The sequence below is a fragment of the Streptomyces sp. NPDC005808 genome (assembly GCF_042871385.1).
GTDB lineage: Bacteria > Actinomycetota > Actinomycetes > Streptomycetales > Streptomycetaceae > Streptomyces.
On record NZ_JBIAIK010000020.1, the window covers coordinates 1 to 57,671 of the forward strand.

The following is a 57,671-nucleotide window of genomic DNA, read 5'->3' on the forward strand; positions in this document are numbered from 1 at the left end:
CGGGTTGCTGGTTCAAAAATAAAACAACTTCAAACCGCAGCGCCGGGGGGGGGGGGGGTGGGGGTTGGGGGGGGGGGGGGGTGGGCCGCCCCGGGGGGGGGGGGGGGGGGCGCCGCGCCATGGAACCCTGCGTTGCTGTGCCGGAGCCTTGCGTTACGAGACGATGTCGCCGATCTTCGGCGCGGGCTCGTTCTTGTACTCGGCCGGACCGAAGTTGGCGTCGACCGCCTTCTGCCAGGAGCCGTCACTGACCATCTTCGTCAGGGCGGCGTTGATCTTGTCCGTGGTGGCGGTGTCGTCCTTCTTCACACCGATGCCGTAGTTCTCGTTGCTCAGCTTGAGGCCGGCGAGCTTGAACTGGCCCTTGTACTTGTCCTGCGCGGCGAAGCCCGCGAGGATCGAGTCGTCGGTGGTCACCGCGTCCACGGCGCCGCTCTGCAGGGCGGCGATGCACTCCGAGTAGCCGCCGTACTCCTTCAGCTGCGCCTCGGGAGCAATCTCTTCCGTGACGTTCTGCGCCGAGGTGGAGCCGGTCACGGAACACAGCTTCTTGCCGTTGAGGTCCGTGCCCTTGGTGATGTCGGAGTCCGACTTGATCAGCAGGTCCTGGTGGGCCAGCAGGTAGGGGCCGGCGAAGTTGACCTTCGCCGCGCGCTCGTCGTTGATCGAGTACGTGGCCGCGATGAACTTCACGTCGCCACGGGCGATCGCGTTCTCACGGTCGGCGCTCTTGGTCTCGACGAACTCGATCTTGTCGGCGGGGTAACCGAGTTCCTTGGCCACGTACGTCGCCACGTCCACGTCGAAGCCGGAGAAGGAACCGTCGGGCTCCTTGAGGCCGAGACCGGGCTGGTCGTACTTGATGCCGACCTTGATCGTGCCGCCGCTGCTGGAGCCCGCGTCGGCGTCGTCGCCGTCGTCGCTACCGCACGCGGTGGCGGACAGGGCGAGGGCGAGTACTGCGGCCGAGGCGGCGGTGACCTTGCGAAGCTTCATGGTGAACATCCTTTGGAAGAGGACGGATGCGGGCCGTCGGTGACGAGAAGGTGAAGACGATCAGTGGTGAAGGATCTTCGACAGGAAGTCCTTGGCCCGGTCGCTCCGGGGATTGCTGAAGAACTGGTCCGGCACAGCCTCTTCGACGATGCGTCCGTCGGCCATGAACACCACCCGGTTGGCAGCCGAACGGGCGAAGCCCATTTCGTGGGTGACGACGATCATGGTCATGCCGTCGCGTGCGAGCTGCTGCATGACCTCCAGAACCTCGTTGATCATCTCGGGGTCGAGCGCCGAGGTCGGCTCGTCGAAGAGCATGACCTTGGGATCCATCGCCAGCGCCCGGGCGATCGCCACGCGCTGCTGCTGGCCACCCGACAGCTGCGCGGGGTACTTGTCCGCCTGCGTGCTGACGCCGACGCGGTCGAGCAGTCCGCGCGCCTTCTCCTCGGCCACCTTCTTGTCGGCCTTGCGGACCTTGATCTGGCCAAGCATCACGTTCTCGAGCACCGTCTTGTGCGCGAAGAGATTGAACGACTGGAAGACCATGCCGACATCGGCCCGCAGCCGAGCCAGCGCCTTGCCCTCGTCGGGCAGCGGCTTCCCGTCGATCGCGATGTCGCCGGAGTCGATGGTCTCCAGGCGGTTGATGGTGCGGCACAGGGTGGACTTCCCGGACCCGGAGGGCCCGATGACCACGACGACCTCGCCACGGGCGATCGTCAGGTCGATGTCCTGGAGAACGTGCAACGCGCCGAAGTGCTTGTTGACGCTCTTCAGGACGACCAGTTCTTCGGTCGCGGCCACGGCGTCCTTGGCCACCGATACTTCGGTCATCGCTCTTTGGCTCCGTCCTCGCGGTTTGGGAGGACAGTAGTGACCCCGTACGACCAGCGTCATTACATCTGAGGGGAAATTGAGCATAACGATCCGATAGCGGGCGACCACTCCATGTAGCGATCATGGTCGAGCCCCGTACCGGCTGGATAACGGAAGCCGCGTGCAACCCGAACCCTCTTGACTGCGTCCTTGGCTATCGGCGTGACTACACAGGGTGCACGCGCATGTATCCAGGTTCATGGCAGCATGTGTTTCTTGCAACACGTGTTCGTGTTCTTACGATCTGAGACCGCACGACGGATCATTCGAGACCGTACGACCGATGAACCTGAGGGGGTCGGGATGAGACTGCTCCTCGTCGAGGACGACAACCATGTTGCCGCCGCCCTCTCCGCGGTCCTGGCACGGCACGGATTCCACGTCACGCATGCCCGTAGCGGCGAGGAGGCGCTCCAGGCGCTGGTGCCGGAGAGCGACGGTTTCGGGGTGGTGCTGCTCGACCTGGGGCTCCCGGACCAGGACGGCTACGAGGTCTGCGGCAAGATCCGCAAGCGGACCAGCACCCCGGTGATCATGGTCACCGCGCGCGCCGACGTGCGTTCCCGGATCCACGGCCTCAATCTCGGGGCCGACGACTACGTGGTGAAGCCGTACGACACGGGAGAGCTGCTCGCCCGTATCCATGCCGTCAGCCGGCGCAGCGTCCCCGATGACGCCTCGGCCTCCGGGGAGAGCGCGTTGCGGCTGGGGCCCGTGCGCATCGAACTCCCCACCCGCCAGGTCAGTGTTGATGGTTCGGTTGTCCAACTGACCCGCAAGGAGTTCGACCTTCTCGCGTTGCTGGCCCAGCGGCCCGGAGTGGTGTTCCGCAGGGAGCAGATCATCAGCGAGGTGTGGCGCACCAGCTGGGAGGGCACCGGGCGCACCCTGGAAGTGCACGTCGCCTCCCTGCGCTCCAAGCTGCGCATGCCGGCGCTGATCGAGACCGTGCGAGGCGTCGGCTACCGGCTCGTCGCCCCTGCGGCGTAGCGGGGACCGTTGCGTACACGTCTTTTTCCGCTGCTCATCGTCCTGATGGCCGCCGTGCTGCTCGCGCTCGGTGTCCCGCTCGCGGCGAGCATTGCGGCGGCGCAGCAGCAGGAGGTGGTCGTCGACCGCATCGACGACACGGCACGCTTCGCCGCCCTCGCGCAGTACGTGGCCGATCCGTCGACCGGTCCCACGGACGGCACCACGGACGAACGCCGCGAGACGCTGAGTAAGGAACTCGCCCGCTACTACAGCCTGTACGGCATTCGGGCCGGCGTCTTCTACCGCGACGACGACGCCATGGCCAACGCTCCCGAGAGCTGGTTGCTGCCCACGACAGGCGAAGGGCGCGACGCCTTCAACGAGGCGCTCGCAGGCCGCCGCAGCCACGACCCGGAGCAGGTCTGGCCCTGGGAACGGCACCGGCTCGTCGTCGCCTCCCCGGTCGTCAAGGACGGCGATGTCGTCGCCGTCGTGTTCACCGACTCGCCCACCGGGCAGATGCGTTCGAAGACCCTGCACGGCTGGCTGATCATCGGCGCGGGCGAGGCCGCCGCGATGCTCCTCGCCCTCGGCGCCGCTCTCCGCCTCACCGGCTGGGTGCTCAGGCCCGTACGGGTCCTGGACGCCACCACCCACGACATCGCCACCGGACGCCTGAAGTCCCGCGTCGCCCCCGCCGGTGGTCCGCCGGAACTCCGGCGCCTGGCCCGGTCGTTCAACGAGATGGCGGACAACGTCGAGGACGTGCTGGAGCAGCAGCGCGCCTTCGTCGCCGACGCCTCGCACCAGCTGCGCAACCCGCTCTCGGCGCTGCTGCTGCGCATCGACCTGCTCGCCCTCGAACTCCCGGAGGGCAATGAGGAGATCGCCTCGGTCCGCACCGAGGGCAAGCGCCTCGCCCACGTCCTCGACGACCTCCTCGACCTGGCGCTCGCCGAACACGCCGAGGCGGACCTGCGTCTCACCGACATCGGCGAACTCACTGCCGAGCGGGTGGCGGCGTGGGGGCCGGTCGCCGCGAGCAAGGGCGTACGGCTCGTCGGCTGCTGCCCGGCCACCACCGCCTGGACCGATCCGGTCACGCTGTCCAGCGTGCTGGACGCGGTGATCGACAACGCACTGAAGTTCACGCCCGAGGGGGAGCGCGTCGAGGTGAAGGTCGCCTCGAACGGCGAGTCGTCGAGCGTCGTGGTCGCCGACGGCGGCCCCGGCCTCAGCGACGACGACCTGAACCGCATCGGCGATCGCTTCTGGCGCAGCGCCGGGCACCAGAACATCAAGGGTTCGGGCCTGGGTCTGTCCATCTCCCGCGCTCTGCTCACCGCGGCCGACGGCTCCATCTCGTACGACCACCACAAGCCGCACGGCCTGAAGGTGACGGTGCGGGTGCCGAGGTCACGGCCCAACTCCTGAGGAGGCGGGGCCCGGTTCCGGGTGGCTGCGGCTACGGCTTGGCCGACCGGTAGTAGAGCCGCGCGCCCTCGTGCAGCTGGAGGGGGTCCGTGTAGATCGCCGTCCGCAGGTCCACCAGCTGCGCCGCGTGCACCACGCCGCCGATGTCGTCGCGGCTGTCTATCACCGTGCGGGTGATCTCCTCGGTGAGTCTCGCGTCCGTGTCCTCCCGGGTGACCAGGAGATTCGCCACCGCCACCGTCTGCACGGACGAGCCCCGCTGGGCCTCGGGGTAGGCGTCGGCGGGCATCACGGCGGCCCGGTAGTAGCCGGAGGCATCGCCCTGCTCATGCAGCTTCGCGATCAGATCGCTCCCTATCGGCACCAGCCTGACATTGGAGTCCAGGGAGAGATCCAGCACGGCTTGCGTAGGGAGGCCTCCCGACCAGAAGAAGGCGTCGATCTTGTGCTCCTTGAGTAGCGTCGGCATGGTGCTGATGCCGTCGGCCAACGGCACGATGTCCTTCGCCGGGTCGAGTCCGGCCGCCTGGAGCACATGATTCGCGATCAGCCGGACACCGGAGCCCGTCGGCCCCACGGCGACCCGCTTGCCGCGCAGGTCGGCCACGGACCGTATCGACGACGTGCGGGAGACCACCAGGTGCACATAGTCGTCGTAGAGCCGGGCGCAGCTGCGCAGCAGGTCCGCTCCCGCCTTGCCCTGCAGCGTGTACGTCGCCACCGCGTCGGCCGCCGCGATGGTGAAGTCGGCCTGGCCCGTGGCGACCCGGCTGACGTTCTCCTGCGACCCGTCGCTGTTCAGGAGCTTCACGTCCAGACGAGGCATGTCCTTGCTCAGCTCGCCCTGAAGAAGCTCGCCATATTTCTGGTAGACGCCGCTCGGCGTGCCCGTGCTGAATGTGATCTCTCCGCCGGGAGGCTCCTCGCCCAGCGGCAGCAGCCACCACAGCAGCAGCCCGAAGACCACCAGACCGGCAGCCGAGCCGAACAGCGCGCGGCGCCTGCCGATGTGGAGGAGTGCCTGGAACATGCGCGCGATCCTGCCATTCCGGGCGCGGATCTGACCAGGGCGGGCTCGCAGGGGTGCGGAACGGAGTCCTGTCCTTTCCTTCCGTCCCCGATCCCGCGGGGCCGGGGACGGAGTACCTCTCCCCCGCCGGGCGGAGAAGAGGTACTCCGGGCACCGCCTACCCTTGTCACATGAGCAGCAGCGACCGGAGCCAGGCAGTGGACGTTCAGGAAACCAAGACCTACGAGGTACGCACGTACGGGTGCCAGATGAACGTCCATGACTCCGAACGGCTCTCCGGGCTCCTGGAGGGCGCCGGTTACGTGCGCGCTCCCAAGGACGCGGACGGCGACGCGGATGTCGTCGTCTTCAACACGTGTGCGGTACGGGAGAACGCCGACAACCGGCTGTACGGCAACCTCGGCCGGCTCGCCCCCATGAAGACGAAGCGCCCCGGCATGCAGATCGCCGTCGGCGGCTGTCTCGCGCAGAAGGACCGCGACACCATCGTGAAGCGGGCTCCCTGGGTGGACGTCGTCTTCGGGACGCACAACATCGGCAAGCTGCCGGTCCTTCTGGAGCGCGCTCGCGTACAGGAAGAGGCTCAGGTGGAGATCGCCGAGTCCCTTGAGGCGTTCCCGTCCACGCTGCCGACCCGCCGCGAGAGCGCGTACGCAGCCTGGGTGTCCATCTCCGTCGGGTGCAACAACACCTGCACCTTCTGCATCGTCCCGGCGCTGCGCGGCAAGGAGAAGGACCGCAGGACCGGCGACATCCTCGCCGAGATCGAGGCGCTGGTCGGCGAGGGCGTCTCCGAGATCACGCTGCTCGGCCAGAACGTAAACGCTTACGGCAGTGACATCGGTGACCGTGAGGCGTTCAGCAAACTGCTCCGTGCCTGTGGCGCGATCGAGGGCCTGGAGCGCGTGCGCTTCACCTCGCCGCACCCGCGCGACTTCACGGACGACGTGATCGCCGCGATGGCCGAGACGCCGAACGTGATGCCGCAGCTGCACATGCCGATGCAGTCCGGCTCCGACACCGTGCTGAAGGCGATGCGCCGCTCCTACCGCCAGGACCGCTACCTCGGGATCATCGAAAAGGTGCGGGCCGCCATCCCGCACGCGGCGATCACCACCGACATCATCGTCGGCTTCCCCGGCGAGACCGAGGAGGACTTCGAGCAGACCCTGCACGCGGTCCGCGAGGCCCGCTTCGCGAACGCCTTCACGTTCCAGTACTCCAAGCGCCCCGGAACTCCGGCCGCCACCATGGAGGGGCAGATCCCCAAGGAGGTCGTCCAGGCGCGTTACGAGCGTCTGGTCGCCGTCCAGGAGGAGATCGCCTGGGACGAGAACAAGAAGCAGGTCGGCCGCACCCTGGAGCTGATGGTCGCCGAGGGCGAGGGCCGCAAGGACGGCGCCACCCACCGCCTCTCCGGCCGCGCCCCCGACAACCGCCTGGTCCACTTCACCAAGCCCGACGAGGACGTCCGCCCCGGCGACGTCGTCACCGTCGAGATCACGTACGCCGCCCCGCACCACCTCCTCGCCGAGGGCGCCGTCCTTGATGTGCGCCGCACGCGCGCGGGGGACGCATGGGAGAAACGACACGTCGAAAGCACAGCCGCGGCCGCGAAGCCCGTGGGCGTCATGCTCGGCCTGCCGAAGATCGGCGCGCCCGAGCCGCTGCCGGTCGCTGCGGGCAGCGGCTGCGGCTGCGACTGACCGCGGCGGGCAGCCGTGCTGCGGCTGCGGCGGCGACTGTGGCTGCGACTGACCGGGCCGGGCAGCGGGCTGCGGCTGCTCTCCTTGGCCCAGCCGGTGACCCGGGTGCCGGACGTGGTGCGCGCGCGGACCAGATCGGCTCCGCTTCCACCGCCGTTCCAGTCGTCGTTGCAGTACCCCTTTGGGTCGGCGGCGCGTCGGTCGTGAGCGCGTCGCGCGGCCGGTTGCGGGTGTGACTGAGGGCGTCACACTCTGGAGGCGGTTCCGCCTGCCCGTGCCTGGTGCGCTTGCCGGGCGAGGTGGAGTTCGCCCTGTGCGCCGCGCGAGTGATGTTCAGCCGCTGAGCGGGACTACGCTGCCGATCATGCTTGTAGCCGCCGCAGTCTGCCCCTGTCCGCCGCTGCTGGTCCCCGACGTCGCCGCCGGCGCGGCACCCGAGCTTGCCGACGCGCGCGCCGCCTGTACGGACGCGCTGGGCGTACTCGCCGCCTCCCGCCCCGACCTGCTGGTCGTCGTGGGCCCCGCCGAACAGAGCGGGCGCGGGCCGCACCCCGAGGGCACGGGGGGCTCGTTCCGCGGCTTCGGCGTGGATCTGGGCGTGCGCCTCGGAAACGTGGGACTGGCGTCCGGCCCGCGGGTTTCCGGGCGTGAGCTTCCGCCGTCGCTCGCCGTCGCCGCGTGGCTCCTGGAGCGCACGGGCTGGTCCGATGCCCCGGTCGAGGGTCTCGGTGTGGGGGAACCTCTCGCGGCCGAGCGGTGTATCCAAGTCGGGGAGGAGACCGGCGCCCGGGCCGGGCGGGTGGCACTGCTGGTGATGGGCGACTCCAGCGCGTGCCGGACGCTCAAGGCGCCCGGTTATCTCGACGAGCGCGCCGCGGGCTTCGACGAGGGCGTCGCGCGGGCGCTGGGGGCGGCCGATGTGGCGGCCCTCAAAGCGCTGGACGCGGAACTGGCACAGGAGTTGAAGGTCTCCGGGCGGGCGCCCTGGCAGGTCCTCGCGGGCGCGGCGGAGGGTGCGGGGCTCGGCGGAGCGCTGCTGTACGAGGACGCGCCGTACGGGGTGGGGTATCTGGTGGCGGCCTGGTCGTAGGCGAGACCACGGCCTCTTGAGGTGCCCTGCCCGGCTGCCGGACGGCTCCCGGAGCATGGCCTCAAGTACGGCGGTCGTCAAGTACGGCGGTCGTCAAGTACGGCGGTCGTCAAGTACGGCGGTCCTGAAGTACGGCGGACGGCCGGGAGCCCTGAGTGCTCCACGGCCGTCCGCCGACGCGTGCTGTTCGTGCCGGGTCGGCCCGGCACGGCCCGGTTCAGGATGCAGGGGGCGGCGGCGACGGGGCGTCCCGCGGAGGCATGGCGCCGTCGTCACCGTCCTTGTGCGCGAGGCGCTCCATGGCCCCCTTCGCCTTGCCCGTGCCTGTCTGGATCTTGTCGCTGTACTTGTGCTTGGTCTTTTCGTCGACCGCTCTGGCGGCCTTGTCGAGACCCTGACTGACCTTGTCCCCGTGCTGCTGCGCGAGGTCCGAGACCTTGTCCTTGGCAGGCGCCAGCCTGGCTTTGAGATTGTCCAGAAGACCCATGGTCCACCTTCCCTCTTCCCTCGCGGGCGGTTACGTGCGGGCGCTCTCGCCGGCCTCGCTGTCGGCGGCCTTCTCGGCGGTCTGCTGCTCGGGGATCTCGACCTCCTCCGTGGTGGCGGCCGCGGCGGTCTCGGTCTCCGCCGTCGCCCCGCCCTCGGATCCGGTCTCGGACGAACCCTTCGCCTTTTCCGCCACCTTCGCCTCGGGCTCGCCCGTCAGCGTGTCGGCCTGTACCTGAGCGGCGGACGCCTCCTCCGTAGCCTTCGACCTCCGGAGAAGCCGTGTAAAAACGCCCATATCCACTCCATACGTTACTCGTGAGGGTGAAATCCCGCGTTGCCCGGTGCGCCCCATTGCGCCGCCAGGGTCACCGCTCGTCCGAAACCGGCGGCTGGAACCTCGCAACAGGGAACGACCTCGGACTTTTGCCGTTACGTAACTCGTTCGAGGAGAGGTCTGGACGTTTGCGAGACTGGGACCGTGAGAAGTACACCCCCCACCCCCCGGGTCATCGCCGTCGTTGGACCGACCGCGGCAGGAAAGTCCGATCTGGGCGTTTTCCTCGCCCAGTGCCTCGGCGGCGAGGTCGTCAACGCCGACTCCATGCAGTTGTACCGAGGGATGGACATCGGCACCGCCAAACTGACGTCTCAGGAGCGCGCCGGGATCCCGCACCACCTCCTGGACATCTGGGACGTGACCGTCACGGCCAGCGTCGCGGAGTACCAGCGGCTCGCCCGCGACCGGATCGACGCACTGCTCGCCGAGGGCCGCTGGCCGATCCTGGTGGGCGGCTCCGGCCTGTACATCCGCGGGGCCGTGGACCATCTCGAGTTCCCGGGCACCGACCCCGAGGTGCGGGCCCGGCTCGAGGAGGAGCTCACACTGCGTGGCTCCGGCGCGCTGCACGCCCGGCTGGCCGTGGCCGACCCCGAGGCCGCCCACGCGATCCTGCCCAGCAACGGCCGCCGTATCGTCCGGGCCCTCGAAGTCATCGAGATCACCGGCAAGCCCTTCACCGCCAACCTGCCGGGCCACGACTCCGTGTACGACACCCTCCAGATCGGCGTCGACGTGGCGCGCCCCGAGCTGGACGAGCGCATCGCGCGCAGGGTGGACCGTATGTGGGGCGCCGGGTTCGTCGACGAAGTGCGTGCACTGGAGGCGCAGGGCTTGCGCGAAGGGCGCACGGCCGCGCGCGCACTCGGCTATCAGCAGGTGCTCGCGGCGCTCGCGGGGGAGTGCACCGAAACGGAGGCGCGGGCCGAGACCGTACGTGCCACCAAGCGCTTCGCGCGCCGTCAGGATTCATGGTTCCGCCGTGACCCGCGGGTGCATTGGCTCAGTGGGGCCGCGGCAGATCTCACAGAACTCCCGCAGCTCGCGCTGGCCTTGGTCGAACGACCGGTCACAGCCTGATCACGTCATGGCATCGGGACGCTCCGGCCGTCATCCGGGCCTCCGGTGCCGTGCCATCATCGAGCTTCGATCGACCAGTGAAAGTCCGAGTTGGGAGGGCGCGTGGCGATGGAGGCCGGCCCTCGTGACACCGCACGAGACACTGAGCACGGTATCGATCCGGACGTCGATCGTCTGAACATCGATCCGGACGGAGAACCCCTGATTTCCGACGGACCCGAGGACACCCCGGACGGTGTGATCGCCGACGGGCCCGGGCCGGACGAGATGTCCCCGGAGCCCGAGGTCGAGGTGGAGCTGCGTCCGCAGCGTCGGCTGCGCATCTGGCAGCTCGCGCCCATCGTGGCCCTGGCCGCGATCGGTTCCCTGATGTTCGCCTTCCCGCTGGCCTTCGAGTTCGGCGACGGCGGCGCCGTGGTCGCCATGCTCGGCCTGCTGATCTGCTCCTGCGCCGCGGGCTGGGGAATGATGGCCGCCCGCCGGGTCGGCTACACCTGGCCGGGCTTCCCGCAGCGCGGTTCGGGCCCTGGTCCGGACTGGCGCGTGGTGCTCGCGTACGTCGTGCTGGTCGCGGCTGTGGTGGTGCTCGCCGTGGGGCGCGTGGCGCGGCTGCGCTGACGCACCGTTGCCGTGCGTGATCCGGTTCCGCCGGTCTCGCCCTTCGTACAGGGCCGCTGCTACGCCGCAGCCCGCGTGCGTGCGGGGTGTCGGACCGAACCCGTACGATCGAGGAATGAGCGCGCGGATCGCCTTCCTCAAGGGGCACGGGACCGAGAACGACTTTGTGATCATCCCGGACCCGGAGAACGCCATCGACCTGCCCCCGGCAGTCGTCGCCGCCCTGTGCGACCGACGCGCGGGTATCGGCGGGGACGGTCTGCTGCATGTCGTACGGTCCGCCGCGCACCCCGAGGCCAAGGAAATGGCGGCCGAGGCGGAGTGGTTCATGGACTACCGCAACGGCGACGGGTCGGTCGCGGAGATGTGCGGCAACGGAGTGCGTGTGTTCGCGCGCTACCTCCAGCGAGCCGGACATGTGACCGAAGGCGACCTCGCGATCGCCACGCGCGGGGGCGTGAAGGCGGTGCACCTTGCCAAGGGCGGAGACGTGACCGTCGGCATGGGCAAGGCGCTCCTCCCCGAAGGGGACGTCAGCGTGAGCGTCGGCGGGCGCACCTGGCCCGCACGCAACGTCAACATGGGCAACCCGCACGCTGTCGCCTTCGTGGACGACCTCGCACACGCCGGTGAGCTGTACTCGCCGCCGCCGTTCAGCCCGGAGTCGGCGTACCCGGCCGGGGTGAACGTCGAGTTCGTCGTGGACCGGGGCCCGCAGCACGTCGCCCTGCGTGTCCATGAACGCGGCGCGGGGGAGACCCGCTCGTGCGGCACGGGCGCGTGTGCCGTGGCCGTCGCCGCTGCCCGGCGGGACGGTGCCGATCCGGCCCTGACCGGCACGCCCGCGACGTACACCGTGGATCTGCCCGGCGGGCGGCTGGTGATCACCGAGCACCCGGACGGCGAGATCGATATGACCGGACCTGCGGTGATCGTGGCCGAAGGTGAGCTTCTTGCCGAATGGTTCGAAACCGTAAACCCCTGAACCTTCGCTCGAATGGGTGATCCGTTTCACGCTCGGCGAGAGGCGGTCAGCCGCACGTGGTGGGCTCGGTAGCATCAAGCACCGGCCCGGACGGGGGATCGACACCATCCCCTGAGCCGAGTTCGCCATGGGGCACCCGTCCGCCGGTCTACGCAGCCGGAGGTGCCCATGAGTGCGGAGGCGACGAATCCCGCGACGCCAGGTTCTGTAATGCCGTCCCCCAAGCTCTCGGCCTCACCGCCGCTCGCGACCTCGATCGAGCGGGGAGACTCCTCTGAGCAGGGGACACCTCCGGCGCACCGCCGGAAGGGCCTTCCCCGGCTCGACCTGCGCCGCCTGGGCCGGGCCGCGTTTCTCGGCCCCGCGGCCCGTGACCGGCTGCCGGACGCGATCGGTCATGTGGCCGAGGCCCACCGCGCCCACCACCCCAGCGCCGACCTGGAGCCGCTGCGCCGGGCGTATGTGCTCGCCGAGTCCTCGCACCGCGGTCAGATGCGCAAGAGCGGTGAGCCGTACATCACACACCCGCTCGCCGTGACCCTGATCCTGGCCGAACTCGGCGCGGAAACCACGACGTTGACCGCCTCCCTGCTGCACGACACCGTCGAGGACACGGAAGTGACTCTCGATCAGGTGCGGGAGGAGTTCGGCGAGGAGGTCTGCTACCTGGTCGACGGCGTCACCAAGCTGGAAAAGGTCGACTACGGAGCTGCCGCGGAGCCCGAGACGTTCCGCAAGATGCTTGTCGCCACCGGCAACGACGTCCGCGTGATGTCGATCAAACTCGCCGACCGCCTGCACAACATGCGCACCCTCGGTGTCATGCGCCCCGAGAAGCAGGAGCGAATCGCCAAGGTCACCAGGGACGTTCTGATCCCGCTGGCCGAACGGCTCGGCGTCCAGGCGCTCAAGACCGAGCTGGAAGACCTCGTCTTCGCGATCCTGCACCCCGAGGAGTACCAGCACACCAGGGGTCTGATCGTCGAGAACGCGGCGCGCGCAGGCGACCCGCTGGCGGAGATCGCCGAAGAGGTGCGCGGGGTCCTGCGAGAGGCCGGTCTGCAGGCCGAAGTCGTCATCCGGCCACGGCACTTCGTCTCCGTGCACCGGGTGTCACGCAAACGCGGCCCCATGCGCGGCGCCGACTTCGGACGGCTCCTGGTCCTCGTGAACGAGGACGCCGACTGCTACGGGGTGCTCGGCGAACTGCACACCTGTCTCACACCGGTGGTCTCGGAGTTCAAGGACTTCATCGCCGTACCCAAGTTCAACCTCTACCAGTCGCTGCACACGGCCGTCGCGCGCGGCGACGGCGAGATCGCCGAAGTCCTCATCCGCACCCACCAGATGCACAAGGTCGCCGAGGCCGGGGTCATCGCGCTCGGCAATCCGTACGCTTCTCCTTCGGAGGAGCAGTCGTCGCAGGAGCAGGCGGAGCGTTCCGTCGACGGCGAGCGTGCCGACCCCACCCGCCCCGGCTGGCTCTCCCGGCTCCTCGACTGGCAGGCGGGTGCCGCGGACCCCGACACGTTCTGGTCCACGCTGCGCGAGGACCTCGCCCAGGACCGCGAGATCACCGTCTTCCGGGCCGACGGCGGCTCGTTGGGCCTTCCCGAGGGCGCCAGTTGCGTGGACGCCGCGTACGCGCAGTACGGCGACGACGCGCACGCCTGCATGGGCGCCCGTGTCAACGGCCGTCTGGCGACGCTGAGTACGGTTCTGCGCGATGGCGACACCGTGCAGCTCCTCATGGGGCAGGACCCGGCCTCCGAGCCCTCCAGGGAGTGGCTGGAGCACGCACACACGCCCTCCGCGCGGATCGCCATCCAGCGCTGGCTCGCCGCGCACCCCGCCCCCAGCGACGCCGAGGCCCCCGAGGCTCCGGCCGCGGCTCCTCGCCCGGCCTCCGACGGGCCCACCGTCCGCCCCGGCGCCGCGAACGCCGTCGTCGAGCAGTCCGGTGCGTCCGTACGGCTCGCGGGCTGCTGTACGCCCGTACCGCCCGACGCGGTGACCGGCTTCGCCGTACGCGGGGGAGTGGTCACCGTCCACCGGGTCGAATGCGCCGCCGTGGAGAGTATGAAAGGCGTCGGGCGCGCCGAGGTCGGAGTGAGCTGGGGCGACACCACCGAGTGCCGCGTCACGCTGGTGGCCGAGTCCTTCGGGCGCCCGCATCTGCTCGCCGATCTCACCGAAGCCATCGCCATGGAGGACGTCGCCATCGTGTCGGCGACCGTCGAACCGCCCAGCCAGCAGCGCGTACGGCACACGTACACGCTCCAACTCCCGGACGCGGCGCATCTTCCCGGGCTGATGCGGGCCATGCGGAACGTGCCGGGCGTGTACGACGTGAGCCGGGCGCAGCACCAGGCGGCGGCCGCGCAGTAGGAGGACCCTTTCGGGTGGACCCGGCGCGCGTCGTCACCGTACGGCGGGTGCGCGCTGGTAGCCGTGGTCCATGCCGCTCACCCCCCGCCCAAGGACTCCCCTCCCCAGGACCCGTCGGATCAAGGCGGCCCTGCTCGCCTCGGCCGTCTCCGTCTGCCTCATCGCCGCGAGTGCGCCCTCCCCGGCCGCACCGCTCGGCGTCGGCGACCGGCTCTTCCCGTACCTGGGCAATCCCGGGTACGACGTCGAGTCGTACGACCTCGCCTTCACCTATCCCGGCAGCAACAGTCAGCCGCTCGCGGCCGTCACCACGATCGACGCCGTGGCGTCCGCCCCGCTGGATCAGGTCAATCTCGACTTCGCACACGGAACAGCGGGGTCGGTCGACGTCAACGGGGTGCCCGCGTCCTTCAAGAGCGCCGGGGACGACCTGGTGGTGACTCCCGCGGAGCCGGTGCCCGCAGGAGGCTGGATGCGGATCACGGTGCACCACACCAGCGATCCGGTTCCCACCGCGAACCAGGACGGTGGCTGGGTGCAGACCAAGGACGGGCTGGCGATGGCCAACCAGGCCGACGCCGCGCACCTGGTCTTCCCGTGCAACGACCACCCCTCCGACAAAGCGATGTTCACCATCCACGTCACCGCGCCCGACGGGTACACAGCTGTGGCGAACGGTCTGCCGGCCGGAACGAACCGTGCCGGCAAATCCACCACCTGGACGTACCGCACCCAGCACCCCATGGCGACCGAGCTGGCACAGGTGTCCATCGGCCGTTCCACGGTGCTGCACCGGACCGGGCCGCACGGCCTGCCCGTACGCGATGTCGTGCCCACCAAGGACCGCGAGCTGCTGGAACCGTGGCTCAAGAAGACCCCCGAGCAGATCGCCTGGATGGAGGGGAAGGTCGGCCTGTACCCCTTCGAGACGTACGGGCTGCTGATGGCCGACGCACGGACGGGCTTCGAACTGGAGACACAAACGCTCTCTCTCTTCGAGAAAGAGCTCTTCACCGAGCCCGCGTACCCGAAGTGGTACGTCGAGTCGATCATGGTGCATGAGCTGTCGCACCAGTGGTTCGGCGACAGTGTCAGCCCGCGCACCTGGTCCGATCTGTGGCTCAACGAGGGGCACGCCACCTGGTACGAGGCCCTGTACGCCGAGGAGAAGGCCGACAGGCCCATGGCGACGCGCATGAAGGCCGCCTACCGGGCGTCCGACGGCTGGCGGGCCGCAGGAGGGCCGCCGGCGGCGCCCAAGGGCCCCAAGCCCGGTCAGAAGATCAGCATCTTCCGGCCGAACGTCTACGACGGAGCCGCTCTGGTGCTGTACGCGCTGCGTGAGGAGATCGGGCGTGCGGCCTTCGAGCGGCTGGAGCGGACCTGGGTGAGCGTCCACTACGACGGGGTCGCGTCGACGGCGGACTTCGAGGACCTGGCGTCGGCCATCGCGGGCCGTGATCTGAGCGGGTTCTTCAAGGCGTGGCTGTACGGCGAGAAGACTCCGCCGATGCCCGGCCACCCGGACTGGAAGAGCGACGCCCCGCAGGCGGCGCGGAGCGCCGGATAACTCACGTGACGAGACGGGGCGTGCCGTGCGACCATCGTTCAGGTCGGCGGCACGGCCCCTCCGGGACGGTGAAACGGTCCCTCGGGGGCCGGCGACCCGGACCCTTGAGGTTGACCTGGCGGAATCCGGGAATCTCATGGTGGCCCGGGACGTTCTTCAAGATGACGGACGGTGTCCGCCGCCCAGTCGATGTCACCAAGACGATGTCACCCCAGACGTAAGGATCCAATGACCTCCTCTTCTTCCCCTTCCCAGGACGCGCAGAGCCTCGCGCAGAACCACCCCGAAGGTCTTCGGGCCGATGCCCTGATGGAAGAGGACGTCGCCTGGAGCCACGAGATCGACGAAGAGCGGGACGGCGAGCAGTTCGAACGTTCCGAGCGCGCGGCGCTGCGCCGCGTGGCGGGCCTCTCCACCGAGCTCGAGGATGTCACCGAGGTCGAGTACCGGCAGCTCCGCCTGGAGCGCGTCGTGCTCGTCGGTGTGTGGACCTCGGGGACCGCGACCGACGCGGAGAACTCGCTCGCCGAGCTGGCGGCCCTCGCGGAGACTGCGGGTGCCCTCGTGCTCGACGGCGTGGTCCAGCGCCGCGACAAGCCGGACGCGGCCACGTACATCGGTTCCGGCAAGGCCAACGAGCTGCGGGACATCGTCCTGGAGACCGGCGCGGACACCGTCATCTGTGACGGTGAGCTGAGCCCCGGCCAGCTGATCCACCTCGAAGACGTCGTCAAGGTCAAGGTCATCGACCGTACGGCCCTGATCCTCGACATCTTCGCCCAGCACGCCAAGTCCCGAGAGGGCAAGGCACAGGTCGCGCTCGCGCAGATGCAGTACATGCTGCCGAGGCTCCGAGGCTGGGGTCAGTCGCTGTCCCGTCAGATGGGCGGCGGCTCGGGCGGCGGCCTCGCCACCCGTGGTCCCGGTGAGACCAAGATCGAGACCGACCGGCGCCGTATCCGCGAGAAGATGGCGAAGATGCGCCGGGAGATCGCGGACATGAAGACGGGCCGCGACATCAAGCGCCAGGAGCGCCGTCGCAACAAGGTGCCCTCGGTCGCCATCGCCGGTTACACCAACGCCGGCAAGTCCTCGCTGCTCAACCGCCTCACGGGCGCGGGAGTGCTCGTCGAGAACGCGCTGTTCGCGACCCTCGACCCGACCGTGCGCCGGGCCGAAACCCCGGGCGGGCGGTTGTACACGCTGGTCGACACGGTCGGTTTTGTCCGGCACCTGCCGCACCACCTGGTCGAGGCGTTCCGCTCCACCATGGAGGAGGTCGGCGACGCCGACCTGATCCTGCACGTGGTCGACGGTTCGCACCCGGCTCCGGAGGAGCAGCTGGCCGCCGTGCGCGAGGTCATCCGAGACGTGGGCGCCATCAAGGTGCCCGAGATCGTGGTGATCAACAAGGCGGACGCTGCGGATCCGCTCGTACTCCAGCGTCTGATGCGGAACGAGAAGCGCTCCCTCGCGGTCTCGGCCCGTACGGGGCTGGGCATCGACGAGCTGCTCGCCCTCATCGACAACGAGCTGCCGCGGCCCTCGGTCGAGATCGAGGTCCTGGTGCCGTACACGCACGGCAAGCTGGTCGCGCGTGCGCACGACGAGGGCGAGGTGATCTCCGAGGAGCACACCCCGGAGGGCACGTTGCTCAAGGTGCGGGTCCATGAGGAACTGGCGGCGGAGCTGTCGCCGTATGTTCCGGCGCCGGCGCTCTCGTAGGGACGTATCAGGTGCTGCTTGCTCCGGTTCGGAATGATTCGGTGTTCCGGGTGCTGTAGGTACGCCAGTGCGGACGGGTTGGGTTCGGGCTTCGGCCGGGACGCTGGTCCGGGCGCACGAAGGCCCGCCCCTCCTGTCTCGGAGGGGCGGGCCTTCGTCGTGTGGCCTATCGCTGCTACGGCCGTCGTGTCACTGCCCGGCGAACTTCTCGCTCACCTGGTCGTACACACCCTTGGCGACCGTGCCGAGGTGCGGACCCGCCAGCCAGCCCGAACTGACCGGACCGATCGACGTGTTGGACACCAGCGCGGGCCTGCCGTCGGTTCCCGCGGCCACCCAGCCGCCGCCGGACGAACCGCCCGTCATGGTGCACCCGATGCGGTACATCGTCGGATCGGCCTCCACGATCGACAACCGCCCCGGCTCGTCCGTGCACTGGAGCATCGTCTCGCCGTCGAACGGCGCCGCCGCCGGATAGCCGGTCGCCGTGATACTCGCCACCTGCGACACGGCCGGAGCGCTGAAGTTCACCGGAAGCGCCGAACCGATCGTCTCCTCAAGGGACTTGCCGTTGCCGCCCTCTTCCGGTGTCACATGCAGCACGGCGAAGTCGTACGGAGCACCGTCGCCGCCCGTGGCACCGCCCTGCTCGATCCACTGGTCCGAGGTCTGCGCCCAGTCGCTCCACCAGACGCCGTACGGTGCGAGCTCCTCCTTCGTCGCGGACGCCAACTCGGCGGCTGTGGCAGCGTCGTCGTTGTACGAGGGGACGAAGGCGATGTTGCGGTACCAGCCACCCGTCTTGCCCGAGTGCACGCAGTGCCCCGCGGTCCACACCATGTTTGACCTGCCCGGGTTGGCCGGGTCCTCGACCACCGTCGCCGAGCAGACCATCGTGCCCTCGGGAGAGTCGAAGAACACCTTACCCGCCTCGGCGGCGTTGTCGTGGTACGGCGCCGGCACTGCCTGCGCCGTCACGGGAGCCGGGGTCGGGTCGGTGACACCCTGGTCACCGGAGAGGTCGCTCTCGTCAACGCCCTTGTCCTTGTCCGGATCATCCGCCTCGCGCATCCGGTCCGGGTCCCACAGGCCCTCGATGATCGGGTTGATGTAGTCCTCGGCCTCGCGCAGCCAGTCGTCCCTGTCCCAGTTCTTCCAGGCGCCGTTCTTCCACTTGTCGACATCGATTCCGTGCTCTTTGAGCCGGTCCTTGATGTCGTCCGGAATCGTGATCTTGTCGTCGCCGCTCTGGGCCGCGGACGTGGCCTCGCCGCCGGCTGTGTCGTCGCCCGAGCCGCAGGCGGTCGCGGTCAGCGCGAGTGTCGCGGTGAGACAGACGGCGGCCAGCACGGGGGAGGTTCTGCGGCGCGCGCCCCTCCCTCGACGACCGGCGAAGGGCGGGCGTATCGATCGCATGGTGTAACTCCCCCTGGAGATATGAGAACTGCGTGCTGCGGGTGCGGGTGCGGGTGCGGCTGCGGGTGCGCGCGTTGTGCGGTGTGCGCGTACGGGGCTGGTGCTGTGCTGGTGCGGATGCGTGGCGGTGGCCTGTACGGCCTCCGGCCTTGGCCGTTCGGCGTCACCGGACGGCATCACAGACTATGCGGTTGCTGTGGGGGACATCCGACGGAACGGCAACGGTTCCGTCACGGCAAGGATCTTCGCCTCGCCCGCTTCCCCCGTGCGGGCAGCGTCGTTGGTACGTACGGGGGACCTGACGCATGCGTTCAGAACCCCCTGTCAACTCGCCTCTGGACAGCGGGAGGACCTGAAGTCGTGGCCGTGACCGAGTCTGCGGTGGTGCCGGTGGGGCGTGAGGTGGGGCGTGAGCCCGAGGAGCTGCGGGAGGGCGCGTCCCGCGCCCTGGAGGGGGCGCGAGAAGGTGTGTTCCGGGCTTCCGAGGGGGCGCGAGGAGAGGCGTCCCGGGTTTCCGAGGAGGCGCGCGCGGTGCACGAGGGGATTCTGCGGCGTCAGTCGGCGCGCGAGCCGGCGGCGCGGACCTACGCACGTGCCCTGCCGATCGTCCCCGTGCGGGCGCGCGGTCTGACGATCGAGGGTGCGGACGGGCGCCGCTACCTCGACTGCCTGTCCGGCGCCGGGACCTTGGCCCTCGGACACAACCATCCGGTGGTCCTGGAGGCGATCAGAAAGGTCCTCGACTCCGGAGCCCCGCTGCAGGTCCTCGACCTCGCAACGCCCGTCAAGGACGCCTTCACCACCGAGCTGTTCCGCACACTGCCGCCCAAGTTCGCCGCCCGCGCTCGGGTGCGGTTCTGCGGACCCGCCGGGACGGACGCCATCGAGGCCGCGGTCAAACTGGTGCGCGCGGCGACCGGGCGGACCGGGATGCTCGCGTTCAGCGGCGCCCACCACGGGATGACCGCGGGGGCGCTCGAAGCATCCGCGGGCGCGACCGACGTACCGGCCGCGCGCCTGCCCTCTCCCCAGGACTATTGCCGTCCGTTCGATGTCGGCGGTGACCGTGGTGACCGTGGTGACCGTGGTGACCGTGGGGCCGAACTGGCCGCGCGCTGGACGGAGTCCGTGCTCGACGACCCCAAGTCGGGCGTGCCGCAGCCTGCCGGGATGATCGTCGAACCCGTCCAGGGCGAGGGCGGGGTGATTCCGGCGCCCGATGCGTGGATGCGCCGGATGCGTGAGATCACGGCGGCGCGGTCCATCCCGCTGATCGTGGACGAGGTCCAGACCGGCGTCGGCAGGACCGGGGCCTTCTGGGCGGTGGAACACAGCGGGATCACGCCGGACGTCATGGTTCTGTCCAAGGCCATCGGCGGAAGTCTGCCGCTGGCCGTCGTCGTCTACCGCGACGACCTCGACGTCTGGCAACCCGGCGCCCACACCGGCGCGTTCCGAAGCAATCAGCTCGCCATGGCCGCGGGCACGGCCACCCTCGCGTACGTCCGCGAGAACCGCCTCGCCGAACGTGCCGGGGCCCTGGGCGCCCGCATGCTCGCCCAACTCCGCGTGCTGGCCGACGAGTTCTCCTGCATCGGAGACGTACGCGGCCGGGGACTGATGATCGGCGTCGAGCTGGTGGACCCTGAAGCGGCGCCGGACCCCGCTGTCGGCGACTCCCGCCCTGCCGCCCCTGAACTCGCCGCCGCCGTCCAACGGGAGTGCCTTCGCCGAGGCTTGATCGTGGAACTGGGCGGTTGCCACGCCGGCGTGGTGCGGCTCCTCCCTCCGCTGACCATCAGCGACGAACAGGCGAATGCCGTACTCGACCGCCTCGCGGACGCGGTGAGGGCGGTGGCGCGGAAGCACCTGGGGCGTGGCGGGGGCAGGGCGCACACGGATCCGGACGAGGGCGGGAGCCTGGGTGGATGCTCTGCCGGGGGCCGGTTTCGTGACCGTGGCGAGCCACCGGAGCCCGCTGACCCAGGCCGGCGTTCCGAGTGTGCCGAACACAGCGGATAGGGCCACAGTGGCCGGGCTCCCGGGCCGCTCGGCCGTTGCGCCGCTCGGTCGCGGGTCGTAGGGGCACCCACCCCACACCCGCCGGACCGGACCTCCAATCCACTCCCACCGGTCCGCCCCACCCGTATCGACCAGGAACGTCACAGGCCCAACCTCCGCCCGTCCCGCCACGGTTCGTCGCTGCGCGAGCCCGGCCGATCCCACAAGGAACTCCCTTGAACGCCACGCCCGCACCCGGCGATCGTCCCCACATCCAGGAGCGAGCGGCACCCGCCGCGCAGAGCCGACTCGTGCCCGCTGCCGAATCGGTCCCCCGCCAGAAGGACGGGGCCAGGACGTCCGAGCGGCTGCGCGGCGTCACCGCCGATCTGTTGGAGCACTCCGACGCGTACACCGCAGCCCAGGCAGCCGCCGTAGAGAACCTGCTGCGCTGCTGGGTACGGGAGAACAACCTGCCCGCCCCCGACGACGGCACCCTCCGCATCCCGCTGCCCGCCAGCGCCGCGACCCTGCTCGTCCCCGTCCACTACTGGTCTCCCACCGGTTGGCACCGTCTCGGCCTCCCCTACCTCGCCGACGCCCCCGCCGCGGCACCGCCCGCCGACGCGGTCACGGTTGCGGCGCTGCTCGCGCGGCAGACGGTCAGCGGTGCCACTACACCCCGCACCGATCCCGGGCCGGCCGTGCCCGGCGAAACACCCCCGGGAGCCAGCACGCGCCGCCGGGAACCACCGGGTTCGCACAGTCCCGCCGGCGAGGGAGCCGACCTTGTCGGCCGCGTCGCCGACTCGGTTCGACGTACCGCCGTGTTCATCAGTGACCGCAGGGAACACCCCGCCGACGAGTCCGACCTCTTCCTGACCGCCGAGCAGGCGCTCCTGCTCGGCCACCCGCTGCACCCCACACCGAAGAGCCGCGAGGGACTCTCCGAAGCGGAAGCCCGTCTCTACTCACCGGAGTTGCGCGGCTCCTTCCCGCTGCACTGGCTGGCTGTGGCCCCCGCGGTGCTGGCGGCCGACTCGGCGTGGACGGAACGCGGCCGCCCTGTCCCCTCGGCGCAGCTCACGGCACGGCTGGCCGGCGCCGGGCTGTCCCTGCCCGACGGGTACGCCGCCCTGCCCATGCATCCCTGGCAGTTGGGCGAGGTCCGGCACCGGCCCGAGACCGCGGCCCTGCTGGATGCCGGACTGCTCCGGGACCTGGGTCCGCATGGCTCCGCGTGGCACCCCACCTCCTCGCTCCGAACCGTCTACCGCTCCGGTGCCCCCGCGATGCTGAAGCTGTCGCTGGGCCTGCGCATCACCAACTCCCGTCGTGAGAACCTCCGCAAGGAACTCCACCGTGGCGTGGAGGTCCACCGTCTGTTGCGCAGCGGCCTGTTCAGGCAATGGCAGGCCGTCCACCCAAGCTTCGACATCGTGCGTGACCCCGCCTGGCTGGCCGTCGACGATCCGGACGGCACCCCCGTGCCCGGACTCGACGTGATGATCCGCCACAACCCGTTCAGCCCGACGGACGACGCCGGATGCCTCGCGGGCCTGGTCGCGCCCCGGCCCCACGCCCAACCCGGCGCACCGGACCAGGCAGCGGGGAGACCCGCGTCGCGGTCCCGGCTCGCCGAGATCGTCACCCGTCTCGCCGGCCGCACCGGTCGCTCCCGCGGCGCCGTTGCCACCGAGTGGTTCCTGCGCTATCTGGAGCAGGTCGTACGCCCCGTGCTCTGGCTGGACGGCGAGGCGGGGATCGCTCTGGAAGCGCACCAGCAGAACACACTGCTCCTGCTGGACCCCGAGGGATGGCCCACGGGCGGCCGCTACCGCGACAACCAGGGCTACTACTTCCGCGAGTCGCGACGCGCGGAACTCGACGCCCGGCTGCCCGGCATCGGCGATCGCAGCGACACGTTCGTCTCCGACGAGGTCACAGACGAACGCTTCGCCTACTACCTCGCGATCAACAACGTGATGGGCCTCGTCGGCGCGTTCGGCTCCCAGCATCTCGCGGACGAGGGGTTGTTGCTCGCAGCCTTCCGCCGCTTCCTCGCCGACGTGGCCACCGGACCGGCTCGGCTGCGTACATCCCTACCCGCCCGCATCCTCGACTCCCGAGTCCTGCGCTGCAAGGCCAACCTGCTCACCCGGCTGTACGGCCTCGACGAACTCGTCGGTCCCGTCGACACCCAGTCCGTCTACGTCACCATCACCAACCCCCTTCATTCCTGAGGAACATGACCCACCTCGTCCCCTCGGCCCCCACGCAGCCACCACCACACGTGAGCGTGCCCTGCGCTCGGGGAAAGGTCCTTGCCTCGCTGAAGCGGTCAGCGCAGCACGTTTCCACCAATCGGTTTCCACCAATCGGACAGTCCAGCCGCGGCGAGCCGTCTGACGGAGCCGCACGAGAAGAATGAGGAGCGTCGCCGTGCCTTCTGCCGATGCGAGCGCCGACACCGGTACCGCACCCGTCACAGAGCTCGCCACCCGCACACGGCCCGGTCCGACCCCCGGGGCCGGTGCGGACTGCGAGGACACCATGGACCTGCGTCTGCCCGACGACTTCATCGCGCTCTTCGCCGAGGAAGGCAGGGCGCGCGGCGACGCCAGGGAGGAGCGGAAGAGCACGGCGGCGGAAGCCGACGCCGCCCCGGCCGGTGACGACCTGCTCGACCGCGTCGGCGGCTGGGGGCCGACCGATACTCCCTTGGGTGCCTTCCACCTCGTCCCCGTACACGTCGAGCGCGATCTCCCGCTCGTCACTCGTTGGATGAACGACCCTGCCGTCGCCGTGTTCTGGGAACTGGCGGGTGCCCAGTCCGTGGCCGAGGAGCACCTACGCCGTCAGGTCGAAGGAGACGGACGAAGTGTTCCCTGCCTCGGCGTGCTGGACGGCATGCCCATGAGCTACTGGGAGATCTACCGCGCGGACCTGGATCTCCTGGCGCGCCACTACCCCGCCCGTCCGCACGACACCGGAATCCACCTCCTCATCGGTGGTGTCGCCAACCGTGGGCGAGGTCTCGGCTCGACCCTGCTCAGAGCTGTCGCCGACCTCGTGCTGGACAGGCGCCCCTTGTGTGCTCGCGTGGTCGCGGAACCCGCCCTTCGCAACACCCCCTCCGTCGCCGCTTTCCTGAGCGCCGGCTTCCGGTTCTCCGCCGAGGTCGACCTGCCCGACAAGCGGGCAGCCCTCATGGTCCGAGACCGGGCCCTGCGCGATCTGTTGTAGCGCCGTCGCATGTCCCTCGTTCGAGCGGAGACCGTCCGCCGCAGGACAGCCTTGATCATGCTTGGGATGCCCGTCTTGATCGCGACCGTCATTCGCCCCTTGATCGCCCGGTTGTCAGTGCCGACCCTTAGGGTGGCAGAGCTATGACACAGCCCTCACTTCCCGAACTTCTGCATGCCGCCGTCACCGCTGTCGGCGGTGCGGAGCGCCCTGGCCAGGTGACCATGGCCGAAGCAGTCGCGAATGCCATCGACGACAGCTCCCACCTGCTGGTCCAGGCAGGCACCGGCACCGGAAAGTCGCTCGGCTATCTGGTGCCCGCGCTCGCTCACGGGGAGCGGGTGGTCGTGGCGACGGCCACCCTGGCGCTCCAGCGGCAGCTCGTGGAGCGGGACCTTCCGCGGACCGTGGACGCGCTGCATCCGCTGCTGCGCCGCCGACCCGAGTTCGCGATGCTCAAGGGCCGGTCGAACTATCTGTGTCTGCACCGCCTGCACGAGGGTGTTCCGCAGGAAGAGGAGGGGGGCCTCTTCGATCAGTTCGAGGCGGCCGCTCCCACCAGCAAGCTCGGCCAGGACCTGGTGCGGCTGCGGGACTGGTCGGGTGAGACCGAGACCGGGGACCGTGACGACCTCACGCCCGGCGTCTCCGACCGTGCCTGGGCCCAGGTGTCCGTGTCATCCCGGGAGTGCCTGGGCGCAAGCAAATGCGCTTACGGAGCGGAGTGCTTCGCCGAGATGGCCCGTGAGCGCGCCAAACTCGCCGAGGTCGTCGTCACCAACCACGCGCTGCTCGCGATCGACGCCATCGAGGGCGCGCCGGTTCTCCCGCAGCACGAGGTGCTCATCGTCGACGAGGCTCACGAGCTGGTCTCCAGGGTCACCGGCGTCGCGACCGGCGAGCTCACGCCCGGCCAGGTCAACCGTGCCGTCCGCCGCGCCGCGAAGCTGGTCAACGAGAAGGCTGCAGACCAGCTCCAGACCGCCGCCGAGGGCTTCGAGCGGCTCATGGAGCTGGCCTTGCCCGGGCGTCTGGAGGAGATCCCGGAGGACCTCGGCTACGCCCTGATGGCACTGCGTGATGCCGCGCGTACGGTGATCTCGGCGCTCGGCTCCACGCGTGACAAGTCCGTCCAGGACGAGGACGCGGTACGCAAGCAGGCCCTCGCCTCGCTGGAGAGCGTGCACGATGTGGCGGAGCGGATCACCAACGGCTCGGAGTGGGACGTCGTCTGGTACGAGCGGCACGACCGCTTCGGTGCGTCACTGCGGGTGGCCCCTATGAACGTCTCCGGGCTCCTCAGGGAGAAGCTCTTCACGGACCGCTCCGTTGTTCTGACCTCCGCAACGCTGAAGCTCGGCGGTGACTTCAACGGAGTGGGAGCTTCGCTGGGTCTCGCCCCGGAGGGCACGGAGGGCGAGGATCTCCCGCAGTGGAAGGGCGTCGATGTCGGTTCGCCCTTCGACTACCCCAGGCAGGGCATTCTCTACGTGGCCAAGCACCTGGCCCGCCCCGCCCGTGACGGCGATCGCGGGGACATGCTGGACGAGCTCACCGAGCTGATCCAGGCCGCCGGCGGTCGCACGCTCGGCCTGTTCTCCTCGATGCGGGCCGCCCAACTCGCCGCCGAGGAACTGCGTTCGCGTGTCCCCGAGTACCCGATCCTGCTCCAGGGCGAGGAGACGCTCGGTGAGCTGATCAAGAACTTCGCGGCCGACCCGAAGACCTGCCTCTTCGGCACCCTCTCCCTCTGGCAGGGCGTGGATGTCCCCGGTCCGAGCTGCCAGCTCGTTGTCATGGACAAGATTCCCTTCCCGCGTCCCGACGACCCCCTGATGAGCGCCCGCCAAAAGGCCGTCGAGGACAAGGGAGGCAACGGCTTCATGGCCGTCGCCGCCACCCACGCGGCCCTGCTGATGGCGCAGGGCGCCGGCCGCCTCGTACGAGCGTCGGGAGACCGCGGCGTCGTCGCGGTGCTGGACCAGCGCCTTGCCACGGCGCGCTACGGCAGCTATCTGAAGGCGTCGCTGCCCGACTTCTGGTTCACGACGGACCGCAATCAGGTACGGAGGTCGCTGGCCGCGATCGACGAGGCGGCGCGGAAGTCGGAGGAGGCGTAGCGCCTGCGCGGCGGGCGGGACGTGGCGGGGCGGGCCCGCGTCAAACTGCTGCCCTGAGCCGAAGCCGGGCTTGCCCGTGCGCGCTGCTGAGTTCGGGCAGCGTGCCGGGCCTGCGCCGCAAATACGGCAGTGCCTCACGTCGAGCCCCCGCGAGCCCTGGCCCTGCTGACCGCCAGCCCTGGCGTTCCCAGGGTGGAATCCGAGCCGCACCGGCTTGGCGAGGCTGCTGAGCACCACCCACGCCGAACCGCACCGGCTTGGCGAGGCTGCCGGGCACCGCCCGCGCCGAGCTGCACCGGCTTGGGGAGGCTGCTGAGCTCTGGCTGGGCCGAGCCGCACCGGCTTGGGGAGGCTGCTGAGCACCGCCCGCGCCAGACCGCACCCGCTTGGGGAGGCCGCTGAGCACCGGCTGCGCCCCCGGCTCCGACTAGGAGGCGCTCAGTAACAAGGACAGGCACACTCAAAGTCCCTCGGCCAGGCCCCCCCGCCCCAGGCCCCCGGCCAGAAAACGCACAGGGCCCCGGAACCGGCGCAGTTGGTCCCGGGGCCCGGTCAAGGGCGGGCGGGAAGGTCCCGCCCGGCGCAGGGTGCTAGATCCGCCGCAGCACAGCCACTACCTTGCCGAGGATGGTCGCCTCGTCGCCGGGAATCGGCTGGTACGCGGAGTTGTGCGGCAGCAGCCACACATGCCCGTCCTCGCGCTTGAAGCGCTTCACCGTGGCCTCGCCTTCGAGCATGGCGGCCACGATGTCGCCGTTCTCCGCGACCGGCTGGCGGCGGACCGTGACCCAGTCCCCGTCGCAGATGGCGGCCTCGATCATCGAGTCACCGACGACCTTGAGGACGAACAGCTCGCCGTCTCCGACCAGCTGGCGGGGGAGGGGGAACACATCCTCCACCGACTCCTCGGCCAGGATCGGGCCACCGGCGGCGATCCGGCCGACGAGCGGAACGTACGACGCGGCCGGCTTGCCCGCCGTGTCCGTGGGCTGCGCCGAGGACTGGTCGGAGCCCCGGACCTCGTACGCGCGGGGCCGGTGCGGGTCGCGCCGCAGGAAGCCCTTGCGTTCCAGTGCCATCAGTTGATGTGCGACCGAGGAGGTGCTGGACAGGCCGACGGCCTGTCCGATCTCGCGCATCGACGGCGGGTAACCGCGCCGCTGCACGGAGTCCCTGATGACCTCGATCACCCGGCGTTGCCGGTCGGTGAGGCCCGAGCTGTCCGCCCGGATGCCTGGAGGTCGGCCCGGCAGCGAACGCTTGGGCCCCTCATGATTCGCAGCTTCGTTCATCGCTTGCACCGGCTCGAGTCGGCCCTGGGAGCGGTCCTGGGCAGTGATGGTGGCACTGTCTGCGGTGGTGGTCACGTCGGCCCCTCTCGATGGTCTCCCTGCTGGACAACGGTAGTTGCTTTCGAAAGGTTGCGCCAAACACACGTTCGAGTGAAAAAGTGTGGATTACCTGTCCTGATCATGTGTCTAGGTGTATGGCTAACGCTGCGTCTGGCTGACGAGCAGGCGCGCTGCTGTACCCTCCACCGCCGGGGTGACAGTCGGGCCGGCCGGGCCGGGCCGCCGCCCAGTCTGCCACCCGGTATCCCGTCGACCGGGAACCGCCCCCCGTTTTTCTGCGGTGACCACGCTATCTCCGCGTGTCTGGAATCGGTATGGCCGTGCGGCACATGCCATTACGTGTGCGACACGCGCGTCATCGGTGAATTTACGCGCCAAGCCCCACATGTAGTGGTTGGATTGCGGCAGCAGCCCAGAAGTTGTGGTCCCCCGGGTCTCCGACTCCTCGGCCATCGCCTATGCTGGGGACTGCTTCGAGGGACCCAAGGGGTCTCCCGAGCTGTATGAGTCGTGCTGTGAAGGAGGGTTGGAGCCATGCACTGCCCCTTCTGCAGGCACCCTGACAGCCGCGTCGTCGACAGTCGTACGACCGATGACGGCACGTCGATCCGCAGGCGCCGTCAGTGCCCCGACTGCTCCCGTCGTTTCACGACAGTGGAGACGTGCTCACTGATGGTGGTCAAGCGCTCCGGCGTGACCGAACCCTTCAGTCGTACCAAGGTCATCAATGGCGTCCGCAAGGCTTGCCAGGGGCGGCCTGTCACCGAGGACGCACTCGCCCAGCTCGGCCAGCGGGTCGAGGAGGCGGTGCGAGCCACCGGAAGTGCCGAACTGACCACCCATGACGTGGGACTGGCCATACTCGGCCCCCTGCAGGAACTCGACCTCGTCGCCTATCTGCGATTCGCGTCCGTCTACCGGGCTTTCGACTCGCTCGAGGACTTCGAGGCCGCCATCGTGGAACTCAGGGAAGAGACGAGGCAGCGCCCCGCTGCGGACGAGGCGGACGACGAAGACGCCTCCGCGGAGCGCCCCGAAAGCGACCGCGGGTCCGGAGGGACTGTTCAGGTCCCCGCGACCGCCGGCGCCGCCGACTGACGGAAAGGCCGACTCCGGTCGGTTCGCCGACGGCGACCACAGACCTGTTGCGGGCGGCCGCGTATGCGGCGCGCGCAGCATCAGACACACACCGTGCCAGGGGAAGAACCAGGCACTTCTGGGCGTTTTAGCCCGATACAGGGAGGCGGCATGACAGAGACGGCGAGCGGTCCGGTACGGGGTTCCCGCGCCAAGGGAACCAAGGCCAGCAAGGGGCTGCGCATCGAGCGCATCCACACCACTCCCGGCGTGCATCCGTACGACGAGGTGGAATGGGCGCGCCGTGACGTCGTCATGACCAATTGGCGCGACGGCTCGGTCAATTTCGAGCAGCGTGGCGTCGAGTTCCCCGACTCGTGGTCGGTGAACGCGGTCAACATCGTCACCAGCAAGTACTTCCGTGGTGCCGTCGGCACTCCGCAGCGTGAGGTGAGCCTCAAGCAGCTCATCGACCGCATCGTGAAGACGTACCGGAAGGCCGGTGAGGACTACAAGTACTTCACCTCGCCCGCCGACGCCGAGATCTTCGAGCACGAGCTGGCGTACGCCCTCCTGCACCAGATCTTCAGCTTCAACTCGCCGGTGTGGTTCAACGTCGGCACGCCGCAGCCCCAGCAGGTCTCCGCCTGCTTCATCCTGTCCGTCGACGACTCCATGGAGTCGATCCTCGACTGGTACAAGGAAGAGGGCATGATCTTCAAGGGCGGCTCCGGCGCCGGCCTTAACCTCTCCCGTATCCGCTCCTCCAAGGAACTGCTCTCCTCGGGCGGCAACGCCTCGGGTCCCGTCTCCTTCATGCGCGGTGCCGACGCCTCCGCAGGAACCATCAAGTCGGGTGGCGCCACGCGCCGCGCGGCCAAGATGGTCATCCTCGACGTCGACCACCCCGACATCGAGGGCTTCATCGAGACCAAGGTGAAGGAAGAGGAGAAGATCCGCGCGCTGCGTGACGCGGGCTTCGACATGGACCTGGGCGGCGACGACATCACGTCCGTCCAGTACCAGAACGCCAACAACTCGGTCCGGGTGAACGACACGTTCATGAAGGCGGTCGAGGCGGGCGGCAAGTTCGGCCTGACCTCCCGCATGACCGGCGAGGTCATCGAGGAGGTCGACGCCAAGTCGCTCTTCCGCAAGATGGCCGAGGCCGCCTGGGCCTGCGCCGACCCCGGCATCCAGTACGACGACACCATCAACGCCTGGCACACCTGCCCGGAGTCCGGCCGGATCAACGGCTCGAACCCGTGCAGCGAGTACATGCACCTGGACAACACGTCCTGCAACCTCGCCTCGCTGAACCTGATGAAGTTCCTGAAGGACGACGACAAGGGACACCAGTCCTTCGACGTCGAGCGCTTCTCGAAGGTCGTCGAGCTGGTCATCACCGCGATGGACATCTCCATCTGCTTCGCGGACTTCCCGACCCAGAAGATCGGCGAGAACACCCGCGCCTTCCGTCAGCTGGGCATCGGTTACGCCAACCTCGGCGCCCTCCTGATGGCGACCGGCCACGCGTACGACTCCGACGGCGGCCGCTCCCTCGCCGGCGCCATCACCTCGCTGATGACCAGCACCTCGTACAGGCGTTCCGCCGAACTCGCCGCGGTCGTCGGCCCGTACGACGGCTACGCCCGCAACGCGCAGCCGCACCAGCGCGTCATGAAGCAGCACTCCGACGCCAACGCAACGGCTCCTCGTGTGGACGACCTGGACAGCCCGATCTGGGCCGCCGCCACGGAGGCCTGGCAGGACGTTCTGCACCTCGGTGAGAAGAACGGCTTCCGCAACGCCCAGGCCTCGGTCATCGCCCCGACCGGCACCATCGGTCTCGCGATGTCCTGCGACACCACCGGTCTCGAGCCCGACCTCGCGCTGGTCAAGTTCAAGAAGCTGGTCGGCGGCGGGTCGATGCAGATCGTCAACGGCACCGTTCCGCAGGCCCTGCGCCGCCTGGGCTACCAGGAGGAGCAGATCGAGGCGATCGTCGCCCACATCGCCGAGCACGGCAATGTGATCGATGCGCCGAGCCTCAAGCACGAGCACTACGAGGTGTTCGACTGCGCCATGGGCGAGCGCTCCATCTCCGCGATGGGCCACGTCCGCATGATGGCCGCGATCCAGCCGTGGATCTCCGGCGCGCTCTCCAAGACGGTCAACCTGCCGGAGACGGCGACTGTCGAGGACGTCGAAGAGGTCTACTTCGAGGCCTGGAAGATGGGCGTCAAGGCGCTCGCGATCTACCGCGACAACTGCAAGGTCGGCCAGCCCCTCTCCGCCAAGACCAAGGAGAAGGAAAAGGTCGAGGTCACGGCGAAGGCCGAGGAGACCATCCGTACCGCGGTCGAGAAGGTCGTCGAGTACCGCCCGGTCCGCAAGCGTCTCCCCAAGGGCCGTCCCGGCATCACCACCTCCTTCACGGTGGGCGGCGCCGAGGGCTACATGACCGCAAACTCCTACCCGGACGACGGTCTCGGCGAGGTCTTCCTGAAGATGTCGAAGCAGGGCTCGACCCTCGCCGGCATGATGGACGCCTTCTCCATCGCCGTCTCGGTGGGTCTGCAGTACGGCGTGCCTCTGGAGACGTACGTCTCCAAGTTCACGAACATGCGCTTCGAGCCGGCGGGCATGACGGACGACCCGGACGTGCGGATGGCGCAGTCGATCGTCGACTACATCTTCCGCCGCCTGGCGCTGGACTTCCTGCCCTTCGAGACGCGCTCCGCGCTCGGTATCCACTCCATCGACGAGCGTCAGCGTCACCTGGAGACCGGGTCGTACGAGCCGTCCGACGACGACGTGGACGTCGAGGGCCTCGCCCAGTCCGCGCCCCGCGCACAGGAACTGAAGGCGGTCGCCGCCCCCAAGGCGGAGGTCGCGGCCGAGGCGGTCAAGCCCGCCCCGCAAGAGGTCCACACCAGTGCCGAACTGGTGGAGATGCAGCTCGGTATCCAGGCGGACGCCCCTCTGTGCTTCTCCTGCGGCACGAAGATGCAGCGGGCCGGCTCCTGCTACATCTGCGAGGGCTGCGGCTCGACCAGCGGTTGCAGCTGACACCGAGCGCCTTGTGAGGGGCGTGAAGTAACTGTTCAGGGCGGTGGAGCCGATCTCGTGGCTCCACCGCCCTTGACGCGTGGGACGCCTGGCCGTTGCGTTTGACGCAACGCTCCGCCGCGCTGAGGGCTTGTCGCGGCGATTGCTGTCGTGGCATGCTCCGAGCCATGATCAAGAGAATCGAGTCCTCCGTCCGCCGATGAGCGGGGCGACCGGGACAGGACTGCCCGGATCACCGACAACGCTGTTCGACCACGCGCTGCGGCTACATCAACTGGTTCCGGATGAGCCGCTTCCACGCGACGGGTACCCCTTCCCCGACGACGCGTTGCACCGTCGCCGAGGCCTGAAGGCACCCAAAGACCGGCACTTGGCCGGCAAGGATATTGCGCTCATTCTGGACACGCATTTCGCGAGGGTCTCTGCCCTGCCCAGCGAACTGGCCGACGTCTTCCACGACGTCTACGTCCCGATTCACCACAACGAGCACATCGCCGCCGCGGCTGCGCGGGTGGACACAGAACGCGCTCGTCAAACGGGCCGCTGGCTGGTCCGCTATGGCACCGATCGCTGCTCAGTCACCGTCGGGCTTGCCCTGCTCGCCGTTGTGGGAACAGCTGACGACATCCCACTGATTCAGACGATCGGGCTGCTCTCCGACCGCTTCGGGCCGCTGGCGGCGCACGCCTTCGAGCGGCAGACAGGGGGAGTCGAAGCCCTGCTCTGGCTCGCCGAGCGAGTCACCGGCTGGGGACGCGTCTATGTCGTTGAAGCTCTCTGCAGACTCGACGACCCAGTTGCCCGACCATGGCTGCTTCGCAGAGCCTGTGACGGCGACTTCCTCAACGGATACTTCGCCGGCAAGGTCGCCACAGTCGCCAGACTCCATGAGGCGCTGATAGAGCTCGACACTGACAGCGAGATGGTCGACCACGTCGGTCGGCTACTCCATCTCATGAGCGATTGCGGGGGGATGGGGCTCACCCTCGCTCACTACCCCCATTCGAGAGTGGTCCTGGAAGCTCATGCTCGCCATGTGGGTTTGCTCAGCCCGACCATGGAGCGCTACTTCACGATCGCGGTGCTCACTCAGCACCTGACTACGGAGCCTTCCGAGGCCGCGGGGTGCACCGCCGCACAACAGGAAGCGCTCCGGGCGACCTACCTCGAGGTGCTCGACCGCGAGGAGTGGACCCAGGCCGCACGTGCCGGGATCGCCACGGATGACAACAGGATGCGGTGGCTCGCCGACCACAGGGCGCCACAGCTGAGGCTGCGGGCGTTCCCCGATCGAGAGCCAGATGCCGAGGAATAGCGCACGCCAGGAATAAGTGCCCTCCGCCAGTACCTCAGTGACTGAAGGTCTGAGGCAAATGAAGGTCTGAGCAATGAAGGGCGGCACGGCTACCAGCCGTGCCGCCCTTTGCGTTTCCAGCGTCGGCTGAAGCCCCGCCGAGACCTACCGCTGTTCTATGGAGAGGTTTGTGCTGGGTACGGGCTGTGGCTGCCCCAGGAGTCCGGTTCAGGATTCCTCAGGGTTGCCCATGACACCGGCGAAGGTCGCCGGGTCCGTGTCGAATCCGTGGATGCCGGGGTGGAAAGTCCACTCTCCGGAGTCGTCGCGTACGAACTCCCCGACGGTCGCCGCCGTGGAGCCCAGGACCTCGCCGAATTGGTCCTCGGCCAGGACGGTGTAACCCTCGCGCATGCGCAGGGCGGGGTTCGCCACGCCGGCGAACGTCTTGTGGCCGCCGCGCTGTTGGATGAGCACGCCGACGACCACGCGGACGAAGCGCCTGTCCAGACGGTCCAGTTCCAGCGTCATGACCTCGTCCCAGCCGAAGCCCTTGCCGTCCTTGCTGTCCCGGTTCAGATAGATGGTGCCGTCCGGGGAGCGGCTGTCGAAGTGCACTACGTAGGCGGGTTTTCCGAAGGGATCGTCCGCCGGATACGTCGCCGCGACGATGTCGAGATCGGTCGAGGGTTCGCCTACGGGACTCGGGTCCCACTTCGCCGCGAGCTCGACCTTGCGGATGCCTTTGTTGAGACCGTTCACCAGATCTCTCCTCCCCGTTCCCCGTCTGCTTCCCGACTCAACTGCTGCGGAATCAGGGCTGGTTGCCCATCGTGCCACGCGCGCCGGGGCGCTCGCGCGGATGTCCTGCGCCGGAGCGTGACCAACGCCACGTTCTGTGGCCTTACGATGGCGCGGTGCTGGTCAAGTGGATTCGCTGCACCGTGGTCGACCGCCGCGGTTTCGAGCGGGGGCAGCGAAAGTGGGCGGGGCTTCTGGGCGAGCCGGGATTCCGGGGACAGGGCGGGGGATGGAGCCGGGAGCGGTCCGGCGTCGCGCACATTTTCGCCTTCTGGGAGAGCCGTGCCTTCTACGACTCCTTCATGGCCCGCTCCCACGACAGGCTCGCCGCGACTCAGTCGGGCACCTTCAAGGATTCCCAGGTCAAGTTGTTCGACCACCGTTTCGATGTGAAGACGGGCTTCGAGCCGCGCTTCACGGACACCGACGTGGTGCGGGTGGCTCACTGCCGTATCCACGAGGAACGGGCCGAACATTTCGCGCTGATGCAGGAGAAGGTCTGGAATCCGGCGATGGCGGGTTCGCCCGGCATGGTGCGGGGCCTGTTCGGCGAGGCGCCAGGAAACGAGTTCCTGATCCTCTCCATGTGGCAGTCCGCCGCGGAGCACGGCAAATACCGCTCCGAGCGGGTGGAACGGCTCGCGTTGCGCGCGCAGACCGAGGCCGACGTGGCCGCCCTCGCGGGCGACATCGTGGAGCTGGAGCCCGGCTGGACGGTCTGACCGGGCACCTGCCGCGCGGCCCCGATGTGTGCCGGTCTTGTGTGACCTACGCCGTATGGAGCCCGTACGGGTGCTCGATCTGGGGTCACCCCATTTAGGGTCTTGGCATGGTACGACCACGGCGCATCGTTCTTGTCCGGCACGGCGAGTCAACGGGCAACGCCGATGACACCGTGTACGAACGCGAGCCCGACCATGCCCTGGGGCTCACCGAGCTGGGCTGGCGGCAGGCGGAAGAGACCGGGAAACGGCTGCGGGAGGTGTTCGGGAGCGAGACCGTAAGCGCTTACGTCTCCCCGTACCGCCGTACGCACGAGACGTTCCGCGCCTTTCACCTCGACCGGGAGCTCGTACGGGTGCGCGAGGAGCCGCGACTGCGCGAGCAGGACTGGGGCAACTGGCAGGATCGTGACGACGTACGCCTTCAGAAGGCGTACCGGGACGCGTACGGGCACTTCTTCTACCGCTTTGCGCAGGGTGAGTCCGGCGCCGACGTCTACGACCGGGTCGGCGGCTTCCTGGAGAGCCTCTACCGCAGCTTCGAGGCGCCCGACCACCCGCCGAACGTGCTCCTGGTGACACACGGCCTGGCCATGCGGCTGTTCTGCATGCGCTGGTTCCACTGGACGGTCGCGGACTTCGAATCGCTGTCGAATCCGGGGAACGGGGAGACGCGGATGCTCGTTCTCGGCGCGGACGGCAGGTACACGCTTGACCGTCCTTTCGAGCGCTGGCGCGATCCGGAACCGTACGGAATCACCGGATAGAGTGGCAGGGCGATGATCGCTGACTCCTCTCTCCCCGGACGCCTGGACCGCGCCATGGCGAGCCTGCGTGGGCTCGCGGTGGGGGACGCGTTGGGCTCGCAGTTCTTCGTGCCCGCGAACTATCCGCTGTTGAAGCGCCGCGAGCTGCCGCCCCGGCCCTGGCAGTGGACCGACGACGCCGAAATGGCCTGCTCCGTAGTGGCCGTGCTGGCCACACACAACCGCATAGACCAGGACGAGCTGGCCCGGTCCTTCGCCGAGCACCACGACTTCGACCGAGGCTACGGGCCTGCGGTCAACCGGCTGCTGAGGCTGGTGAGGGAGGGCGGTGACTGGCGCGAGCTGTCGGCCGCCCTCTTCAACGGGCAGGGGTCGTGGGGAAACGGCGCCGCGATGCGGATCGCCCCTCTGGGTGCCTGGTACGCGGACGATCCGGAGCAGGCCACGCACCAGGCCGAGATCTCCGCGTACCCCACACACCAGCACCGGGAGGCCGTGGTCGGCGCCATGGCCGTCGCCGCGGCCGCGGCGCTGGCCGCCGACCCGGCCGGCCCGCCGAGCGCCGAAGCCCTGCTCGACGGCGTCATCGCGCTCGTCCCGCGCAGTGCGGTCGGCGCCGGGCTGCGGCGCGCCCGGGACATGCTCGACTACGCAGACTCCGCCACTGTCGCCGCCGTCCTCGGCTGCGGCCGGCGTACCACGGCCCACGACACGGTTCCCTTCGCCCTCTGGGCGGCGGCCAGAACCCTGGGTGACTACGAAGAAGCCTTCTGGACGACCGCCCAGGTGGGCGGCGACATGGACACGACCTGCGCCATCGTGGGTGGCGTCGTCGCCTCCGGAAAGGCGGGAGCGCCACCCGGGGCGTGGCTGGAGCGGACGGAAGGGCTTCCGGACTGGATGCCGGGGGCGGCGTACGGCCGCGGGAAGACGCGCGGGGCGTAGTGGCGGGCATCGGCCCAGAGCGCTGAGGGGTGTGGCTGAGGGGCCGCGGGGGAGAGAGCGTCGTCGGCTGCGTGGGCCTCTACGGCTCGGCGCGTGAGCTCTGGAAAGTGATCTGCCGGGGGCGAGCGCCGGCGACCCTGGTGGCTCCGTCAGGGGCACGCAGGCACCCCTTTGGCGGCCGCAGAGGCAGTCGCCGCCTCTGTCACAGGCTTGCTACAGCGCCTCTGCCACGGCCTGGAGCGGGTGGCCCGTGGATACCCTTTCCGCCACGCCGCCTGTTGATCATGCCGGGCGTGCGCCGACAAGACACCGGTCACCAGCCTCACCAGCCCTCCGCTGAAGCGGCGTGTCGTGGGCTGCGTCAGGGCCGGCAGGGAGGGGGTTTCGTGTCCGACATACCGTCCACGTCCAAGCAGGGGGAGCAGGAGACCGCGCGGCCAGGAGAGGGTGAGCCCGATGCGCCGGAGGGCGCGGGTTCGAGTGATCCCCAAGACGCCGTCCCGGAATCCGTGTCCAGGTCCGCCCCTGGATCCCCCAGGGCCGTCGCCAAGTCCGCCGTCAGGGGAGATGCGGCCGGGGACGACGAGGACACCGACTGGGACCATCCCTCGGACGTTCCCTGGCTGCCCGAGCTCCAGGTGGAGGCACCTGCCCCGGTGCGTACGGCCACACTGTGGGCCGTGCTGGCCACCGGACTGCTCAGCATGCTGCTCCTCGGTGACGGCCTGGCGCTCAACCTCGTACTGATCGCGATCCCGGCGTCGCTCGCCGCGTACTTCGCCGCCGTAGCCGCGGGACGACGTCCGCACGCGTGGGCGCTCGTCTGGGGCCTCGGCGGAATGGCGCTGCTGTTCGTCCCTGCTCTGCGCGACGCGGGCTGGCCCTCGTTCCTGGCCGTGGTCGCCGCGGTCGCGTTGGGCTCAATGGCGCTGCACGGCGGCCGCACCTGGCCCGCTGTCCTGCTGGGCCCCATCGGTGTGCTCAACTCCCTGGTCACCGGCCCTACCTGGGGCTGGCGCGGGCTGCGCGAACGCTCCGGTGGTACCCGCGGCAACGTGGGCGCGGTGCTGCGCGCCCTCGCCGTGACCGTGGTTCTGCTGCTGGTCTTCGGGGCGCTGTTCGCGAGCGCTGACGCGGCCTTCGCGGATCTGCTCGGTGACCTCGTGCCGGACACCTCCGTCTCCGGCGGCCCCTGGCGCCTCCTGCTTCTGCTGCTCGGCCTGGTCGGCGCGCTCGCGGTCTCGCACACGGCTGCCGCGCCGATCCAGTGGGACCGGGTCGAGGTGCCCGCGGGCCGTCCCCGAGGCCGGGTCGAGTGGGCGCTGCCGCTGATCGTGCTCATCGGGTTGTTCGCGGCCTTCAACGCCGTCCAACTCGCCGTGCTCTTCGGCGGATACGACGCCGTACTGGAGAAAACCGGCCAGACGTACGCCGACTACGCGCGCCAGGGCTTCTGGCAGTTGCTCCTCGTCACGCTCCTGACCCTGCTCGTCATCGTCTTCGCCCTGCGCTGGGCGCCGCGTGACAGCGGGGGCGACCGGAAGCTGGTGCGAGGTGTGCTGGGAACTCTGTGCGCGCTGGCGCTCGTTGTCGTGGCTTCGGCGGTGCGGCGGATGGACATGTATGTGGACGCCTATGGACTGACGCGGCTGAGAGTCTCCGTGGTCGCCGTGGAGCTCTGGCTGGGCCTGGTCATCGTCCTCATCATGGCGGCCGGGGTGTGGGGTGCTCGCTGGTTGCCACGTGTGGTCGCGGCGAGTGCGGCCGCCGGCGTACTCGCGTTCGGGCTGGTGTCGCCCGACGGCCTGATCGCCGAGCGCAACGTCCAGCGGTACGAGGACACCAGCAAGGAGGGTGCCGGCAAGTTCGACCTGAGCTACGCACAAGGCCTGTCCGCCGACGCCGTACTCGCCCTGGACGCGCTGGAGGAGCCGCTGCGGTCATGTGCGCTGCGGTTCATCGCCGCCGACCTGGAGGGTGGCGACGCCCCCTGGTACGCGACCAGTTGGGGCGAGGCACGTGCCCGGGACATCCTTCGTGACCGGCCGGTGGCGAAGGACGCGGACGGGAGTACCTGCTACGAGCTGAGTGACGACCTCATGTACCGGTGAGCTCATGTACGGGTTCACATACGGGTGAGGCGGCTCTTGATGGCCGGACCGGCGTCCTCGCGGTCGATCCCCGGACCCCGGCCCGGCCTTCGCAGCCCGCGTCAGCCTCCGGCGGGTCCCGCTGTGGCTGCCGTGCCGGCGAGGGCGTCCAGGTCGCTCTTGCGGACCCGGATCACCAACGTCGCCGTGATCAGCGCCAGTACGGCCATCGCGACAGCCGGGATGAAGGCGGTGGAGATGCCGTTGGCGAGCACCTCGTGCCCCCAGGGCGCGGGCAGTTGCTGTGTCCTGGCGAACTCGGCCTTCTGTTCGGCCGAGGCGTTCGCCAGGAAGGCCGGGATCTGTTTCTCCGCCTCGTCCCGGCCGGCCGACCCGAAGACGGTGGTCAGGATGGAGAGACCGAGCGAGCCGCCCACCTGTTGTGTGGCGTTGAGCAGGCCCGAGGCCGCGCCCGCCTCGTTGAGGGCGACGCCGGAGACCGCGGTGAGGGTCAGCGTCACGAAGTTCAGCCCCATGCCGAAGGCGAACAGCAGCATCGGACCGAGCACTCCACCGACGTACGAGCTGTCGGGGTTGATGAAGGTCAGCCAGCCCAGTCCGAGTGCGACGAGCGCCGATCCGACGAGCATGAACGGCTTGGGGCCGAGGACCGGAAGGAACCGCTGCGACAGACCCGCGCCGGTCACGATCGCGACCGTCACCGGAAGGAAGGCCAGACCTGCCTCGATCGGTGTGTAGGACAGCACGTTCTGCACGAACAGGACGATGAAGAAGAACATGCCGAACATCGCCGCCGCCAGGCTGAGCATGATCACGTACGTGCCCGAGCGGTTGCGGTCGAGGAACATCCTCAGCGGGGTGATCGGCTCCTTGGCCCGCATCTCGATGAACACGAAGGCCGCCAGCAGGATCACCGCGGCGCCGAAGGACCCGATGGTGAGACTGTCGCGCCAGCCCTCCCCTGCGGCGCGGATGAAGCCGTACACCAGGGCGGCCATTCCGACTGTGGAGGTGAGCGCGCCGGAGATGTCGAAGCGCCCGGGATGGCGTTCGGACTCGCTGATGTACAGCGGTGTGAGTACGGCGATCAGCACGCCGATGGGTACGTTGACGAAGAGCACCCAGCGCCAGTCGAGCCACTCGGTGAGCATGCCGCCCGCGAGGAGCCCGATGGCGCCGCCGCCGGCCGAGACCGCGGCGAAGACACCGAAGGCCCGGTTCCGCTCCGGGCCTTCGGGGAACGTCGTGGTGATGAGGGCCAGCGAGGTGGGCGACGCGATCGCGCCACCGACCCCCTGGAGGGCACGCGCGGCCAGCAACTGCCAGGGTTCCTGGGCGAATCCGCCCAGCAGCGAGGCGAGCGTGAAGAGGAGGATGCCGGTCATGAAGACCCGGCGCCGACCGAGGATGTCCCCCGCACGTCCACCGAGAAGCAGCAGGCCACCGAAGGTGAGGGTGTACGCGCTGACCACCCAGGTGAGGTCGGTCGTACTGAAGCTGAGCGCGTCTTGAATGTGCGGGAGCGCGATGTTCACAATCGTCGCGTCGAGTACCACCATGAGTTGGCAGGCCGCGATGACGGTGAGTGCGATGCCGGGATGTCCCTCCCGGCGGGCCGCTCCTGGCTTTGGGCCGTCCTGTATCAACTGAGAGGTTGTCACTAAGGGTCCCCCACAAGTGCGTTAGTGAACGCTCGCGTTCACTGTTGCGTCAACGGTAGTGAGTCCCCGACAGTGAACGCAAGCGTTCACTGAAGTCTCTGCCGAATGGCGCCATGCGAGTCTCTGCCGAGGGCGTCACGCGACTGCTCTCCCTCCCCCCGCGCCCCCTCTCATGCTCAACGGAGACACTCAGATGACCATTTCGCGTTGGACGGCCGCACCCGCTCATACGGCCTCCCCGCGTCGACGCGGTGCCGTGCTCGAACGGGCGATCCTCGAAGCCGCCCTGGAACAGCTCAGTACGGTCGGCTGGAACGGCCTCACGATGGAGGGCGTGGCCGCGAGCGCTCAGACGGGTAAGGCGGCTGTCTACCGCCGCTGGCCCTCGAAGGAGGACCTTGTCGCGGACGCGCTCCAGGCCGGGCTGCCGAGGCTGAGGGACGCCCCCGACCTCGGGGGCGTACGGGAGGACCTGCTGGAGCTGTGCCGGCGTGTGCGTGACGCGATGTTCTCGCAGCCCGGGTTCGCACTCCGATCGGTGCTTTACGAATGCGATGCCGCTCAGGCCGAGCGCTTCCATGCCGTGATCCTCGGTGGGGTCATCGAGCCCACTCTGCAGATCCTACGAGAGGTCATTCATCGGGGAATCCAGCGCGGCGAGGTGCGGTCCGACGCTGCGAACCCGTATGTCTTCGATGCCATCCCGGCAATGATGATGTACCGCTCCAAGGTGTGCGCGAGCGAATGGAGTGACCAGGATCTGGAGGAGATGATCGACCAGTTGATCGTCCCGCTGCTGCGCCGCACGGCTGTCTGACCGGCGTCGATCGAGTCGGCTCGTGGACCTTGCTCAACGGTCCGGGTGGCCCTGCGCAACGTGTCCGACCGGCCTCGCCCGGGAGTCCGTGGCCGCTCGGGAGGACCGGGGTGTCGCGAGGCGCTTCGGGCGGCGTAGTCTGAGGACGCCATGCCGTACGAACCTCCCACCCACACCGTCGAGCGCTCCCTCCGCGCCACGACCGGAGCGAAGATCATTGCCGGTGTCGACGAGGTGGGGCGCGGCGCTTGGGCCGGCCCGGTCACCGTCTGCGCCGCCGTCACTGGCCTGCGCCGTCCCCCCGAAGGGCTCACCGACTCCAAACTCCTGACGGTCAAGCGTCGTACGGCGCTCTCTGTCGAGCTGGAGAAGTGGGTGACGGCGTACGGCCTCGGTCATGCCTCTCCGGAGGAGATCGACCAACTGGGGATGACGGCCGCTCAACGGCTCGCCGCCGTACGCGCGCTGGAAGCGCTGCCGGTACGTCCGGACGCGGTCATCCTCGACGGGAAGCATGACTACCTCGGCTCGCCCTGGCGGGTCCGTACAGTGATCAAGGGCGACCAGTCCTGCGTGTCCGTCGCGGCGGCCTCGGTGATCGCCAAGGTTCGGCGCGACAAAATGATGGCCGAACTGGGTATCGACCATGCAGACTTCGGTTTTGCGGCCAACGCCGGGTATCCGTCGCCGGTGCACAAGGCCGCGCTGGAGGATCGGGGCCCCACCCCGTACCACCGGCTGTCGTGGGCGTATCTTGATGCGCTGCCCCAGTGGCGGCACCTCAAGAAGGTTCGCAGCTGGGCGGACGGAAGCGTTCCGGAGATCGAGGGCCAGCTCGGCTTCGATTTCTGACGATTCCGCTCGCACTCATGTGCCACCCGCCGACGCGAGTCGCACCGGCGTTTGATAGATATCAGCTCATGCCTCTCATTCCCGAGGAGCCTCAGATTCACGAGAGTGCCCAGGGTCCCCGCGCTACTCCGGCCAGTGGCCGTACAGCGCCGACCCCCCGTCCCGTACCCGGCCCCCGTCCCGCGGCTCCGCCGCGTCCCGGCCGTCCGGGTCCTGTCCGGCCGATGCCGGCCCAACGCACCCCGCGCGAGCCGGTAGTGGCCGCGCCGGGGCCGTCCGCCCCGGCGGCTGCTCCCGCTGCCGCCGCCACTCCGCAGATCCAGCTCATCCCGGCCTCGGCCGAGGGCGCGCTGGACGCCGCCGAAGAAGCCGTCGACCTGCTGTTGGAGTCGGGCCGTGCCCCCGGTGAGGTGCTGGTGATCACCACCGGCGAACCGCACCCGTGGGCCGCGCACGAACTCTCCTTCGGCGAGACCGCGTACTGGGCGCAGCACGACGCGGGCGACGACGTCTTCTACGCCGACGCCTCAGCCGTGGGCCGGGCCGCGCCCCGTCCCGTGGTCGTGGTCGCCGTCAACGGCGGTTCCGACACTGTCGCCACCACCGCGCTGCCCCTGGCCCTCGGCCGGGCCGGTGCCCTGCTGATCGTCTGCGGTGATCCGCAGACGATCAACTCGGCGCTGGGCGCGGCGGTCTGAGCACGCACAGTCCGGACATAGTCCGGACGCGGTCCGGTGCGTGCTCGGGGGACACCCGCTCGGGGGGACTGAGGGTGCCGCTGTGGTGGCACCTGTCCGGTGGTCATCCTGACGTGCGCCGATGACTGCTGTGTGCCGGTGTGCGGTCGGTTGCCGACGGCGGCTCATAGAAGCGTTGTCGCACGAAGGGCCCTTTTCGGCCCTGGCGCACGGAGAGCGTTGCGAGTGCCGCGTGCGTCGGTACGGGGCCGGGTGTGGTGTACGACTGTGTCGCTCGCTGAGGCGTGCGTGCTTCGGGACGTGTGGGGCGTGCTTCGGGACGTCTGGGCGTGCTTCGGGAGGTGTGATCTGAGGCGTGCTTCGGGATGCCGTCCCTTCTCGGCCGGTTCTGCCGGGGCTTCCTTGGGCACGCCTCGCCGTACGTCGCTGCCGGTGCGCTGGGAGGTCATGCGCCCAGGCCTGCAGGGACGTCGGCAGGCGGCGAGCTGGGGAGGTCATTCGCCCCGGATCGGAGCGATGCCGGCACACCGCCGGCTGCGGAAGTCAATCGCCGGGCTCGGACGGACGTCGGCAGGCGACGCCCGGGGCAGGCACGCGGTGTGGCTGTCCCGGGCTCAGCGGGCGGCTGCCCGGCGCAGTACCTCCGAGGTGGCGCCACCGGTGCGCGGCAGCGGCGGCAGTGCCTCCGCCGCGGTGAGGGACTCCGGGGGCGAGTCCGTGCTCGGACGGCGTCCGCCGCGGCCCTCACCGAGGACCTGCCAGCCGTCACGCGTCAACGTGATGTACGCCCCGCAGCGCAACCCATGGAGTGTGCAGGCGTCCCGCAGGCCCCACATCCACGCCCCGTCCTCCTCCGTCCAACGCGCGTCGCCGTCACGGCAGTAGAGCAGCACCGCCGTCCGCACCGGAGTACGACGCCGCAGGTCGTGCGGGATGACCCGGCGCAGCTGCGCGAGCAGCGCGTTGCGGAACATCCAGCCGTCGGCCGGAGCCGACCGCCGGGTGAACGAGGCGCTTGCGGTCACCCGCTCGTCCGGGTCGAGGACGGCCACGACCGCCGTCGCGGGCCGTGGCCGGTGCCGCTCGTGCAATCCGCTGACGACCTCACGTGGGTTACGCAACAGCGGAATCCCGGCGGAGGCCCATTCGGTGGGTTCGAGCATCCGGACCAGTGGGTCGGCGGAAGCGGCGGACAGATCGGCAGACGTCGACATGGATGCCGCCGAGGACGGAGCGAATCCGAAGGTCACGTTCCTCCCTTCGGCTACGCGCCCACACTGCGGGCGGGGGTCGGACTTGAGGGAGCGCGCCGCGGCACAGCCCTACCGGACCACCGATGAGGCATGCGGGGAGCGATCCCAATTCTTCCTGTCGAACTGGGATGCGGCAACGAGCAATTGGGGTCACCGACCGTATTCCGGCGATAGGTCACGTATATCCCTGCCCACTGTTCTTGGCAGCGACACCAAGAGCCACGCTTGCACGGCGAGGACCAGCGGCGACACCCCCTGGCGCACCGACTCGTCGCAGCATGCGCCGCGGCCGGGGAGAGTCCCAGCCGGCTTCGGTCACGTCGTCCCGACGGAATCCAGCCCGTCGTCCCGACGGAATCCGGAAGGAATGCGGGACAGCCCGCCTTGCGAGCCGGTTGTCACGCTGGGTGAGTTCGCCGATTGTCAGTGCCATCGGGTTGCATGGGGTGCATGGACAATCTGGAGCTCCGCTCAGAAGCCGATGCCATCCTCGCCGAGCTCGTCGGGGGCCCTGACGGGTCGGCACGGCTGCGGGAGGACCAGTGGCAGGCCGTGGCGGCGCTGGTGGAGGAACGTCGGCGTGCTCTGGTGGTGCAGCGCACCGGCTGGGGCAAGTCGGCGGTGTACTTCGTTGCCACAGCTCTGCTGCGGCGTCGTGGCTCCGGGCCCACGGTGATCATCTCGCCGTTGTTGGCGCTCATGCGTAACCAGGTGGAGTCGGCGGCGCGGGCCGGGATCCAGGCGCGCACGATCAACTCGGCCAACCCGGAGGAGTGGGACACCATCTACGGGGAGGTCGAGCGCGGGGAGACCGACGTTCTCCTCGTAAGTCCTGAGCGTCTCAACTCGGTGGATTTCCGCGATCAGGTGCTGCCCAAGCTTGCGGCCACGACCGGGTTGCTCGTGGTCGACGAGGCGCACTGCATTTCCGACTGGGGGCACGACTTCCGCCCCGACTACCGGAGGCTGCGGGCGATGCTGACCGAGCTGCCCGCCGGTGTGCCGGTGCTGGCCACCACCGCGACCGCCAACGAGCGGGTCACCGCGGATGTGGCCGAGCAGCTGGGTACCGGCGCCGGTGAAGCCCTGGTGCTGCGTGGTCCGCTGGAGAGGGAGAGTCTGCGCCTGGGTGTGGTCCAGCTGCCGGATGCCGCGCACCGCCTGGCCTGGCTCGCCGAGCACCTGGACGAGTTGCCGGGCTCCGGGATCATTTACACCCTCACCGTCGCCGCGGCCGAGGAAGCCACCGCCTTCCTGCGTCAGCGCGGCTTCCGCGTGGCGTCGTACACCGGGAAGACGGAGAACGCCGACCGGCTGCAGGCCGAGACCGACCTCCAGGAGAACCGCGTCAAGGCGCTGGTCGCGACATCGGCGCTGGGTATGGGCTACGACAAGCCGGACCTCGGGTTCGTGGTGCACCTGGGTTCGCCGTCCTCGCCGATCGCGTACTACCAGCAGGTCGGGCGCGCGGGCCGTGGTGTGGCCCACGCCGATGTGCTGCTGCTGCCGGGGCGGGAGGACGAGGCCATCTGGCGATACTTCGCCGATACCGCCTTTCCGCCCGAGACGCAGGTTCGGCAGACCCTCTCGGCCCTTGCCGATGCGGGACGGCCGCTGTCCGTGCCCTCCCTGGAGGCGGCCGTGGATCTCCGGCGCAGCCGCCTGGAGTCGATGCTGAAGGTCCTGGATGTCGACGGCGCGGTGAAGCGGGTGAAGGGCGGTTGGACGGCCACGGGAGCCGACTGGGTGTACGACGCCGAGCGATACGCCTGGGTGGCCAAGCAGCGGGCAGCCGAGCAGCAGGCCATGCGCGACTACGTGAGCACGTCCCGGTGCCGGATGGAATTCCTGCGCCGGCAGCTGGACGACGAGGGCGCGACCCCCTGCGGCCGTTGCGACAACTGCGGGGGAGCGTGGGTCGATTCCTCCGTTTCGGCGGAGACGTTGACAGGGGCGACGAAGGAACTGGATCGCCCGGGGGTGGAGGTTGAGCCGCGCCGGATGTGGCCGACGGGAATGCCCGCACTGGGCATCGACCTCAAGGGGCGCATCCCGGCCAAGGAGCAGTGCTCCACCGGGCGTGCCCTGGGGAGGCTCTCGGACATCGGCTGGGGCAACCGGCTGCGGCCGCTGCTGGCCGATAACGCGCCGGACGGACCGGTCCCCGACGATGTCCTGCGGGCCGCGGTGGCGGTCCTGGCCGACTGGGCGCGCTCGCCGGGCGGCTGGGCGGCGAACACCCCGGATTCCTCTGCCCGGCCGGTAGGCGTTGTCGTTGTGCCTTCCCTGTCCCGCCCGCAGCTGGTCGGTTCCCTGGCCCAGGGAATCGCGACTGTCGGCCGTCTCCCGTTTCTGGGCGCCCTGACGTACACCGGGCCGGGCGACGCCCACGTGGTACGCCGGAGCAACTCCGCCCAACGTCTCAGGGCGCTGTCCGATGCCTTCACCGTCCCTGAGGAGTTGGCGGCCTCCCTGGCCGGCTCTCCGGGACCGGTGCTGCTCGTGGACGACTACACCGACTCCGGCTGGACCCTGGCAGTGGCTGCCCGGCTGCTCCGCCGGGCAGGTGGCGGAGAGGTTCTTCCGTTGGTGCTTGCTGCGGCGGGCTGAGCTTTCTGCGCTGAAGTTCCGGCCGCCTGTGACCGAATGCGGTCGCCATGGATTCCGGATGGGATTGCACACTTCGATGAGGCAGCTGGGCACGTGCCAGGGCGATTGCTCGGGCGCGTGCCAGGGCGAATGCTGGGGCACGCGCCAGGGCGATTGCGGTGCTGTGGGCAGTCCATGCCGTTATTGAGGCTTCCCGGCAATTCCCGGATGCCGACAGTGAGTGGAGCGGACGGCGCGACGGCGAGGCGACGGGCGGGTATACCGGGATGTCCGCGCCGCGGGGTGGGCCACGCGTGCCTCGCTTCATGCCCTGGTCCACGCGTCTCTCGGTCCACGCTCTGGTCCACGCGTCCCTCGGTCCACGCCCTGGTCACCGCAACTTGCTGCTCGCGACACCGACCTGCGCACATGCAAACGGCGCCGATCAATGCGGGCAGCCGTGACGCAGAGGCGGGGGTCCCGGACGGAGTCTGGGGAGGGTGTCTGATCCCCGAGGTCGGACATCAACTGTCCGAGGCCGACCGAGGGGCTGTGGACAACTCCTGTCGTGGCCATGGTCGTAGTTGTCCACAGGGGCAAGCGGAATATTGAGATCCGCGGGATGGTCACGGCATGACGAATCACAACGAAGCGGCCGGCTGGTCCGGTGACAGGTCCAGCGACACATCTGACAACAACAGGTTCGGTATCGGGTCCGGGGAAGGGACCGATGAGCACTCCGCGGACGTCGGAAGGGATGGGCCGAAGGACGGGGAGGAGCGAGGCGAGCCCGCAGCGCAGGTGGGGATCGACACGACAGCCGGTCGAGTGGGCCACGGCGGGGCCGGACGCCGGGCGGGGCACGGTCCCTTCGGGCAGGACTCACAACGCGGTGCGCGCGATCCGGGCTCCGGACTCGATGGCCCCGGGCAGGGTGCGGGAAGCGACGTGCCCGGAGGCCCGGCCAGTGAGCATCAGGTGACCTTGCGGACGCCGGCGGAACTGGCCGACGCTCTGCCCTATTTGCTCGGGTACCGACCCGAGGACAGCATCGTGCTGGTCGCCCTGCACGACGGTGAGCGGCGCGGTCGATTCGGCGGGCGAGCGCGGCTCGGCATCCCCGCCAACACGGACGACTGGCCCTCCGTGGCCGAACAGCTGGCCCAGGGGCTGGTGAAGGGAAGCAGGCGGCGGGGAGCCCCGCCGGAGAGCATGGTCGCCTACCTCTCCCAGGAACCGGCGCGCGGCGAGTCGGGACAGGAGGTCATGGAACGGCTGCGCCCGCTGGCGCAGTTGCTGCGTACAGCCTGCGGCCGCCTCGACGTGCCGGTGATCGAGGCTCTCTGTATCTCCGACGGTCGTTTCTGGTCGTACTGCTGCCCCGGCCAGGGATGCTGCCCGCCTGAGGGCCAGTCAATGGGTTTGCCGGGTACGTCGGTTCTGGCCGCCGCCGCGACCTATGCGGGACTCCAGGTGCGGGGCAGCCTGCGGGAACTGACGGCCAGGCTCATTCCGTGGGAGACCGAGGTCGCGGAGCAGGAGGTCGCGCTCGACAGGGCGAGTGCGGCCCTGGTCCCGAGGATTCTGGACGGCGAGAACCGCGCCGCTGTCGCCCAGGAGACCCTCGGACTCGCCCAGCAGGTCGTGCTCCGGTTCGCCGACGCTCCACCGGTGTCCGGCACGCGTCCGGCGGACCTGCGCGACGACGGTCTGCTGGAGCATGAGGAGGCCGCCACCCTGATCCTCGGCCTTCAGGACCGCACGACCCGGGATCGCGCCGCTGAGTGGATGGAGGGCGACGAGGCCGGCCCAGCCCTGCGGCTGTGGCGAGCGTTGGCACGCCGCTGTGTCGGCTCCTACCGCGAGCATGCCGCGGCGCCCCTCACGCTCGCCGGATGGGTCGCCTGGTCCACAGGTGACGAACTTGAGGCACGGGAAGCCTTGGCCATGGCTCTCGGCGTCGATCCCGACTACCTCTTCGCCCGGCTTCTGCACCAGGCGTGCAACGAGGGACTGGACCCGGAATCGGTCCGCCGCTGTCTGCGTGCGGAGCGCACCGGCCGTGTCTCAGGGGACGACGCGGAGCCGGCGAGGAGTGTCGCGGAGCCGATCGAGCGAGCTGAACCGGCGCTGGGCTCGAGGCTGCCCAGCCCCATGGCCCGGCCGCAGGCACCGGACGGGATGGCGTCCTTGGCCGACAGTGAATCGGACGGCTCCGATTCTTGCGGCTCTGATTCTTGCGGCTACGGTTCCTGCGGCTCCGGTTCCTGCCGCGCTGAATCGGGAGGCTTTGAATCGGGTGGCCCTGAATCGGGTGGCTCTGAGTCGGTCGATTCCGATTCGTTCCGCTCTGATTCGGTCGGAGTTGTGGGCCGGCCTTTGGGGCCATCGAGCCGGCGTCGTCGTCGGGCGCGCCCAGTAGGGAGTGGCGAAACACGCCCGAGCCGACGGACCCCCGGAGCGGGGAGTGCCCGACGGCGCCGGCCTGTCGACGGTGCCTCGCCGACAGAGGGTGGACCAGGGCGTGCGGCCGAGGGCGCGAGCGGACGCTCAAGGGACCGCCGTGAGTGCGGTCGGCATGGCGCGGAGGAGGACACGTGAGCGCCGGCTCCCATCGAAAGGACGGCGCACGGTACTTCCGCAGGACGGCGCACGGTACTTCCGCCGTGCATACGTGAACGGACGCGCAACCGCGGGCGCGAGTACCAACCGCCTGAAGCGGGTGAACCACGTCAACTGCCCTACCACCTCTCCCGGCCCTGCCACTTCTCCCGGCCCTGCCACTTCTCCCGGCTGTGGCAGCCGTGCCGGCCGTGGTAGCCGTGGCAGCCGTGCCGAGCACGCTCTCAGCGCGCCCGGGTGCCGGGTCGCGCCCTGCCCGGCTCCCGGGCGCCATTCGGTCGGCTTCCCCGGTCGAGGGCGTGACCCCGAGCGGGGGAGCCCCGTTCACCTGAGTGGCGGAACAGCGGCCGGGCCGCGCCGCCGCAACGTCCTCGCCCCTCCGGAGCCCCCCACCCGGCGCCGAGCGCGCCCAAGGCGCGCCGAGCGCGGAGGAAACCGCCCCATGTCCCTGCCCTCTCCGCCCTCGCCCCCCGACGGCGATCGCCCGCCCCTTCCCGCGACCGGGCAGCCCCGCACGAGTCGAAGCGGCCCTTCGAACCCGCGCGCGGCAAAGGACAGCGCCTGGTCATCCTTCGCGGGGGCGGGCGGCCAGGCGGCTCCGCAGGCGTCGGTGCCCTTGCCGCCCCGGACGGTGGACCTGCCACCTGCCCACACGGCCCTGATCTGTGTAGCCCTTCCAGGACTTGCGATCTCCACGGATCAGGGGCAGTTGACCGGCCGAGGGCTGGAGGGTTTCTATCGCGGGGGGCGGCGGATGCTCTCCCGTTGCCAGGTGCGTGTCGCCGGACGCGAACCGCTCGCCGTTCAGGCCCGAATGCTCACGGCTGACTGCGCCCGTTTCGTGGGGACGCTGCGCGCGTCCGCCGACGGAGGCCCGGATCCGGACGTCGTCGTCGAGCGGACACGGCACGCGGACGGCACAGAGCGGATCACCCTGCGGAGCGCGGCCTCTCGTACGCTGCGGCTGCCCGTGGAAGTTGCTCTCGGCACGGATCTCGCGGAACTGAGTTCGGTCGCCGGGGGCCGAGCCCGGCCCGAACTGCCCGCCAGCGTCCACGACTCCGGCCTGCGTTGGTCCTGTGCCACGGGGCACTCGGCCGTCACCGCCGATCCTCCGCCCGTCGACGCGCTGGCCTCCGCGGGACTGCTGCGCTGGGAGTTCGAACTGCCTCCGGGCGGCACCCGGAGCGTGGAGCTGCGTGTACGACCGGATGGTGCGGGCGCCAACAGGACGCTGGGGCGCGGCGGCGCGAGCAGCCCGATCGCACAGGCGCAGGCAGCGGGCGACGACCCGAGAGTCCAGGCGCTCCTGCACACCTGCGTGGAGGATCTCCGGGGTCTCTTGCTGCGCGACCCCCGGCACCCGTCCGACACGCACCTCGCGGCCGGGGCACCCTGGCGGTGTGGCCTGGCGCCGGCCGAAGCGCTTGCCGCCGCGCGGATGACGTTGCCGCTCGGCACCCGGCTCGCCTTGGGCACTCTGCGGACTCTCGCACGTACCCAACTCACGGGCCCGCGGTCCGGCCTGATCCCCGGACCGCGCCGGGACGCGGGCCCGCACCTGCCGCCTGGTTGCACGGCCACCGAGGCGACCCTGCTGTTTCCCGTACTCCTCGCGGAGGCCCGGCGCTGGGGGCTTCCGGCAGCGGAGACCGAGGACCTTCTGCCCGTGGCCGAGCGGTGCCTCGACTGGCTGCGGACGACTGTGGGCGACGGCATCTACCTCCCCGACGCCCACCCTGGGGGACCGCTTCGCTGCGAGACCCAGGCGCATGCCCATCGGGCAGCACTGCTGGGGGCCGATCTGCTCGACGCCCATGGCCGCCCGGGCGGTGGGGGACTGCGGCAGTGGGCCCAGGCGCTACGGACGGCCTTCCGTGAGGACTTCTGGGTCGAAGACCGGGGAGGCGGCAGACCGGCGGTCGCCCGTGCCCCGGACGGTCGCCTCGTGCCGCACCTCGGCGCGGGTGCCGCCCATCTCCTTGACACCGGTCTGCTCGGCTCCGGCGCGGCGGCTCCCGGACTGCTCGACAAGGTGCAGACCGAGCAGCTCGCGCGGCTGCTCGGAGGCCCCGTCATGGACTCCGGGTGGGGGCTGCGCAGCCTCGGGGTGAAGGAGGCGGCATACAACCCGTTCGGCCATCGCGCCGGTGCCGTACGGGTTCAGGAGAGCGCGGTCGCCGTCGCGGGGCTGGCAGCCGCCGGCTACGAGAAAGAGGCGAGCTCCCTGTTGCGGGGTGTGCTGGCGGCCGCCGAGGCCTTCGGCCACCGGCTGCCCGAGATGTACGCGGGGGAGCAGCGCGCGCCGGGCAGCGCCCCGCTGCCGCATCCCGCTGCCTGCCGACCCGCGGCGACGGCTGCGGCCGGGGGAGTGCTGCTCCTCACCTCACTGGCGGGGATCCGCCCCGACGCCCCGGCCGGGACAGTGACCCTGCGTCCGCTCCGCAGTGCTCCGCTGGGCGAGATCGGGCTCACGGGACTGCGCATCGCGGGTGCCCCCTTCTCCGTACGCGTCAGCCGGCTCGGCCTGGCCATGGTCGAGGAAGCGGCCGAGGGGCTGCAGTTGGGAGTGTGACCTTGAACGACATGCAGGCGGGGAGGTGATCGGCCACAGCCGGTAAGACCTCTATCGGAGGGAAGTGGATCAGCCGTGGAAGCGGCCGAACGGCGTGTTTATCGTCAGGCAGACGACTATGATCGCGGCATGCCCTACGACCCATCGGCCTTTCCGCCCTTCGCCGTGACCGTGGACCTGGTGGTGCTGACCGTGCGCCGCCACGCTCTGTGCGCGCTGGCGGTACGGAGGGGAGAGCAGCCGTTCCAGGGGCGGTGGGCACTGCCCGGCGGCTTCGTGCGGACGGACGAGGATCTGGGGCAGGCGGCGGCACGTGAACTCGTCGAGGAGACCGGGCTGTGCGCCCACGACCCCTCCGCTCCCGCACAGGACAACGGCGCACACCTGGAGCAGCTCGCGACCTACGGCGACCCCAAGCGGGATCCGCGGATGCGGGTGGTCAGCGTTGCCCATCTCGCCCTGGCACCCGATCTGCCCGCTCCCCGGGCCGGCGGCGACGCCAAGAGCGCGCGCTGGGTGCCCGTCGAGGAGTTGCTGCAACAGGGTGGTTATGGCCGTGACGGCGAGCAGGCGGCGCCCCTTGCCTTCGACCACGCGCAGATCCTCTCGGACGGTGTGGAGCGCGCCCGGTCCAAGATCGAGTACTCGTCGCTGGCCACCGCCTTCTGCCCGACCGAGTTCACCGTCGGCGAGCTGCGCCGGGTGTACGAGGCCGTGTGGGGTGTGGCGCTCGACCCGCGCAACTTCCACCGCAAGGTGACGGGCACACCGGGCTTCCTGGTGCCCACGGGCGGTACGACCACACGCCAGGGCGGTCGCCCCGCCCAGCTTTTCCGCGCGGGTGGCGCCACCCTGCTCAATCCGCCCATGCTGCGCCCCGAGGTCTGACGGACAGCGCGGAACACAGGTCCGGGCGCGGGCGCAGGAGTGTGTCCGCAGGCAACTTGAGCCTCGTCCGAGGAGAGGCTCAAGTTGCCCGAGAAAACGGACATATAGCGCTATCTTGCATTGGGTGATCCAGGCCATCGGACTGACCAGCAACCCTCGCAAGGAGCTTCCGCCCGCCCTCGACGACGTGACCTTCGAGGCGCGCGGGGGCCGCGTCACAGCGGTCGTCGGACCCCCGGGCGCGGGCAAGACGACGGTGCTGAAGCTCATGCTCGAACTTCAACGAGGCCGCGGAATCACCTACTTCAGAGGCCGCCCCCTGCACCGGATCGCTCATCCCTCACGCGAAGTCGGGGTACTGCTGGGCGAGGTGCCCGGCCATCCGGCGCGGACCGTCCGCGGACAGCTCCGCATGCTGTGCGCCGCCGCCGGGGTGCCTGTACGGCGCGCCGACGAGGTTCTCGAAGTCGTCGGGCTCGCCAGCCTGCGCGACGAGCGACTGGGCACGCTGTCGCGTGGCATGGACCGTCGCCTCGGTCTGGCATGCGCACTGTTGTCCGACCCGCACACTCTCCTCCTGGACGATCCGGCCGACGGGCTCTCCGCCCGCGAAGGCCGTTGGCTGCACGGGATCCTGCGCGCGCACGCGGCCCAGGGCGGCACGGTGCTGTTCACCACGGACGACCTCAAGGAGGCCGCGCACACCGCCGACCGGGTCGTCACGCTGGAAGCGGGCCGCCTGGTCGCCGACCAGGAAGTCGCGGACTTCGCCCGCACGCGGCTGCGCCCCCGAGTCGCCGTCCGCAGCCCCCACGCCGCCCGGCTCGGCGTCCTGCTGACGAAGGAGGCCCGCGCGGCGCGGCGTTCCGTCGAGATCGTGCGTGAGGACGGCAACCGGCTCTCCGTGTACGGCAGCACGTGTGCCGACGTCGGCGAGACCGCCTTCCGGCACGGCATCCTCGTACACCAACTCGCGGACGAGACCGGCGACATGGGCCCTCCTGCCGCGCCGTCCGCAGAGGCGGGTGTGCAGGAGGGCGACGAGCCGCACGTGGTCAAGAGGCCGGCCCTGGACACGCACTCACCTCTCCCGCCGCCCATCGCCGTGCGCCAGGCGCCGAGTCCACTGCGCCCGCTGCGCTACGAACTGCGCCGCGCCGCCGGCGTCGGCACGGGTTACCTCACCGCCGTGGCGGTTCTTGTCGTCTCGGCCCTCCTGTCCGTACTGCTCGCCAGAATCGGTCACACGCCCCAGCCGCGCCTGCTGGCCGCCTGGCCGCAAGAACTCCCGCTGCCGCCCGCCGCGCTCGGTGCGGGGCTGCTCGGCGCGATCGCCTTCGGCGACGAGTTCCGCCACCCCGCCCTGGCGGCGGACCGCGGCACCGTCCCCCGCCGCCTGGGGCTGCTCACCGCCAAACTCCTCGTCGCCTCGGCCACCGCGCTGACGCTGGCCGTTCTCACCGTCGGATGTGACCTCGAAGTGCTCTATCTCGTCTACGGACGGGAACTCACCGGAGTTCCTCCCGACTGGCTGTCCCTGGGCGCGAGTTGGATCGGGCTGGTGATGGGCTGTGCCTGGGCGGGTGTGCTGGCCGCGGGCATCTTCAGGTCCACGGCCGCCGGGCTCGCGGCGGTACTCGCCGTGCCGATCGTCGTCGTACCGCTCGTACAAAAGGCCTTGGAGGGGCCCTCTGTACGGACCGCGGCCGGGTTCTCCGGGAGGATGCGCGAGCTGGTGCTGATGCAGTGGCCGTTCGGTGGAGAGCGCTATCTGGAGGCCGGGGTGCGGACGGTGGCTCAACCTGTGGGCGGTGCGCTGATGTTGTCGCTGACCGCTCTGCTCTGCGCATATCTGCTCACGACCCTGCGAAGCAGGGTCCGATGACGACCGTCGGCACCCTTCCGGTTCCGCGGTGCGCACAACTCCCCGGAGAACGCCCATTTCTTTCCGATAAGGCGTCAATTGCGACGGGGTGAGCGATCACCCTTTCGTGTGCTTTTCACCAAAGACCTCAAGGGAGTTGGAGACAGCGCCGACAAAGGATCCGTGAGTACCCTTGCGCAGACCATGATGACCGCCGCCCGCTCCGCAGACTCCGGCCTGACCGGCCCGGGCGAACTCAACCGTTACCCCTATGCCGAGGCCCCTGGTGCCGGCCGCGTGGGTCCCCCCGCGTGGGAGGGCGCGGACCCCGAGCTGGGCCGCGTGGGCCGGCGCGCCGGCGGCAGCCGCGGGCGCGGGCTGCACGGTCAACTCGTCCAGCAGCTCGGCCAGATGATCGTCTCCGGTGACCTCGGCGCTGACCGCCCGCTCGTTCCCGAGGAGATCGGACAGCGGTTCGAGGTCTCCCGTACCGTCGTGCGGGAATCGCTCCGTGTCCTGGAGGCGAAGGGGCTGGTGAGCGCCCGCCCCAACGTCGGTACGCGGGTACGCCCCGTCAGTGACTGGAACCTCCTCGACCCGGACATCATCGAATGGCGTGCCTTCGGGCCGCAGCGTGACGATCAGCGGCGTGAGCTGAGCGAGCTGCGCTGGACGATCGAGCCGCTCGCCGCGCGGCTCGCGGCAGGGCACGGTCGTGAGGATGTCCAGCAGCGGCTCGGCGACATGGTCGAGATCATGGGCCACGCCATGGCTCAGGGTGATTCCCTCACGTTCTCGCGTGCCGACGCGGAGTTCCACTCGCTGCTCATCCAGCTCGCGGCCAACCGGATGCTGGAGCACCTCTCCGGGATCGTGTCGGCCGCGCTCCAGGTCTCCGGAAACCCCGTCACCGGCTGCGACCGGCCGAACGAGGCCTCTCTGGGACACCACGCCCGGATCGTCGACGCGCTCGCCGCGGCCGATGGGTCCGCCGCCGAGGCTGCCATGCGCCAACTGCTCACGGTGCATCCCGAGGTGGAGCGCGTGGTGCCCGCGCCGCGCGAGCACTGACCGCGTACCGAAGGCGACGCGGTCGGGGGCGTGTGCCCTCTCGTGGCATTGCCTGGCCGACGAACCATCTACCGCGGGACCCCGTCGGATCCTCCTTGGACCTGGCGGGGTCCGGCAGTGTGATGGGGCGGTGGGCCCATCGGCTGACCTTCTCTGACCGTATCTGGCCGCTTTTGCGCGCTTACGGGGTGTGACTCGGGCCACGCAGATTGGGCGTAACGCTCTTCGAGGCAGCGCGATGACCTAAGAGGTGGCAGCCGAGGAGGGAATACAGACGTCGTTCGCGGCGCTGTCCATCTTCCCGGCCCCCGCCCGCGCCGTCGGCCCATCCCCAAGTCGGCGGTCGTCGGCTCCCGTCCGTACCGGACGGGGCCGGAAGCCGTTTTCCAACGTTCCGAGAGGTTGTTCGTGTCGGCCAGCACATCCCGTACGCTCCCGCCGGAGATCGCCGAGTCCGTCTCTGTCATGGCGCTCATCGAGCGGGGAAAGGCTGAGGGGCAGATCGCCGGCGATGACGTGCGTCGAGCCTTCGAAGCTGACCAGATTCCGGCCACTCAGTGGAAGAACGTACTGCGCAGCCTCAACCAGATCCTCGAGGAAGAGGGTGTGACGCTGATGGTCAGTGCCGCGGAGCCAAAGCGCCCCCGAAAGAGCGTCGCAGCGAAGAGTCCTGCCAAGCGGACCGCCACCAAGACGGTCGCGGCGAAGACGGTGACCACCAAGAAGGCCACCGCCACCGCTGCCTCGGCAGTGCCCGCCGCCGACGAGTCGGCCGAGGACGCGACCGCGCAGAAAGCTGTTGCCAAGAAGACGGTCGCCAAGAAGGCCGTCGCGAAGAAGACGGTCGCCAAGAAGGCTGTCGCCAAGAAGACCACCGCCAAGAAGGACGACGCGGAGCTGGTCGACGACGAGGCGGCCGAGGAGACCCCGGGTGCCAAGCCCGGCGAAGAGGAAGAGGAGGGAGCCGAGAACAAGGGCTTCGTCCTCTCCGACGACGACGAGGACGACGCGCCGGCCCAGCAGGTCGCCGTTGCCGGTGCCACCGCCGACCCCGTCAAGGACTACCTCAAGCAGATCGGCAAGGTCCCCCTCCTCAACGCCGAGCAGGAGGTCGAGCTCGCCAAGCGCATCGAGGCCGGTCTGTTCGCCGAGGACAAGCTGGCCAACGCCGACAAGCTCGCGCCGAAGCTCAAGCGCGAGCTGGAGATCATCGCCGAGGACGGCCGCCGCGCCAAGAACCACCTCCTGGAGGCCAACCTCCGTCTGGTGGTCTCCCTGGCCAAGCGCTACACCGGCCGCGGCATGCTCTTCCTGGACCTCATCCAGGAGGGCAACCTCGGTCTGATCCGCGCGGTGGAGAAGTTCGACTACACCAAGGGCTACAAGTTCTCCACGTACGCCACCTGGTGGATCCGTCAGGCGATCACCCGCGCCATGGCCGACCAGGCCCGCACCATCCGTATCCCGGTGCACATGGTCGAGGTCATCAACAAGCTCGCCCGCGTGCAGCGTCAGATGCTCCAGGACCTGGGCCGTGAGCCCACCCCGGAGGAGCTGGCCAAGGAACTCGACATGACCCCTGAGAAGGTCATCGAGGTCCAGAAGTACGGTCGCGAGCCCATCTCGCTGCACACGCCGCTCGGCGAGGACGGCGACAGCGAGTTCGGTGACCTCATCGAGGACTCCGAGGCCGTCGTCCCGGCCGACGCGGTCAGCTTCACGCTCCTCCAGGAGCAGCTGCACTCCGTTCTCGACACCCTGTCCGAGCGCGAGGCGGGCGTCGTCTCGATGCGCTTCGGTCTCACCGACGGTCAGCCGAAGACCCTCGACGAGATCGGCAAGGTGTACGGCGTGACGCGCGAGCGGATCCGCCAGATCGAGTCCAAGACGATGTCGAAGCTGCGTCATCCGTCGCGTTCGCAGGTGCTGCGCGACTACCTCGACTAGGTCTCGAAGTTCGTCACGAAAGGGCCCGGCTCCCCGTGGGAGCCGGGCCCTTTCGCATGCGCGCGGAGTGCGAGCCTCCGCGCACTGGATCACTCTGGGTTTTCGATGACCATCCCAGAGTGAGGAGCGCGCATGCGCCGTCCCTTTGCCTCGGCACTGGCCCTCGCGGCCGCCGCGATGGCGATACCACTGGCATCACCCGTCCCGGCGGCAGCCGACAGCATCATCATCGGCGGCTTTCCGGTCGAGATCTCCGAGGCTCCCTGGACAGTGGCGCTGTCCAGTCGTGACCGGTTCGGGGGTACGCGCGCGGGCCAGTTCTGCGGTGGCGTCGTGATCGGCCCGTCCACGGTCCTGACCGCGGCCCACTGCCTGGGCGTGGACGTGCTGGGCGCGCCGCCGCGGCAGGTTCGCGACCTGAAGGTCATCGCCGGCCGGGGAGACCTGCTCTCGACCGGCGGCAAGGAGATCCCGGTGAGCGGTATGTGGGTCAATCCCGGCTACGACAGCGATACGAACGCCGGGGACTTCGGCGTGCTCACCCTCGAGTCCCCGCTTCCGGAGAGCTCGGCCATCGGTATGGCCTCCTCCGGAGACACCGCGTACGAGCC

General features: G+C 69.6%; 42 protein-coding genes (1 of these 42 running past the window's edge). 32 read left to right on the plus strand and 10 right to left on the minus strand.

The window, feature by feature from the left end:
• Positions 1 to 153: 153 nt before the first annotated feature.
• Together ACFYPC_RS32580 and ACFYPC_RS32585 are read right to left on the minus strand one after the other, a co-directional pair.
• Positions 154 to 996 carry a glutamate ABC transporter substrate-binding protein gene (locus tag ACFYPC_RS32580; RefSeq protein WP_391890105.1) on the minus strand — a complete coding sequence of 281 codons (843 nt, stop codon included), beginning with the start codon at positions 994 to 996 and terminating at the stop codon, positions 154 to 156.
• 60 nt (positions 997 to 1,056) lie between these two features.
• Positions 1,057 to 1,833 carry an amino acid ABC transporter ATP-binding protein gene (locus ACFYPC_RS32585; protein WP_391890108.1) on the minus strand — a complete coding sequence of 259 codons (777 nt, stop codon included), beginning with the start codon at positions 1,831 to 1,833 and terminating at the stop codon, positions 1,057 to 1,059.
• A gap of 345 nt (positions 1,834 to 2,178) precedes the next feature.
• On the opposite strand from ACFYPC_RS32585, the gene ACFYPC_RS32590 reads away from it, so the two are divergent.
• Together ACFYPC_RS32590 and ACFYPC_RS32595 are read left to right on the plus strand one after the other, a co-directional pair.
• Complete coding sequence (locus tag ACFYPC_RS32590) at positions 2,179 to 2,865, plus strand: response regulator transcription factor (protein ID WP_391890110.1); 687 nt, start codon at positions 2,179 to 2,181, stop codon at positions 2,863 to 2,865.
• 9 nt (positions 2,866 to 2,874) lie between these two features.
• Positions 2,875 to 4,281: a sensor histidine kinase gene (locus tag ACFYPC_RS32595; RefSeq protein ID WP_391890113.1), complete on the plus strand. Its 1,407-nt coding sequence runs from the start codon at positions 2,875 to 2,877 to the stop codon at positions 4,279 to 4,281.
• Between the two features lie 31 nt (positions 4,282 to 4,312).
• Here ACFYPC_RS32595 and ACFYPC_RS32600 read toward each other — a convergent pair whose 3' ends face one another.
• Positions 4,313 to 5,311, minus strand: coding sequence for a TAXI family TRAP transporter solute-binding subunit (locus tag ACFYPC_RS32600; protein WP_391890115.1), 999 nt, complete (start codon positions 5,309 to 5,311; stop codon positions 4,313 to 4,315).
• Between the two features lie 170 nt (positions 5,312 to 5,481).
• Here ACFYPC_RS32600 and miaB point away from each other — a divergent pair, with 170 nt between their 5' ends.
• Both miaB and ACFYPC_RS32610 read left to right on the plus strand, forming a co-directional pair.
• Positions 5,482 to 7,017, plus strand: coding sequence for a tRNA (N6-isopentenyl adenosine(37)-C2)-methylthiotransferase MiaB (gene miaB, locus ACFYPC_RS32605; RefSeq protein WP_391890118.1), 1,536 nt, complete (start codon positions 5,482 to 5,484; stop codon positions 7,015 to 7,017).
• Positions 7,018 to 7,381: 364 nt separating this feature from the next.
• Positions 7,382 to 8,107, plus strand: a complete 726-nt coding sequence (locus ACFYPC_RS32610; RefSeq protein WP_391890121.1) for a class III extradiol dioxygenase subunit B-like domain-containing protein — start codon at positions 7,382 to 7,384, stop codon at positions 8,105 to 8,107.
• A 217-nt stretch (positions 8,108 to 8,324) separates the two neighbouring features.
• Here the strand turns inward: ACFYPC_RS32610 and ACFYPC_RS32615 are convergent, their stop codons facing one another.
• Positions 8,325 to 8,594, minus strand: a complete 270-nt coding sequence (locus ACFYPC_RS32615) for an antitoxin (RefSeq protein ID WP_391890124.1) — start codon at positions 8,592 to 8,594, stop codon at positions 8,325 to 8,327.
• Positions 8,595 to 8,624: 30 nt separating this feature from the next.
• Positions 8,625 to 8,891, minus strand: a complete 267-nt coding sequence (locus ACFYPC_RS32620; protein ID WP_391890126.1) for a hypothetical protein — start codon at positions 8,889 to 8,891, stop codon at positions 8,625 to 8,627.
• 183 nt (positions 8,892 to 9,074) lie between these two features.
• On the opposite strand from ACFYPC_RS32620, the gene miaA reads away from it, so the two are divergent.
• The 6 genes from miaA to hflX all read left to right on the plus strand — a co-directional run bounded on the left by miaA (position 9,075) and on the right by hflX (position 17,299).
• Positions 9,075 to 10,013, plus strand: a complete 939-nt coding sequence (miaA, locus tag ACFYPC_RS32625) for a tRNA (adenosine(37)-N6)-dimethylallyltransferase MiaA (RefSeq protein ID WP_391890129.1) — start codon at positions 9,075 to 9,077, stop codon at positions 10,011 to 10,013.
• A gap of 102 nt (positions 10,014 to 10,115) precedes the next feature.
• Positions 10,116 to 10,631 carry a hypothetical protein gene (locus ACFYPC_RS32630; RefSeq protein ID WP_391890132.1) on the plus strand — a complete coding sequence of 172 codons (516 nt, stop codon included), beginning with the start codon at positions 10,116 to 10,118 and terminating at the stop codon, positions 10,629 to 10,631.
• 115 nt (positions 10,632 to 10,746) lie between these two features.
• Positions 10,747 to 11,616, plus strand: coding sequence for a diaminopimelate epimerase (gene dapF / locus ACFYPC_RS32635; protein ID WP_391890135.1), 870 nt, complete (start codon positions 10,747 to 10,749; stop codon positions 11,614 to 11,616).
• Positions 11,617 to 11,784: 168 nt separating this feature from the next.
• The gene (locus ACFYPC_RS32640) at positions 11,785 to 14,004 is read left to right on the plus strand and encodes a RelA/SpoT family protein (RefSeq protein WP_391890138.1); all 2,220 of its coding nucleotides are present in this window, start codon (positions 11,785 to 11,787) and stop codon (positions 14,002 to 14,004) included.
• A 70-nt stretch (positions 14,005 to 14,074) separates the two neighbouring features.
• Positions 14,075 to 15,574, plus strand: a complete 1,500-nt coding sequence (locus ACFYPC_RS32645; protein ID WP_391890141.1) for a M1 family metallopeptidase — start codon at positions 14,075 to 14,077, stop codon at positions 15,572 to 15,574.
• Positions 15,575 to 15,802: 228 nt separating this feature from the next.
• Positions 15,803 to 17,299, plus strand: coding sequence for a GTPase HflX (gene hflX / locus ACFYPC_RS32650; RefSeq protein WP_391890144.1), 1,497 nt, complete (start codon positions 15,803 to 15,805; stop codon positions 17,297 to 17,299).
• Between the two features lie 189 nt (positions 17,300 to 17,488).
• Here the strand turns inward: hflX and ACFYPC_RS32655 are convergent, their stop codons facing one another.
• On the minus strand, positions 17,489 to 18,715 hold the full coding sequence (locus ACFYPC_RS32655; RefSeq protein ID WP_391890146.1) for a trypsin-like serine peptidase: 1,227 nt from the start codon (positions 18,713 to 18,715) through the stop codon (positions 17,489 to 17,491).
• 468 nt (positions 18,716 to 19,183) lie between these two features.
• Between ACFYPC_RS32655 and ACFYPC_RS32660 the strand changes: the two genes are divergently transcribed.
• The 4 genes from ACFYPC_RS32660 (at position 19,184) to ACFYPC_RS32675 (ending at position 26,082) form a co-directional block, all read left to right on the plus strand.
• The gene (locus ACFYPC_RS32660; RefSeq protein ID WP_391890392.1) at positions 19,184 to 20,737 is read left to right on the plus strand and encodes a diaminobutyrate--2-oxoglutarate transaminase family protein; all 1,554 of its coding nucleotides are present in this window, start codon (positions 19,184 to 19,186) and stop codon (positions 20,735 to 20,737) included.
• A gap of 215 nt (positions 20,738 to 20,952) precedes the next feature.
• Positions 20,953 to 22,959: an IucA/IucC family protein gene (locus ACFYPC_RS32665; protein ID WP_391890149.1), complete on the plus strand. Its 2,007-nt coding sequence runs from the start codon at positions 20,953 to 20,955 to the stop codon at positions 22,957 to 22,959.
• Between the two features lie 199 nt (positions 22,960 to 23,158).
• A complete protein-coding gene (locus ACFYPC_RS32670; protein WP_391890152.1) occupies positions 23,159 to 23,962 on the plus strand; it encodes a GNAT family N-acetyltransferase in 804 nt (267 codons plus the stop codon).
• A 143-nt stretch (positions 23,963 to 24,105) separates the two neighbouring features.
• Complete coding sequence (locus tag ACFYPC_RS32675) at positions 24,106 to 26,082, plus strand: ATP-dependent DNA helicase (protein ID WP_391890154.1); 1,977 nt, start codon at positions 24,106 to 24,108, stop codon at positions 26,080 to 26,082.
• A gap of 590 nt (positions 26,083 to 26,672) precedes the next feature.
• Here the strand turns inward: ACFYPC_RS32675 and lexA are convergent.
• The gene (gene lexA, locus ACFYPC_RS32680) at positions 26,673 to 27,449 is read right to left on the minus strand and encodes a transcriptional repressor LexA (protein WP_365426069.1); all 777 of its coding nucleotides are present in this window, start codon (positions 27,447 to 27,449) and stop codon (positions 26,673 to 26,675) included.
• A 519-nt stretch (positions 27,450 to 27,968) separates the two neighbouring features.
• Between lexA and nrdR the strand changes: the two genes are divergently transcribed.
• The 3 genes from nrdR to ACFYPC_RS32695 all read left to right on the plus strand — a co-directional run bounded on the left by nrdR (position 27,969) and on the right by ACFYPC_RS32695 (position 32,898).
• The gene (nrdR, locus tag ACFYPC_RS32685; RefSeq protein ID WP_391890158.1) at positions 27,969 to 28,532 is read left to right on the plus strand and encodes a transcriptional regulator NrdR; all 564 of its coding nucleotides are present in this window, start codon (positions 27,969 to 27,971) and stop codon (positions 28,530 to 28,532) included.
• Positions 28,533 to 28,682: 150 nt separating this feature from the next.
• Positions 28,683 to 31,583, plus strand: a complete 2,901-nt coding sequence (locus ACFYPC_RS32690; protein WP_391890161.1) for a vitamin B12-dependent ribonucleotide reductase — start codon at positions 28,683 to 28,685, stop codon at positions 31,581 to 31,583.
• 199 nt (positions 31,584 to 31,782) lie between these two features.
• Positions 31,783 to 32,898, plus strand: coding sequence for a hypothetical protein (locus ACFYPC_RS32695; RefSeq protein WP_391890163.1), 1,116 nt, complete (start codon positions 31,783 to 31,785; stop codon positions 32,896 to 32,898).
• Positions 32,899 to 33,105: 207 nt separating this feature from the next.
• Here the strand turns inward: ACFYPC_RS32695 and ACFYPC_RS32700 are convergent, their stop codons facing one another.
• The gene (locus tag ACFYPC_RS32700) at positions 33,106 to 33,639 is read right to left on the minus strand and encodes a TerD family protein (RefSeq protein ID WP_391890165.1); all 534 of its coding nucleotides are present in this window, start codon (positions 33,637 to 33,639) and stop codon (positions 33,106 to 33,108) included.
• Between the two features lie 155 nt (positions 33,640 to 33,794).
• Here ACFYPC_RS32700 and ACFYPC_RS32705 point away from each other — a divergent pair, with 155 nt between their 5' ends.
• From ACFYPC_RS32705 to ACFYPC_RS32720, 4 genes are all read left to right on the plus strand, one after another.
• Positions 33,795 to 34,400 carry a YdbC family protein gene (locus tag ACFYPC_RS32705; RefSeq protein ID WP_391890168.1) on the plus strand — a complete coding sequence of 202 codons (606 nt, stop codon included), beginning with the start codon at positions 33,795 to 33,797 and terminating at the stop codon, positions 34,398 to 34,400.
• A gap of 107 nt (positions 34,401 to 34,507) precedes the next feature.
• Entirely contained in the window at positions 34,508 to 35,167 is a 660-nt protein-coding gene (locus ACFYPC_RS32710) for a histidine phosphatase family protein (RefSeq protein ID WP_391890171.1), read from the plus strand.
• 12 nt (positions 35,168 to 35,179) lie between these two features.
• On the plus strand, positions 35,180 to 36,112 hold the full coding sequence (locus tag ACFYPC_RS32715) for an ADP-ribosylglycohydrolase family protein (protein WP_391890174.1): 933 nt from the start codon (positions 35,180 to 35,182) through the stop codon (positions 36,110 to 36,112).
• Between the two features lie 386 nt (positions 36,113 to 36,498).
• On the plus strand, positions 36,499 to 38,223 hold the full coding sequence (locus ACFYPC_RS32720) for a DUF4153 domain-containing protein (protein WP_391890177.1): 1,725 nt from the start codon (positions 36,499 to 36,501) through the stop codon (positions 38,221 to 38,223).
• Between the two features lie 101 nt (positions 38,224 to 38,324).
• Here the strand turns inward: ACFYPC_RS32720 and ACFYPC_RS32725 are convergent, their stop codons facing one another.
• Complete coding sequence (locus tag ACFYPC_RS32725; protein WP_391890180.1) at positions 38,325 to 39,884, minus strand: MFS transporter; 1,560 nt, start codon at positions 39,882 to 39,884, stop codon at positions 38,325 to 38,327.
• Positions 39,885 to 40,077: 193 nt separating this feature from the next.
• On the opposite strand from ACFYPC_RS32725, the gene ACFYPC_RS32730 reads away from it, so the two are divergent.
• The 3 genes from ACFYPC_RS32730 (at position 40,078) to ACFYPC_RS32740 (ending at position 42,251) form a co-directional block, all read left to right on the plus strand.
• Entirely contained in the window at positions 40,078 to 40,701 is a 624-nt protein-coding gene (locus ACFYPC_RS32730; protein WP_391890183.1) for a TetR/AcrR family transcriptional regulator, read from the plus strand.
• Between the two features lie 150 nt (positions 40,702 to 40,851).
• Entirely contained in the window at positions 40,852 to 41,553 is a 702-nt protein-coding gene (locus tag ACFYPC_RS32735; protein WP_391890185.1) for a ribonuclease HII, read from the plus strand.
• Positions 41,554 to 41,621: 68 nt separating this feature from the next.
• Positions 41,622 to 42,251, plus strand: a complete 630-nt coding sequence (locus tag ACFYPC_RS32740; protein WP_391890188.1) for a hypothetical protein — start codon at positions 41,622 to 41,624, stop codon at positions 42,249 to 42,251.
• A gap of 614 nt (positions 42,252 to 42,865) precedes the next feature.
• On the opposite strand, the gene ACFYPC_RS32745 is transcribed toward ACFYPC_RS32740, so the two are convergent.
• The gene (locus ACFYPC_RS32745) at positions 42,866 to 43,501 is read right to left on the minus strand and encodes a hypothetical protein (RefSeq protein WP_391890191.1); all 636 of its coding nucleotides are present in this window, start codon (positions 43,499 to 43,501) and stop codon (positions 42,866 to 42,868) included.
• A 453-nt stretch (positions 43,502 to 43,954) separates the two neighbouring features.
• On the opposite strand from ACFYPC_RS32745, the gene ACFYPC_RS32750 reads away from it, so the two are divergent.
• From ACFYPC_RS32750 to ACFYPC_RS32785, 8 genes are all read left to right on the plus strand, one after another.
• Positions 43,955 to 46,114: a RecQ family ATP-dependent DNA helicase gene (locus tag ACFYPC_RS32750; protein ID WP_391890194.1), complete on the plus strand. Its 2,160-nt coding sequence runs from the start codon at positions 43,955 to 43,957 to the stop codon at positions 46,112 to 46,114.
• Positions 46,115 to 46,726: 612 nt separating this feature from the next.
• Positions 46,727 to 48,694 carry a DUF4192 family protein gene (locus tag ACFYPC_RS32755; protein WP_391890197.1) on the plus strand — a complete coding sequence of 656 codons (1,968 nt, stop codon included), beginning with the start codon at positions 46,727 to 46,729 and terminating at the stop codon, positions 48,692 to 48,694.
• Between the two features lie 463 nt (positions 48,695 to 49,157).
• Complete coding sequence (locus ACFYPC_RS32760; protein WP_391890200.1) at positions 49,158 to 51,290, plus strand: glycogen debranching N-terminal domain-containing protein; 2,133 nt, start codon at positions 49,158 to 49,160, stop codon at positions 51,288 to 51,290.
• A gap of 129 nt (positions 51,291 to 51,419) precedes the next feature.
• Positions 51,420 to 52,178, plus strand: coding sequence for an NUDIX domain-containing protein (locus tag ACFYPC_RS32765; protein WP_391890203.1), 759 nt, complete (start codon positions 51,420 to 51,422; stop codon positions 52,176 to 52,178).
• A 124-nt stretch (positions 52,179 to 52,302) separates the two neighbouring features.
• Positions 52,303 to 54,063, plus strand: coding sequence for an ATP-binding cassette domain-containing protein (locus tag ACFYPC_RS32770; protein WP_391890206.1), 1,761 nt, complete (start codon positions 52,303 to 52,305; stop codon positions 54,061 to 54,063).
• A gap of 162 nt (positions 54,064 to 54,225) precedes the next feature.
• The gene (locus tag ACFYPC_RS32775; protein WP_391890209.1) at positions 54,226 to 55,113 is read left to right on the plus strand and encodes a FadR/GntR family transcriptional regulator; all 888 of its coding nucleotides are present in this window, start codon (positions 54,226 to 54,228) and stop codon (positions 55,111 to 55,113) included.
• Positions 55,114 to 55,521: 408 nt separating this feature from the next.
• The gene (locus ACFYPC_RS32780) at positions 55,522 to 57,060 is read left to right on the plus strand and encodes an RNA polymerase sigma factor (RefSeq protein WP_391890212.1); all 1,539 of its coding nucleotides are present in this window, start codon (positions 55,522 to 55,524) and stop codon (positions 57,058 to 57,060) included.
• Positions 57,061 to 57,192: 132 nt separating this feature from the next.
• Positions 57,193 to 57,671, plus strand: partial view of a S1 family serine peptidase gene (locus ACFYPC_RS32785; protein ID WP_391890215.1) — the 5' portion only. The gene runs 340 nt beyond the window's last position; only the first 479 of its 819 coding nucleotides appear in the window; it begins with the start codon at positions 57,193 to 57,195; the stop codon falls past the right edge of the window.

What these genes read in the sequence shown, in the direction of transcription:
- ACFYPC_RS32765 (WP_391890203.1), top strand. Translation starts at nt 51,420, where the DNA reads ATGCCCTACGACCCATCGGCCTTTCCGCCCTTCGCCGTGACCGTGGAC.
- ACFYPC_RS32750 (WP_391890194.1), top strand. Translation starts at nt 43,955, where the DNA reads ATGGACAATCTGGAGCTCCGCTCAGAAGCCGATGCCATCCTCGCCGAG.
- ACFYPC_RS32755 (WP_391890197.1), top strand. Translation starts at nt 46,727, where the DNA reads ATGACGAATCACAACGAAGCGGCCGGCTGGTCCGGTGACAGGTCCAGC.
- hflX (WP_391890144.1), top strand. Translation starts at nt 15,803, where the DNA reads ATGACCTCCTCTTCTTCCCCTTCCCAGGACGCGCAGAGCCTCGCGCAG.
- miaB (WP_391890118.1), top strand. Translation starts at nt 5,482, where the DNA reads ATGAGCAGCAGCGACCGGAGCCAGGCAGTGGACGTTCAGGAAACCAAG.
- ACFYPC_RS32760 (WP_391890200.1), top strand. Translation starts at nt 49,158, where the DNA reads ATGTCCCTGCCCTCTCCGCCCTCGCCCCCCGACGGCGATCGCCCGCCC.
- ACFYPC_RS32675 (WP_391890154.1), top strand. Translation starts at nt 24,106, where the DNA reads ATGACACAGCCCTCACTTCCCGAACTTCTGCATGCCGCCGTCACCGCT.
- ACFYPC_RS32640 (WP_391890138.1), top strand. Translation starts at nt 11,785, where the DNA reads ATGAGTGCGGAGGCGACGAATCCCGCGACGCCAGGTTCTGTAATGCCG.
- ACFYPC_RS32615 (WP_391890124.1), bottom strand. Translation starts at nt 8,594, where the DNA reads ATGGGTCTTCTGGACAATCTCAAAGCCAGGCTGGCGCCTGCCAAGGAC.
- ACFYPC_RS32730 (WP_391890183.1), top strand. Translation starts at nt 40,078, where the DNA reads ATGACCATTTCGCGTTGGACGGCCGCACCCGCTCATACGGCCTCCCCG.
- ACFYPC_RS32600 (WP_391890115.1), bottom strand. Translation starts at nt 5,311, where the DNA reads ATGTTCCAGGCACTCCTCCACATCGGCAGGCGCCGCGCGCTGTTCGGC.
- ACFYPC_RS32710 (WP_391890171.1), top strand. Translation starts at nt 34,508, where the DNA reads ATGGTACGACCACGGCGCATCGTTCTTGTCCGGCACGGCGAGTCAACG.
- ACFYPC_RS32580 (WP_391890105.1), bottom strand. Translation starts at nt 996, where the DNA reads ATGAAGCTTCGCAAGGTCACCGCCGCCTCGGCCGCAGTACTCGCCCTC.
- ACFYPC_RS32715 (WP_391890174.1), top strand. Translation starts at nt 35,180, where the DNA reads ATGATCGCTGACTCCTCTCTCCCCGGACGCCTGGACCGCGCCATGGCG.
- dapF (WP_391890135.1), top strand. Translation starts at nt 10,747, where the DNA reads ATGAGCGCGCGGATCGCCTTCCTCAAGGGGCACGGGACCGAGAACGAC.
- nrdR (WP_391890158.1), top strand. Translation starts at nt 27,969, where the DNA reads ATGCACTGCCCCTTCTGCAGGCACCCTGACAGCCGCGTCGTCGACAGT.
- ACFYPC_RS32645 (WP_391890141.1), top strand. Translation starts at nt 14,075, where the DNA reads ATGCCGCTCACCCCCCGCCCAAGGACTCCCCTCCCCAGGACCCGTCGG.
- ACFYPC_RS32690 (WP_391890161.1), top strand. Translation starts at nt 28,683, where the DNA reads ATGACAGAGACGGCGAGCGGTCCGGTACGGGGTTCCCGCGCCAAGGGA.
- ACFYPC_RS32740 (WP_391890188.1), top strand. Translation starts at nt 41,622, where the DNA reads ATGCCTCTCATTCCCGAGGAGCCTCAGATTCACGAGAGTGCCCAGGGT.
- ACFYPC_RS32610 (WP_391890121.1), top strand. Translation starts at nt 7,382, where the DNA reads ATGCTTGTAGCCGCCGCAGTCTGCCCCTGTCCGCCGCTGCTGGTCCCC.
- ACFYPC_RS32735 (WP_391890185.1), top strand. Translation starts at nt 40,852, where the DNA reads ATGCCGTACGAACCTCCCACCCACACCGTCGAGCGCTCCCTCCGCGCC.
- ACFYPC_RS32655 (WP_391890146.1), bottom strand. Translation starts at nt 18,715, where the DNA reads ATGCGATCGATACGCCCGCCCTTCGCCGGTCGTCGAGGGAGGGGCGCG.
- ACFYPC_RS32620 (WP_391890126.1), bottom strand. Translation starts at nt 8,891, where the DNA reads ATGGGCGTTTTTACACGGCTTCTCCGGAGGTCGAAGGCTACGGAGGAG.
- ACFYPC_RS32590 (WP_391890110.1), top strand. Translation starts at nt 2,179, where the DNA reads ATGAGACTGCTCCTCGTCGAGGACGACAACCATGTTGCCGCCGCCCTC.
- ACFYPC_RS32585 (WP_391890108.1), bottom strand. Translation starts at nt 1,833, where the DNA reads ATGACCGAAGTATCGGTGGCCAAGGACGCCGTGGCCGCGACCGAAGAA.
- ACFYPC_RS32695 (WP_391890163.1), top strand. Translation starts at nt 31,783, where the DNA reads ATGAGCGGGGCGACCGGGACAGGACTGCCCGGATCACCGACAACGCTG.